The 55,833-nt window shown below is 60.1% G+C and carries 61 protein-coding genes, 1 tRNA gene and 1 pseudogene (1 of these 63 only partly in view); 55 read left to right on the top strand and 8 right to left on the bottom strand.

Annotated features, from left to right (window positions below; genetic code table 11):
• A protein-coding gene (locus tag O3306_RS17870; RefSeq protein WP_272009824.1) for a cytochrome P450 crosses the window boundary here: on the bottom strand, positions 1-929 show its 5' portion. The gene continues 421 nt to the left of window position 1, outside the view; 929 of the gene's 1,350 nt are visible here — the first part of the coding sequence; its start codon is at positions 927-929; its stop codon lies beyond the left edge, outside the window.
• A gap of 119 nt (positions 930-1,048) precedes the next feature.
• Between O3306_RS17870 and O3306_RS17865 the strand changes: the two genes are divergently transcribed.
• The 15 genes from O3306_RS17865 (at position 1,049) to O3306_RS17795 (ending at position 19,766) form a co-directional block, all read left to right on the top strand.
• Entirely contained in the window at positions 1,049-1,762 is a 714-nt protein-coding gene (locus O3306_RS17865; RefSeq protein ID WP_272009822.1) for a hypothetical protein, read from the top strand.
• Positions 1,763-1,858: 96 nt separating this feature from the next.
• Positions 1,859-2,548: a hypothetical protein gene (locus O3306_RS17860; protein ID WP_272009820.1), complete on the top strand. Its 690-nt coding sequence runs from the start codon at positions 1,859-1,861 to the stop codon at positions 2,546-2,548.
• Between the two features lie 46 nt (positions 2,549-2,594).
• Entirely contained in the window at positions 2,595-3,770 is a 1,176-nt protein-coding gene (tuf, locus tag O3306_RS17855) for an elongation factor Tu (protein ID WP_272009785.1), read from the top strand.
• A 231-nt stretch (positions 3,771-4,001) separates the two neighbouring features.
• Positions 4,002-4,670, top strand: a complete 669-nt coding sequence (locus O3306_RS17850; RefSeq protein ID WP_272009818.1) for a CatB-related O-acetyltransferase — start codon at positions 4,002-4,004, stop codon at positions 4,668-4,670.
• Positions 4,671-4,776: 106 nt separating this feature from the next.
• Positions 4,777-4,852 (top strand) — tRNA-Trp (locus O3306_RS17845).
• 347 nt (positions 4,853-5,199) lie between these two features.
• Positions 5,200-5,859, top strand: coding sequence for a hypothetical protein (locus tag O3306_RS17840; protein WP_272009816.1), 660 nt, complete (start codon positions 5,200-5,202; stop codon positions 5,857-5,859).
• Between the two features lie 267 nt (positions 5,860-6,126).
• Positions 6,127-6,324 (top strand): preprotein translocase subunit SecE, encoded by a 198-nt coding sequence (gene secE, locus O3306_RS17835; RefSeq protein ID WP_272009814.1) that lies wholly within the window; start codon positions 6,127-6,129, stop codon positions 6,322-6,324.
• A 305-nt stretch (positions 6,325-6,629) separates the two neighbouring features.
• Positions 6,630-7,163: a transcription termination/antitermination protein NusG gene (nusG, locus tag O3306_RS17830; protein ID WP_272009811.1), complete on the top strand. Its 534-nt coding sequence runs from the start codon at positions 6,630-6,632 to the stop codon at positions 7,161-7,163.
• A gap of 170 nt (positions 7,164-7,333) precedes the next feature.
• Positions 7,334-7,759: a 50S ribosomal protein L11 gene (gene rplK / locus O3306_RS17825; RefSeq protein ID WP_272009809.1), complete on the top strand. Its 426-nt coding sequence runs from the start codon at positions 7,334-7,336 to the stop codon at positions 7,757-7,759.
• 1 nt (position 7,760) lies between these two features.
• A complete protein-coding gene (rplA, locus tag O3306_RS17820; protein ID WP_272009807.1) occupies positions 7,761-8,459 on the top strand; it encodes a 50S ribosomal protein L1 in 699 nt (232 codons plus the stop codon).
• Between the two features lie 489 nt (positions 8,460-8,948).
• Positions 8,949-9,467: a 50S ribosomal protein L10 gene (gene rplJ / locus O3306_RS17815; protein WP_272009805.1), complete on the top strand. Its 519-nt coding sequence runs from the start codon at positions 8,949-8,951 to the stop codon at positions 9,465-9,467.
• Between the two features lie 73 nt (positions 9,468-9,540).
• Complete coding sequence (gene rplL, locus O3306_RS17810; protein ID WP_272009803.1) at positions 9,541-9,918, top strand: 50S ribosomal protein L7/L12; 378 nt, start codon at positions 9,541-9,543, stop codon at positions 9,916-9,918.
• A 289-nt stretch (positions 9,919-10,207) separates the two neighbouring features.
• Positions 10,208-14,344 carry a DNA-directed RNA polymerase subunit beta gene (gene rpoB / locus O3306_RS17805; RefSeq protein ID WP_272009801.1) on the top strand — a complete coding sequence of 1,379 codons (4,137 nt, stop codon included), beginning with the start codon at positions 10,208-10,210 and terminating at the stop codon, positions 14,342-14,344.
• 89 nt (positions 14,345-14,433) lie between these two features.
• Positions 14,434-18,678: a DNA-directed RNA polymerase subunit beta' gene (rpoC, locus tag O3306_RS17800; RefSeq protein ID WP_272009799.1), complete on the top strand. Its 4,245-nt coding sequence runs from the start codon at positions 14,434-14,436 to the stop codon at positions 18,676-18,678.
• Between the two features lie 185 nt (positions 18,679-18,863).
• Positions 18,864-19,766, top strand: coding sequence for a DMT family transporter (locus tag O3306_RS17795; protein ID WP_272009797.1), 903 nt, complete (start codon positions 18,864-18,866; stop codon positions 19,764-19,766).
• Here O3306_RS17795 and O3306_RS17790 read toward each other — a convergent pair.
• Together O3306_RS17790 and O3306_RS17785 are read right to left on the bottom strand one after the other, a co-directional pair.
• Positions 19,699-20,523, bottom strand: a complete 825-nt coding sequence (locus tag O3306_RS17790; RefSeq protein WP_272009795.1) for a putative rhamnosyl transferase — start codon at positions 20,521-20,523, stop codon at positions 19,699-19,701. The two genes, O3306_RS17795 and O3306_RS17790, sit on opposite strands and share 68 nt — an antisense overlap.
• A gap of 12 nt (positions 20,524-20,535) precedes the next feature.
• Positions 20,536-21,372, bottom strand: coding sequence for a putative rhamnosyl transferase (locus O3306_RS17785; RefSeq protein WP_272009793.1), 837 nt, complete (start codon positions 21,370-21,372; stop codon positions 20,536-20,538).
• A 351-nt stretch (positions 21,373-21,723) separates the two neighbouring features.
• Between O3306_RS17785 and rpsL the strand changes: the two genes are divergently transcribed.
• The 8 genes from rpsL (at position 21,724) to O3306_RS17745 (ending at position 28,377) form a co-directional block, all read left to right on the top strand.
• Positions 21,724-22,095 carry a 30S ribosomal protein S12 gene (rpsL, locus tag O3306_RS17780; protein WP_272009791.1) on the top strand — a complete coding sequence of 124 codons (372 nt, stop codon included), beginning with the start codon at positions 21,724-21,726 and terminating at the stop codon, positions 22,093-22,095.
• Between the two features lie 104 nt (positions 22,096-22,199).
• Positions 22,200-22,670 (top strand): 30S ribosomal protein S7, encoded by a 471-nt coding sequence (rpsG, locus tag O3306_RS17775; RefSeq protein WP_272009789.1) that lies wholly within the window; start codon positions 22,200-22,202, stop codon positions 22,668-22,670.
• Positions 22,671-22,697: 27 nt separating this feature from the next.
• Positions 22,698-24,821, top strand: a complete 2,124-nt coding sequence (gene fusA / locus O3306_RS17770) for an elongation factor G (protein ID WP_272009787.1) — start codon at positions 22,698-22,700, stop codon at positions 24,819-24,821.
• A 91-nt stretch (positions 24,822-24,912) separates the two neighbouring features.
• Positions 24,913-26,088 carry an elongation factor Tu gene (gene tuf / locus O3306_RS17765; RefSeq protein ID WP_272009785.1) on the top strand — a complete coding sequence of 392 codons (1,176 nt, stop codon included), beginning with the start codon at positions 24,913-24,915 and terminating at the stop codon, positions 26,086-26,088.
• A 182-nt stretch (positions 26,089-26,270) separates the two neighbouring features.
• Positions 26,271-26,579: a 30S ribosomal protein S10 gene (gene rpsJ, locus O3306_RS17760; protein ID WP_076532278.1), complete on the top strand. Its 309-nt coding sequence runs from the start codon at positions 26,271-26,273 to the stop codon at positions 26,577-26,579.
• A gap of 15 nt (positions 26,580-26,594) precedes the next feature.
• Positions 26,595-27,455: a 50S ribosomal protein L3 gene (gene rplC, locus O3306_RS17755; protein WP_272009781.1), complete on the top strand. Its 861-nt coding sequence runs from the start codon at positions 26,595-26,597 to the stop codon at positions 27,453-27,455.
• A complete protein-coding gene (rplD, locus tag O3306_RS17750; protein WP_272009779.1) occupies positions 27,452-28,084 on the top strand; it encodes a 50S ribosomal protein L4 in 633 nt (210 codons plus the stop codon). The genes rplC and rplD overlap by 4 nt, the downstream gene beginning before the upstream one ends.
• Positions 28,081-28,377 carry a 50S ribosomal protein L23 gene (locus O3306_RS17745; protein WP_272009777.1) on the top strand — a complete coding sequence of 99 codons (297 nt, stop codon included), beginning with the start codon at positions 28,081-28,083 and terminating at the stop codon, positions 28,375-28,377. Before rplD ends, O3306_RS17745 begins: the two co-directional genes overlap by 4 nt.
• 167 nt (positions 28,378-28,544) lie before the next feature.
• Here O3306_RS17745 and O3306_RS17740 read toward each other — a convergent pair whose 3' ends face one another.
• The gene (locus tag O3306_RS17740) at positions 28,545-29,447 is read right to left on the bottom strand and encodes a hypothetical protein (protein WP_272009776.1); all 903 of its coding nucleotides are present in this window, start codon (positions 29,445-29,447) and stop codon (positions 28,545-28,547) included.
• A gap of 429 nt (positions 29,448-29,876) precedes the next feature.
• Here O3306_RS17740 and rplB point away from each other — a divergent pair, with 429 nt between their 5' ends.
• Genes rplB through rplP form a run of 5 tightly spaced genes read left to right on the top strand, consistent with a single transcriptional unit; the run spans position 29,877 to position 32,517 of the window.
• Positions 29,877-30,719: a 50S ribosomal protein L2 gene (rplB, locus tag O3306_RS17735; RefSeq protein WP_272009775.1), complete on the top strand. Its 843-nt coding sequence runs from the start codon at positions 29,877-29,879 to the stop codon at positions 30,717-30,719.
• Positions 30,720-30,721: 2 nt separating this feature from the next.
• Positions 30,722-31,000: a 30S ribosomal protein S19 gene (gene rpsS / locus O3306_RS17730; protein WP_165196887.1), complete on the top strand. Its 279-nt coding sequence runs from the start codon at positions 30,722-30,724 to the stop codon at positions 30,998-31,000.
• A gap of 3 nt (positions 31,001-31,003) precedes the next feature.
• Complete coding sequence (gene rplV / locus O3306_RS17725; RefSeq protein WP_165196890.1) at positions 31,004-31,384, top strand: 50S ribosomal protein L22; 381 nt, start codon at positions 31,004-31,006, stop codon at positions 31,382-31,384.
• Positions 31,384-32,091 carry a 30S ribosomal protein S3 gene (rpsC, locus tag O3306_RS17720; protein WP_272009770.1) on the top strand — a complete coding sequence of 236 codons (708 nt, stop codon included), beginning with the start codon at positions 31,384-31,386 and terminating at the stop codon, positions 32,089-32,091. Before rplV ends, rpsC begins: the two co-directional genes overlap by 1 nt.
• Before the next feature lie 12 nt (positions 32,092-32,103).
• Complete coding sequence (gene rplP, locus O3306_RS17715) at positions 32,104-32,517, top strand: 50S ribosomal protein L16 (protein ID WP_272009768.1); 414 nt, start codon at positions 32,104-32,106, stop codon at positions 32,515-32,517.
• Between the two features lie 82 nt (positions 32,518-32,599).
• On the opposite strand, the gene O3306_RS17710 is transcribed toward rplP, so the two are convergent.
• Entirely contained in the window at positions 32,600-32,953 is a 354-nt protein-coding gene (locus tag O3306_RS17710; RefSeq protein WP_272009766.1) for a hypothetical protein, read from the bottom strand.
• Positions 32,954-33,069: 116 nt separating this feature from the next.
• Complete coding sequence (locus O3306_RS17705) at positions 33,070-33,690, bottom strand: TIGR02466 family protein (RefSeq protein WP_272009888.1); 621 nt, start codon at positions 33,688-33,690, stop codon at positions 33,070-33,072.
• A gap of 195 nt (positions 33,691-33,885) precedes the next feature.
• On the opposite strand from O3306_RS17705, the gene rpmC reads away from it, so the two are divergent.
• The 20 genes from rpmC to rplQ all read left to right on the top strand — a co-directional run bounded on the left by rpmC (position 33,886) and on the right by rplQ (position 45,543).
• On the top strand, positions 33,886-34,092 hold the full coding sequence (gene rpmC / locus O3306_RS17700) for a 50S ribosomal protein L29 (protein WP_272009764.1): 207 nt from the start codon (positions 33,886-33,888) through the stop codon (positions 34,090-34,092).
• A gap of 12 nt (positions 34,093-34,104) precedes the next feature.
• Complete coding sequence (gene rpsQ, locus O3306_RS17695; RefSeq protein WP_272009762.1) at positions 34,105-34,335, top strand: 30S ribosomal protein S17; 231 nt, start codon at positions 34,105-34,107, stop codon at positions 34,333-34,335.
• Between the two features lie 76 nt (positions 34,336-34,411).
• Positions 34,412-34,780 carry a 50S ribosomal protein L14 gene (rplN, locus tag O3306_RS17690; protein ID WP_272009760.1) on the top strand — a complete coding sequence of 123 codons (369 nt, stop codon included), beginning with the start codon at positions 34,412-34,414 and terminating at the stop codon, positions 34,778-34,780.
• Between the two features lies 1 nt (position 34,781).
• The gene (gene rplX, locus O3306_RS17685; RefSeq protein ID WP_272009758.1) at positions 34,782-35,093 is read left to right on the top strand and encodes a 50S ribosomal protein L24; all 312 of its coding nucleotides are present in this window, start codon (positions 34,782-34,784) and stop codon (positions 35,091-35,093) included.
• Positions 35,086-35,649, top strand: a complete 564-nt coding sequence (gene rplE / locus O3306_RS17680; RefSeq protein ID WP_272009757.1) for a 50S ribosomal protein L5 — start codon at positions 35,086-35,088, stop codon at positions 35,647-35,649. The genes rplX and rplE overlap by 8 nt, the downstream gene beginning before the upstream one ends.
• 15 nt (positions 35,650-35,664) lie before the next feature.
• Positions 35,665-35,970: a 30S ribosomal protein S14 gene (gene rpsN, locus O3306_RS17675; RefSeq protein WP_272009755.1), complete on the top strand. Its 306-nt coding sequence runs from the start codon at positions 35,665-35,667 to the stop codon at positions 35,968-35,970.
• Positions 35,971-35,982: 12 nt separating this feature from the next.
• Complete coding sequence (gene rpsH, locus O3306_RS17670; protein ID WP_272009753.1) at positions 35,983-36,375, top strand: 30S ribosomal protein S8; 393 nt, start codon at positions 35,983-35,985, stop codon at positions 36,373-36,375.
• Positions 36,376-36,386: 11 nt separating this feature from the next.
• The gene (gene rplF, locus O3306_RS17665; protein WP_272009751.1) at positions 36,387-36,920 is read left to right on the top strand and encodes a 50S ribosomal protein L6; all 534 of its coding nucleotides are present in this window, start codon (positions 36,387-36,389) and stop codon (positions 36,918-36,920) included.
• A gap of 12 nt (positions 36,921-36,932) precedes the next feature.
• Positions 36,933-37,292, top strand: coding sequence for a 50S ribosomal protein L18 (rplR, locus tag O3306_RS17660; protein ID WP_272009749.1), 360 nt, complete (start codon positions 36,933-36,935; stop codon positions 37,290-37,292).
• 156 nt (positions 37,293-37,448) lie between these two features.
• Positions 37,449-38,036, top strand: a complete 588-nt coding sequence (rpsE, locus tag O3306_RS17655) for a 30S ribosomal protein S5 (RefSeq protein WP_272009747.1) — start codon at positions 37,449-37,451, stop codon at positions 38,034-38,036.
• 3 nt (positions 38,037-38,039) lie between these two features.
• Positions 38,040-38,228, top strand: a complete 189-nt coding sequence (gene rpmD, locus O3306_RS17650; RefSeq protein WP_272009745.1) for a 50S ribosomal protein L30 — start codon at positions 38,040-38,042, stop codon at positions 38,226-38,228.
• Positions 38,229-38,766: 538 nt separating this feature from the next.
• Complete coding sequence (locus O3306_RS17645; protein WP_272009743.1) at positions 38,767-39,150, top strand: ectoine synthase; 384 nt, start codon at positions 38,767-38,769, stop codon at positions 39,148-39,150.
• A gap of 144 nt (positions 39,151-39,294) precedes the next feature.
• Positions 39,295-39,768 (top strand): 50S ribosomal protein L15, encoded by a 474-nt coding sequence (rplO, locus tag O3306_RS17640; protein ID WP_272009741.1) that lies wholly within the window; start codon positions 39,295-39,297, stop codon positions 39,766-39,768.
• A gap of 111 nt (positions 39,769-39,879) precedes the next feature.
• Positions 39,880-41,250, top strand: a complete 1,371-nt coding sequence (secY, locus tag O3306_RS17635; protein ID WP_272009739.1) for a preprotein translocase subunit SecY — start codon at positions 39,880-39,882, stop codon at positions 41,248-41,250.
• Complete coding sequence (locus O3306_RS17630) at positions 41,247-41,891, top strand: adenylate kinase (RefSeq protein ID WP_272009737.1); 645 nt, start codon at positions 41,247-41,249, stop codon at positions 41,889-41,891. Before secY ends, O3306_RS17630 begins: the two co-directional genes overlap by 4 nt.
• A 259-nt stretch (positions 41,892-42,150) precedes the next feature.
• Positions 42,151-42,558: a hypothetical protein gene (locus tag O3306_RS17625; RefSeq protein ID WP_272009735.1), complete on the top strand. Its 408-nt coding sequence runs from the start codon at positions 42,151-42,153 to the stop codon at positions 42,556-42,558.
• Positions 42,559-42,970: 412 nt separating this feature from the next.
• Complete coding sequence (rpsM, locus tag O3306_RS17620; protein ID WP_272009733.1) at positions 42,971-43,339, top strand: 30S ribosomal protein S13; 369 nt, start codon at positions 42,971-42,973, stop codon at positions 43,337-43,339.
• Between the two features lie 15 nt (positions 43,340-43,354).
• The gene (gene rpsK, locus O3306_RS17615; RefSeq protein WP_272009732.1) at positions 43,355-43,744 is read left to right on the top strand and encodes a 30S ribosomal protein S11; all 390 of its coding nucleotides are present in this window, start codon (positions 43,355-43,357) and stop codon (positions 43,742-43,744) included.
• A gap of 224 nt (positions 43,745-43,968) precedes the next feature.
• Positions 43,969-44,985 carry a DNA-directed RNA polymerase subunit alpha gene (locus O3306_RS17610; RefSeq protein ID WP_272009730.1) on the top strand — a complete coding sequence of 339 codons (1,017 nt, stop codon included), beginning with the start codon at positions 43,969-43,971 and terminating at the stop codon, positions 44,983-44,985.
• 132 nt (positions 44,986-45,117) lie between these two features.
• Positions 45,118-45,543: a 50S ribosomal protein L17 gene (rplQ, locus tag O3306_RS17605; protein WP_272009727.1), complete on the top strand. Its 426-nt coding sequence runs from the start codon at positions 45,118-45,120 to the stop codon at positions 45,541-45,543.
• Between the two features lie 79 nt (positions 45,544-45,622).
• Here rplQ and O3306_RS17600 read toward each other — a convergent pair whose 3' ends face one another.
• Positions 45,623-46,078, bottom strand: a complete 456-nt coding sequence (locus tag O3306_RS17600) for a host attachment family protein (RefSeq protein WP_272009725.1) — start codon at positions 46,076-46,078, stop codon at positions 45,623-45,625.
• A gap of 1 nt (position 46,079) precedes the next feature.
• Positions 46,080-46,316: a hypothetical protein gene (locus O3306_RS17595; protein WP_272009723.1), complete on the bottom strand. Its 237-nt coding sequence runs from the start codon at positions 46,314-46,316 to the stop codon at positions 46,080-46,082.
• A 148-nt stretch (positions 46,317-46,464) separates the two neighbouring features.
• Between O3306_RS17595 and O3306_RS17590 the strand changes: the two genes are divergently transcribed.
• From O3306_RS17590 to O3306_RS17560, 7 genes and pseudogenes are all read left to right on the top strand, one after another.
• Positions 46,465-47,520 (top strand): TauD/TfdA family dioxygenase, encoded by a 1,056-nt coding sequence (locus O3306_RS17590; protein ID WP_272009721.1) that lies wholly within the window; start codon positions 46,465-46,467, stop codon positions 47,518-47,520.
• Positions 47,521-47,596: 76 nt separating this feature from the next.
• The gene (locus O3306_RS17585; RefSeq protein WP_272009719.1) at positions 47,597-48,976 is read left to right on the top strand and encodes a trypsin-like peptidase domain-containing protein; all 1,380 of its coding nucleotides are present in this window, start codon (positions 47,597-47,599) and stop codon (positions 48,974-48,976) included.
• Positions 48,976-50,295: a replication-associated recombination protein A gene (locus tag O3306_RS17580; protein WP_272009717.1), complete on the top strand. Its 1,320-nt coding sequence runs from the start codon at positions 48,976-48,978 to the stop codon at positions 50,293-50,295. Before O3306_RS17585 ends, O3306_RS17580 begins: the two co-directional genes overlap by 1 nt.
• A gap of 302 nt (positions 50,296-50,597) precedes the next feature.
• Positions 50,598-52,208, top strand: a complete 1,611-nt coding sequence (locus O3306_RS17575; protein WP_272009715.1) for an ABC transporter substrate-binding protein — start codon at positions 50,598-50,600, stop codon at positions 52,206-52,208.
• 248 nt (positions 52,209-52,456) lie between these two features.
• A complete protein-coding gene (locus tag O3306_RS17570) occupies positions 52,457-54,067 on the top strand; it encodes an ABC transporter substrate-binding protein (protein ID WP_272009713.1) in 1,611 nt (536 codons plus the stop codon).
• A gap of 204 nt (positions 54,068-54,271) precedes the next feature.
• Positions 54,272-55,228: an ABC transporter permease gene (locus tag O3306_RS17565; RefSeq protein ID WP_272009711.1), complete on the top strand. Its 957-nt coding sequence runs from the start codon at positions 54,272-54,274 to the stop codon at positions 55,226-55,228.
• 12 nt (positions 55,229-55,240) lie between these two features.
• A pseudogene (locus O3306_RS17560) lies at positions 55,241-55,833 on the top strand (ABC transporter permease); the annotation flags it as partial.

The raw sequence follows: 55,833 nt of genomic DNA, 5'->3' as shown, positions 1-55,833 counted from the left end.
AGCTGCGCCACATCCTCGCCGGTGCAGGCGCGCCCCTGAAGCACCGATTGCGCCTCGGCGCGGGCGCGATCCTGCACGCTCTGATCGAACGCGCAGAGATAGAGCGACCAGGCGAGGGTCAGCGCCGTCGTCTCGTGCCCGGCGACGATGAAGGTCAGCAGGTTGTCGCGCAACTCGGCGGTGTTCATCTGGCGCTTCGTCTCGGGGTCGATCCCGTCCAGCAGCAGATCGAGCAGGTCCGGCACCCCCTCTGGCCCGCGGATGCGGCGGGCCTCGACCGCTTCATCGGCCACGGCCTTCATCTGGCGCACTGCCTTGCCCGACATCATCCGGCCCGGGCGCGGCACCCAGTCGGGAAAGCCGAGGATGTCAAAGAGCGAGATCTTGCCCGCCTCGGCGATATACCCGTTGATGGCGTGATGCACTGCGTCCGCATCGAAGCTGCCATCGCCGGAAAATGTCACATCGCTGATCACGTCGAAAGTGGTGCGCACCATGTCCTCTGCCACGTCCACCGCGCGCGGTCCGGCGGCGGCAATCCGCGCGGCGCTGCGCTCGGCGGCGGCGGTCATGATCGGGGCGAGGTTCATCACGTTGCGATGCGAAAAGACCGGTGCGGCGGCGCGCCGTTGCCAGCGCCAATGCGCGCCCTCGGCGATAAAGAGTGATTCGCCGATCGCCGGGCGAAGCAGGTTCTTGGTGACGACCGATTTCGGATAATTGTCGAGTTTCTCCAGCAGCATCGTCTTTATGGCGTCCGGGTCCATCACCATGTGCCAGCGCTTGCCGGTGCGGCCTGACACCATCGGTTGACGTGTGGCAATCTGCGGAATGATGCTGAGCACGTTGCGCCGCGCCGCAGCCAGGCTGGCCAGCACGCCCATCGGCTGGGTGACCAGCGGGACGTGAACGGGTATGTCGCTGCGCATCTTTGTCCCTTTCGGCTCTTGGCTATTGATATAGGTACGGCGGCGGGGCTGGGCAAATGATTGCGCAAAGCGCGGCGCTCTTGTATCGGCAAGGGGACCCTAAGCTGTGAGGATGCCCGATGAGCTTTCACCTTCTGTCACGTTTAGCCGCCCTGTTTCTGGCGCTGGGCGCGCTTGGCGCGTGCACCAACCCCGACGATCTGGACAAGGCGCCTGTCGATCTGGGCAATTTCGCGCTGGGCCACAACGTCGTGGTTGCGCCCAACCTGACCAAGGGGCCCGCCTCGCGCGATGCCAGCAAGGAAGAGTGGATTGCCGCGATGACCAAGGCCATCGATGAGCGGTTCGGCCGCTACGAAGGCGACAAGCTCTATCATATCGCGATCTCGGTCGAGGGCTATGTTCTGGCCGTGCCGGGGGTGCCTGTCGTGGCATCGCCGAAATCGGCGCTGATCATCAAGGTGACAGTCTGGGATGATGCTGCGGGCAAAAAGCTGAACGAGAAGCCTGAACAGGTGACGATCATCGAGAGCATCTCGGGAAGTACCATGTTGGGATCGGGGCTGACCCAGTCCAAGGAAGTCCAGATGGAGAATCTGAGCCGCAACGCCGCCAAGCTGATCCAGAACTGGCTGGTGCGCGAAAATCAGGCGAAGAAATGGTTCGGCGGGAAAGGCGTGAAGCGGGCCAAGCCGGCACAGGCCGAGCCTGCTGCCGCACCGGTTGCCGACGCCGCGGCCCAGGAGGATGACAGCGCAGCGGCCGCAGCAGCGGCTGCCGCCTCGGCAGAGATGATCGAAGAGCCGGAGGTGGCACCGATCCCTGAAAGTTGACGACACCGCCACGGCGGGGGTCGCGGCGCGCGGAAGTGCTTGATTTTCGGTGCCCGGCGCAATAAACGGCCCGCGATGAAATGGCGGAAAATGAATATGAAGAACGTGAATTTCCCGGGCCGTAGGAGTTTCTTGGGATTCGCTGCCGCGTTTTTGGTGGCTGGATGCTATGCGGAGCCTTTGTTGCAGAACAGCCCGCGCGAGCAGTATTCCGTCCGTCAGGTGACTGTCGACACGGCTGCCTTTACCGGTGTGACCGGACGCGTGAATGAGTTTTCCAAGGAAGACGTCGCGCGCGATATCCGGGCGACATTAGCGCATGCGTTGCGTAAATCGGCCACAGGGACCACGCCAGTCGATGTAACTGTGCGTCTAACCGGTGTGCATCTGGTTTCTCCGGGTCAGTCGTTGCTGATTGGCGGGACCAGCGCCATCAGCGGTGTTCTTGAAGTCAAGGATGTCCGAAGCGGTGCGATGGTGCTTGAGCCGACCAAAGTGTACGGGACGGCGAAAGGGGCCTATGCGCCCGGTGGCATTATCGGGGCGATTTCGACGCGCAGCGTTGACGACGACTATCGCAGAACCATCGCCGGATTTTCCGGGGATGTAGAACGTCGGTTGTTCGGGGCCGTAGACACGACGAATAAGCCGTCAGCCAAAACCTTATCGCCCAAGACCGATCCTGCAACGTTGACTGAGGCCGAAAGGCAAGCTCGGGCGGAGGCGCAGGAAGAAGCAAGAAAATGCCGTCAGGCAATCACGATCACATGTGCAAAAGTAAACTAAGAGCACAAGAAGATTAATCAGAGTTCTGAAAGAAAGGGCCAGCATCATGGCAAAGGAAAAGTTCGACCGCAGCAAGCCGCATGTTAACATCGGCACGATCGGTCACGTTGACCACGGCAAGACGACGCTGACGGCGGCGATCACGAAGTATTTCGGTGACTTCAAGGCGTATGACCAGATCGACGGCGCGCCGGAAGAGAAAGCACGCGGGATCACGATCTCGACCGCGCACGTGGAATACGAGACCGACGCGCGCCACTATGCGCATGTCGACTGCCCCGGCCACGCTGACTATGTGAAGAACATGATCACCGGTGCGGCGCAGATGGACGGCGCGATTCTGGTGGTGAACGCGGCCGACGGCCCGATGCCCCAGACGCGCGAGCACATCCTGCTGGGTCGCCAGGTGGGCATCCCCTACATGGTCGTCTACATGAACAAGGTCGACCAGGTTGACGACGAAGAGCTGCTGGAACTGGTCGAGATGGAAATTCGCGAGCTGCTGAGCTCGTACGAATATCCCGGCGACGACATTCCGATCATCCCCGGCTCGGCGCTGGCTGCGCTGGAAGGCCGTGATCCGGAAATCGGCGAGAATTCGATCCGCAAGCTGATGGCGGCCGTGGACGAGTACATCCCGACGCCGGCACGCGCCGTGGACCAGCCCTTCCTGATGCCGGTCGAGGACGTGTTCTCGATCTCGGGTCGTGGTACGGTTGTGACCGGTCGTGTTGAGCGTGGCGTGATCAACGTTGGCGACGAGATCGAGATCGTCGGCATCCGCGACACCAAGAAGACGACCTGCACGGGCGTTGAAATGTTCCGCAAGCTGCTGGATCGCGGTGAAGCTGGCGACAACATCGGCGCGCTGCTGCGCGGTATCGATCGTGAAGGTGTCGAGCGCGGGCAGGTCCTGTGCAAGCCGGGTTCGGTGACGCCGCACACCAAGTTCGAAGCCGAGGCGTATATCCTGACCAAGGATGAGGGTGGCCGTCACACGCCGTTCTTCGCCAACTACCGTCCGCAGTTCTACTTCCGTACGACGGATGTGACCGGCACCGTGAACCTGCCCGAGGGCACGGAGATGGTGATGCCCGGCGACAACCTGAAGTTCGAGGTCGACCTGATCGCCCCGATCGCGATGGAAGAGGGCCTGCGTTTCGCCATCCGCGAAGGCGGCCGCACCGTCGGCGCCGGCGTGGTGTCGAAAATCCTCGAGTGAGCGAATTGTCTGTGCGGTAGGTGATTGCAAGATCACCATGCCTGCATGACCCGGAAGGTGGGGTAAAATCCACCCTACGCAGCAATCAGAGGGCGCCCCGGAAACGGGCGCCCTTTTTCGTGGCGCGCTGGCCTGTTATTCTGTTGCCCGAGCCTATGGAGGGCGCCGCGGCCAGATTTACCTGATCGCCCGGATCCAACGTAAACAACACGCGACCAGCGCGAGGTCCCGATGCCCGGTACTCTCCCCACCCCTGATATCCGCAATCCGCTGACCCTGCCGGACGGCACGGCGCATGAGGGCACGGTGTTCCTGCGCGCGGCGCTTGATCATCCGCGCATCGAGGCGGGCGAGTATTCTTATGCCAGTGCGCATGTGTTACCCGCCGACTGGGCGGCGCGTCTGGCGCCCTACCTTTACCCGCATTCGCCCGAGCGGCTGGTCATCGGGCGGTTCTGCCAGATCGCCGACGGGGTACAATTCATCACCGCTTCGGCCAACCACCGTCGCGACGGGTTTTCCACATTTCCCTTTGCAGTGTTCGACGGCGGGTTCGCCGAGGCGCGTGCATCTTTGCCGGGACCGGGGCGCGATACGGTGCTGGGCCATGATATCTGGATCGGGCAGGGCGCGCGCATCCTGCCCGGTGCAGAGATCGGCAGCAGCACCATCATCGGTGCCGGGGCTGTTGTTGGCGGACAGATCGCGCCCTACAGCGTGGTCGCGGGCAATCCGGCGCGCGTGCTGCGCCGTCGGTTCGCCCCCGAGACGATTACGCGACTGCTGGAGATTGCGTGGTGGGACTGGCCGATTGCACGGATACTGGCCCATGAAGCAGCGATCTGCGGCGCCGATCTGGCCGCACTGGAGCGCGCGGCGGAGACAATCGGGCGAGAATGACAAGACCGGCTGGGGCCTGAGCGCTGCCCGGAAGGAATTGTCGCCCGGATCGGTCCGATCCCCCTTGCGCTGGTGCGAGAGTTGGCTTAATCCCCGGACCGCATATAGGGGTATAGCTCAGTTGGTAGAGCGACGGTCTCCAAAACCGTAGGTCCCGGGTTCGAGCCCTGGTGCCCCTGCCACCGCCCAGTTCGGTGTCACCACCCCATCTTTTGATCTTGCCGCGCTGCAATTACCACCCTTGGGGCGGTCGCGCGTATCAGGTCACTGCGGCAGCGAAGGCTGGCAGGGCCGCCGGGCGCCACATTTGCCTTGATCTGGCCCGATTTTCATCAGGTTTGCCCTCAAATGATCACGCTTGCCACATTTTTGCCCCAATCGTGCCGTAGAAACACTGCATTCGGCGGTGGACCCAGGGTTCCTGCCGGGTTTGCGTGGGGGCGCAAATAAGGATTCTGGTGCTGTCATGTCACCAACAGATGAATATGAGACTTTGCGCATAGATACGCGCAAGTTGCGGCCGGGCCTCATGTTGGACCCGCTGACGGAGGCTCCGCGGCCGGAATTGACCGATGCGGAGATCCACGAGGCGATTGCAGAAGCACTGCAGGAGCAAGACCCGCAGGCGGTTGCCGCGGCGCGCGATGCGGTGACGCAAGCGGTTGCACGCGGTGGGCCGCCACCTTCCATGCCACAATCTGACCGATCCGATGCCGCCGCAGCGCGGAGCCACGCGGCGTTCGAGCCGATCAGCGCGGCGGACGATACCGAAACGGGCGGGCGGCAAGAGCGGCGCGCATTGCGCGAGGGCTGGCTGGGGCGGGTCATGATCGCGTTGTCGGCAGTGGTTGTCTTCTACACCTGGCCTTGGATCGTTCCGACATTGATCATTGGCGCGATCTGGCTGTCGCTGATTGCCTTCATCTTTGTCGGGGCGGAACGTATCGCGGCATGCGCGCTGTGGTTCTACCGCTGGCTCGATGCGCGGGCGCCCAGCCGGGCAGAACGTCTGCGCGCCACGGCAGACAGCCTTGCGGTGCGGCTTGATGCGCTATTCGACCGGTTGCCGGGGCGCTGGTCAGAGGGGCTCTACATGCCGGATTTCAGCCGCGAGGCGCTGATCGACGAAGTGGACGAAGATGCGCCGGACCCGTTCGACCGGTTGGCGGCGCAGGCCCATCACGGTTGAGCATCGGGGGCGATGCCAAACCGCAGGAATTTTCCAGTGCCGGTCCGTCAGGATCGGCTCTTGAATTTGCGCGGTCAGGCGCGTATGTCGCCCGGACGGGTCGGGCCATTCGGGCGGCCCGCACCGTCCCGAGGCTCAAGCCTTTTGCGTTTTTCCTGAATCAGGGTAAAATGCGGAGGGCCCACGCCAATTCAATGTTACGGGCGTTTCGCATCTGATCTGACCTTCGGGTCATATGCAAAACGCCTTAGTGAGAGACATCAGCGCATGGCACGTACCAATCCGCTTCAGTTCATCCAGCAGGTCCGCGCCGAAGTGGCGAAGGTCGTCTGGCCGACCCGCCGCGAGGTATTTCTGACCACGGTTATGGTGTTCATCATGGCCGCGCTGACGTCGGTTTTTTTCGCATTGGTGGACCTGGGCATCCGTAGTGGGCTTCAGGTTGTTCTGGGGATGTTCGGCTGATACCTGTCTGGTCGGCCATGATATCCCGGCGTATGCGTCAGGCCGGAGTGGTATCGACCTTGGCAGTGCCTGCAATCCGATCCGTCGACCGGATTTCATGGCAAACGCTTTAAGTCCCGCCAAAACTGCCTGCAGACCTTGAAATCAATGGGAATGCGCGGTAGTGGGGCGCTCATCTACGGAACATGGCGCGCGGCGATTCGGGTTGCGCGCCGATTTTTTGTTTCGGAGCCGTGCGTGTTGCGCGCGGAGAAAAACAGCAATACCGGGCTCTTGACCCGGGTGGCACGAGGAATTGGGTCGTCATGGCAAAACGGTGGTACTCGGTTAGCGTTCTCTCGAACTTCGAGAAGAAGATCGCCGAGCAGATCAGAACATCCGTGATCGAATCCGGCCTCGAGGACGAGATCGAAGAGGTGCTGGTCCCTACCGAGGAAGTGATCGAGGTGCGTCGCGGCAAGAAAGTGACCGCCGAGCGGCGCTTCATGCCGGGTTACGTTCTGGTGCGGATGGAAATGTCGGACCAGGGCTATCACCTGATCAACTCGATCAACCGGGTCACCGGCTTTCTTGGCCCGCAGGGTCGCCCGATGCCGATGCGCGACGCCGAGGTGAACGCGATCCTGAACCGGGTTCAGGAAGGCGAGGAAAGCCCACGCACCCTGATCCATTTCGAGATCGGCGAGAAGGTCAAGGTCAACGATGGCCCGTTCGAGGATTTCGATGGCTCGGTCGAGGAAGTGGACGAAGACAACCAGCGCCTGAAGGTGTCGGTGTCGATCTTTGGCCGGGAAACCCCGGTCGAACTGGAATTTACCCAAGTCACCAAACAGGGCTGACGCGGGCGGTGGGGTGAAACCCACCCGACGGAATTTGCGCGGACGCCCCATCAGGGGCAGAGACGCATCTCATGTGGGAGGCAAGGGCGCCGCGGCATCCGAACCAGACCACCGCAACCGAAAGGCCGAGGGGCGCGCCCCGACGCTGTTGAACGAAAAGGAGAGGCCTCATGGCCAAGAAACTCGCTGGCAAGATGAAGCTGCAGGTGAAAGCCGGGCAAGCCAACCCAAGCCCGCCGGTCGGACCCGCCCTGGGTCAGCGCGGCATCAACATCATGGAATTCTGCAAGGCGTTCAACGCCAAGACGCAGGACATGGAGCCCGGCGCCCCGTGCCCGACCGTGATCACCTACTACCAGGACAAGTCCTTCGAGATGGACATCAAGACGCCGCCGGCGTCCTACTATCTCAAGAAGGCGGCCAAGCTGAAATCGGGCGGCAAGACCCCCGGTCGCGATACCGCAGGGTCGGTGTCCGTCAAGCAGGTCCGCGAGATCGCGGAAGCCAAATGGAAAGACCTGAACGCGAATGATATCGAAGCTGCGATGAAGATCATCGTCGGCTCCGCGCGTTCCATGGGCATCGAGGTGAAGTAAGATGGCAAAACTCGGAAAACGCACCCGTGCCGCTCGCGAAGCCTTTGCCGGCAAGAGCGACGTAACCGTCGAAGAGGCCGTGGCTCTGATCAAGGGCAACGCCAAGGCGAAATTCGATGAGACCATCGAGATCGCAATGAACCTCGGCGTCGATCCGCGCCACGCGGACCAGATGGTACGCGGCGTTGTCGGCCTGCCCAACGGCACCGGCAAGACCGTGCGCGTGGCTGTCTTTGCCCGTGGCGCCAAGGCTGAAGAAGCTGAAGCCGCTGGGGCAGATATTGTCGGCGCAGAGGATCTGATGGAAGTCGTGCAGAGCGGCAAGATCGAATTTGACCGCTGCATCGCCACCCCTGACATGATGCCGATCGTCGGCCGTCTGGGCAAGGTGCTGGGCCCGCGCAACCTGATGCCCAACCCCAAGGTCGGTACCGTGACCATGGACATCAAGCAGGCTGTTGAGGACGCCAAGGGCGGCCAGGTACAGTTCAAGGCCGAGAAGGCCGGTGTGGTCCATGCTGGCGTCGGCAAGGCATCGTTTGACGAAGCCAAGCTGGTCGAGAACATCCGCGCTTTTGTCAGCGCCGTGTCCAAGGCCAAGCCGGCGGGTGCCAAGGGTACCTACATGAAGAAGATCTCGCTCAGCTCCACAATGGGGCCGGCCGTGTCGGTTGCTGTGGACTCGGCCAACGCCGAGTAAGACACCACCGTTATGGATCGGGAAAAGGCGTCCTTCGGGGCGCCTTTTTCTTTTTCCGGAGGCATGAAGCCATGGGCGCGGCGCAGAACGACAGGTGCCGGCTTTGGTTGACTTGATTGAAACTTCTGTCAGGATTGACGGCAATTGAGCCGGAAAGGGCCGGGTCAGGTCTTTCATATCGATTTCGAGCTGCTGTCCGCCGCTGGCAGGGGTGGTAATCGTTCTGCCACTTGACGCCGTCTGTGCTTCAACATAAGCCACCAACACGTGCCACGTCTCCGATTCGGGGAGCGTGGTGCATTTCGTCCAAGACGGCGGGTGAGGCCATAGCTTCTTAATTTCCTGCCTGAGACGGGAGAAGACCAGATTGGCCGGGCGCTTATGCACCTCGGGCGCTCTTGGCGGACCCCCGTAAAAAGGACCTGAACGTCGGGCGTCTTGCCCGACACAAACGAGCCGGGGGGAGACCCCCAAATTTGGAGTGAAACTGTGGATAGAGCCCAGAAAGAGAAAGTGGTTGAGGAACTCGGCCAGATCTTTGAAAGCTCTGGCGTTGTAGTGGTTGCCCACTACACGGGTCTGACAGTTGTTGAGATGCAGGATCTTCGGGCGCGTGCGCGTGAAGCTGATGCATCTGTTCGCGTCGCCAAAAACAGGCTCGCCAAGATCGCCCTTGAGGGTAAGCCCTGCGCAAGCATTGCAAACTATCTCACGGGTATGACCGTTCTGACCTATTCCGAAGACCCCGTGGCTGCGGCCAAGGTGTCCGAGGGTTTTGCCAAGGATAACAAGAAATACGAGATCCTTGGCGGGGCAATGGGTGAGAACGCTCTGGACCGGGCCGGTGTCGAAGCCGTGTCGAAAATGCCCTCGCGTGACGAGCTTATCGCTCAGATCGTCAGCTGCATCGGCGCACCTGCTTCGAACATTGCCGGGGCCATTGGCGCACCTGCAAGCAACATCGCGAGCATCCTTTCGACCATCGAAGAGAAGGCCGAAGCGGCATAAGCAACTGGAACGTACCCGTACCGGGCTTGAAACCCGGGCGTTGGAACACATCTAATACGGAAAGCATGAGAAAATGGCTGATCTGAAGAAACTGGCAGAAGAGATCGTTGGTCTGACGCTTCTCGAAGCACAAGAACTGAAAACCATCCTGAAAGACGAGTACGGCATCGAGCCCGCCGCTGGTGGCGCTGTGATGATGGCTGGTCCTGCGGATGCCGGCGGCGACGCAGGCGAAGAGCAAACCGAATTTGACGTTATCCTGAAATCGGCCGGCGCGTCGAAAATCAACGTCATCAAAGAGGTTCGCGCAATCACTGGTCTGGGCCTCAAAGAAGCCAAGGACCTGGTTGAAGCCGGTGGCAAAGCTGTCAAAGAGCAAGTCTCGAAAGACGAAGCTGAAGAGCTTAAAGGCAAGCTGGAAGCAGCTGGCGCCGAAGTCGAGATCAAGTAATCGAAGCGCGCTGATATTGTTTTCCATTAGCAGGAAACAAATCGGGATTTGCATGAATTCCGCGGCGCGACCGAAAAAATGGCTGGAGACGGGTGAAACCGTCTCCAGCCGAACCTGTCTCAGAGAGGCTCCGCGAAAATCGGGGCTTTTCTCAGGCGAGGTTCTGGGTCGGGAGGCTGTCCTTGGGAAGACAGCCATGAATGGACCCATGACTTGCCGTCTCAAATGGTCACGCGGCTGGGGCCCGACAGCCCGCGCGACCGGTGAGAAATGAAAGGTGACCAGACACATGGCTCAGACCTACCTTGGCCAGAAACGTTTGCGCAAATACTTCGGTAAAATCCGCGAAGTTCTTGAAATGCCGAACCTCATCGAGGTTCAGAAATCCTCTTACGATCTGTTCCTGAATTCGGGCGATCAGGACACTCCGATGGACGGCGAGGGCATCAAGGGTGTCTTTCAATCGGTGTTTCCGATCTCGGATTTCAACGAAACCAGCGTAATCGAATTCGTCGATTACGAGCTGGAGAAGCCGAAATACGACGTCGAGGAGTGCATGCAGCGCGACATGACCTACAGCGCGCCGCTGAAGGTCACGCTGCGCCTGATCGTGTTTGATATCGACGAAGATACCGGCGCCAAATCCGTCAAGGACATCAAGGAGCAGGACGTGTTCATGGGCGACATGCCCTTGATGACGCCCAACGGCACCTTTGTTGTCAACGGCACCGAGCGGGTCATCGTCAGCCAGATGCACCGGTCGCCCGGTGTGTTCTTTGACCATGACAAGGGCAAGACCCACAGCTCGGGCAAGTTGCTTTTTGCCTGCCGGATCATTCCCTATCGCGGCTCCTGGCTCGATTTCGAATTCGATGCCAAGGATATCGTGTTTGCGCGGATCGACCGCCGCCGCAAGCTGCCTGTGACCACCCTGCTGTATTCGCTGGGCATGGATCAGGAAGCGATCATGGATGCCTATTACGATACCGTCAATTACAAGCTGGAAAAAGGCAAGGGCTGGGTCACCAAGTTCTTCCCCGAGCGGGTGCGCGGCACACGTCCGACCTATGACCTGATCGACGCCGCTTCCGGTGAAGTGATTGCCGAGGCTGGCAAGAAGGTCACGCCACGCGCGGTCAAGAAGCTGATTGATGAAGGCAACGTTACCGAGCTTCTGGTTCCGTTCGAGCATATCCTGGGCAAGTTCGTCGCCAAGGACATCATCAACGAAGAAACCGGCGCGATCTATGTCGAAGCGGGCGATGAGCTGACGCTGGAATACGACAAGGCGGGTGATGTGACCGGCGGCTCCCTTCAGGAGCTTCTGGATGCGGGTATCACCGAGGTGCCAGTGCTGGATATCGACAACATCAATGTCGGTCCCTACATGCGCAACACCATGGCGATGGACAAGAACATGAGCCGGGCAACCGCTCTCATGGATATCTACCGCGTCATGCGTCCGGGCGAACCGCCCACCGAAGAGGCCGCTTCGGCGCTCTTCGAGACGTTGTTCTTTGATGGCGAACGCTATGACCTGAGCGCCGTTGGCCGGGTCAAGATGAACATGCGTCTGGCACTGGACAAGCCGGACACCCAGCGCACGCTGGACCGCGAGGATATCGTGGCCTGCATCAAGGCTCTGGTTGAGCTGCGCGACGGCAAGGGCGACATCGACGATATCGACCACCTCGGCAACCGCCGTGTCCGTTCGGTCGGCGAGTTGATGGAAAACCAGTACCGCGTTGGTCTGCTGCGCATGGAGCGCGCGATCAAGGAACGCATGTCGTCGGTCGAGATCGATACCGTCATGCCGCAGGATCTGATCAACGCCAAACCTGCCGCCGCCGCCGTGCGTGAATTCTTCGGCTCTTCGCAGCTGTCGCAGTTCATGGACCAAACCAACCCGCTGTCGGAAGTTACCCACAAGCGCCGCCTTTCAGCGCTTGGGCCGGGTGGTCTGACACGCGAACGCGCGGGCTTTGAAGTCCGCGACGTGCACCCGACCCACTATGGCCGGATGTGCCCGATCGAGACGCCGGAAGGGCCGAACATCGGTCTGATCAACTCGCTGGCAACGTTTGCCCGCGTGAACAAGTATGGCTTCATCGAAACGCCCTATCGCAAGGTCGTGGACGGCCAGGTGACGGACGAAGTACAGTACATGTCTGCCACCGAAGAGATGCGGCACGTCGTGGCGCAGGCTAACGCCAATCTCGACGAAAACGGCAAGTTCGAAAACGAGATGGTCAACACCCGCCAGTCGGGTGAATACACGCTCGCGCCCAGCGAGAGCGTGGACCTGATCGACGTCAGCCCGAAACAGTTGGTCTCGGTTGCCGCATCGCTGATCCCGTTCCTCGAAAACGACGACGCCAACCGCGCGTTGATGGGGTCGAACATGATGCGGCAGGCTCTGCCGCTGATCAAGGCCGAGGCACCGCTGGTCGGGACCGGGATCGAGGGCGTCGTGGCCCGCGACTCTGGTGCCGCGATCATGGCGAAACGCGCAGGCATCATCGACCAGGTCGATGCTCAGCGGATCGTTGTGCGGGCCACTTCAGACCTGGAGCCGGGCGATCCGGGCGTCGACATCTACCGTCTGCGCAAGTTCCAACGCTCCAACCAGAACAGTTGTATCAACCAGCGTCCGCAGGTCAAAGTGGGCGACACGGTGGGCAAGGGCGAGGTCATCGCAGATGGCCCCGCGACCGACATGGGCGAACTGGCCGTTGGCCGGAACGTCATCGTCGCCTTCATGCCGTGGAATGGCTACAACTACGAAGACTCCATCCTGATCTCGGAACGTGTCTCGCGTGACGACGTGTTTACCTCGATCCACATTGAGGAATTCGAAGTCGCCGCCCGTGACACGAAACTTGGGCCGGAAGAGATCACTCGCGACATTCCCAACGTTGGTGAAGAAGCGCTGCGCAACCTCGACGAGGCGGGCATCGTTTACATCGGCGCGGATGTGGAACCGGGCGATATTCTGGTCGGCAAGATCACCCCCAAGGGTGAATCGCCGATGACCCCGGAAGAGAAACTGCTGCGCGCCATCTTTGGTGAAAAAGCCTCTGACGTGCGTGACACTTCGCTGCGCGTGAAACCAGGCGATTTCGGTACGGTTGTCGAGGTGCGGGTCTTTAACCGCCATGGTGTGGAAAAAGACGAACGTGCCCTGCAGATCGAGCGGGAAGAGGTCGAACGTCTGGCCCGTGACCGCGACGACGAGCTGGCCATTCTGGACCGCAACATCTACGCGCGTCTGAAGTCGATGGTTCTCGGCAAGGTCGCCGTCAAAGGCCCCAAAGGCGTCAAGCCCAACTCGGAGATCACCGAGGAACTGCTGGGCACGCTGAGCAAGGGCCAATGGTGGCAACTGGCGCTGAAGGATGAGGCCGATGCGCAGATCGTCGAGGCTCTGAATTCGCAATACGAGGCGCAAAAGCGCGCACTCGATGCGCGGTTCGAAGACAAGGTCGAGAAAGTCCGTCGCGGCGACGACCTGCCACCCGGTGTCATGAAAATGGTCAAGGTGTTCATCGCGGTGAAGCGCAAGCTGCAGCCGGGTGACAAGATGGCCGGGCGTCACGGCAACAAGGGTGTGATTTCGAAAGTTGTGCCGATGGAGGACATGCCGTTCCTCGCGGATGGTACGCCGGTCGATTTCTGTCTGAACCCGCTGGGTGTTCCGTCGCGCATGAACGTCGGTCAGATCCTTGAGACGCATATGGGCTGGGCCGCACGCGGCTTTGGCATCAAGATCGACGATGCGCTGGGTGAATACCGGCGCTCGGGCGACCTGACACCGGTGCGCGAGGCGATGAAACTGGCCTATGGCGATGATGTCTACGAAGAGGGCATCGCCGACATGAGCGAGGATCAGCTGGTCGAAGCGGCGGGCAACGTCACCAACGGTGTGCCGATCGCAACGCCGGTTTTTGACGGGGCGAAAGAGGCGGATGTGAACGACGCGCTGCGGCGTGCCGGTTTCGACACCTCCGGTCAGTCGGTGCTGTTTGACGGTCGTACAGGCGAGCAGTTTGCCCGTCCGGTGACGGTCGGCATGAAGTACCTGCTGAAGCTGCACCACCTTGTGGACGACAAGATCCACGCGCGCTCTACCGGGCCTTACAGCCTGGTCACGCAGCAGCCTCTGGGCGGCAAGGCACAGTTCGGTGGCCAGCGTTTCGGCGAGATGGAGGTCTGGGCTCTGGAAGCTTACGGTGCCGCCTACACGCTGCAGGAAATGCTGACCGTGAAATCGGACGACGTTGCGGGCCGGACCAAGGTCTACGAGAGCATCGTCAAGGGCGAGGACGGATACGAGGCCGGTGTACCGGAATCGTTCAACGTTCTCGTGAAGGAGGTCCGCGGTCTGGGCCTCAACATGGAACTCCTGGATGCCGAGGGGGAGGAATAAGAAAATTCGCCGAATTTTCTAGGGCTCAGATTTTTCGCGAAAAATCTGGGCCTGCCCCCAACGCATTGCCTTAACTGAAAGGTCACAAGATGAACCAGGAACTGACAAACAACCCGTTCAACCCTGTCGCACCGGCGCAGACGTTCGACGAAATCAAGGTCAGCCTTGCCAGCCCGGAGCGTATCCTGAGCTGGTCCTACGGCGAGATCAAGAAGCCCGAGACGATCAACTACCGTACGTTCAAGCCCGAGCGTGACGGGTTGTTCTGCGCGCGCATCTTTGGCCCGATCAAGGATTATGAATGCCTGTGCGGCAAATACAAGCGGATGAAATATCGCGGCGTTGTTTGCGAGAAATGCGGCGTTGAAGTCACGTTGCAGAAGGTCCGCCGTGAGCGGATGGGCCATATCGAGCTGGCCGCTCCCTGCGCGCATATCTGGTTCCTGAAATCGCTGCCGTCGCGCATCGGCCTCATGCTGGACATGACGCTGCGTGATCTCGAACGCGTGCTGTATTTCGAAAACTACGTGGTGATCGAGCCGGGCCTGACCGACCTCACTTACGGCCAGATGCTGTCCGAAGAAGAATTCATCGATGCGCAGGATGCCTACGGTCTGGACGCCTTCACCGCCAATATCGGCGCCGAAGCGATCCGCGACATGCTGGCACAGATCGATCTGGAATCCGAAGCCGAGAACCTGCGTGCCGATCTGGCCGTGGCCACCGGTGAGCTGAAGCCCAAGAAGATCATCAAGCGTCTGAAAGTGGTCGAATCCTTCCTGGAATCCGGCAACCGGCCGGAATGGATGGTCATGACCGTCATTCCGGTGATCCCGCCAGAACTGCGCCCGCTGGTGCCGCTGGATGGGGGGCGGTTTGCCACGTCTGACCTCAACGACCTGTATCGTCGCGTCATCAACCGGAACAACCGTCTGAAGCGTCTGATCGAACTGCGCGCGCCGGATATCATCGTCCGCAACGAAAAGCGGATGTTGCAGGAATCGGTCGATGCGCTGTTTGACAACGGCCGCCGCGGTCGTGTGATCACCGGTGCCAACAAGCGGCCGCTGAAATCGCTCAGCGACATGCTGAAAGGCAAGCAGGGTCGCTTCCGTCAGAACCTTTTGGGTAAGCGCGTCGACTTCTCCGGTCGTTCGGTCATCGTGACCGGTCCGGAACTGAAGCTGCACCAATGTGGTCTGCCGAAAAAGATGGCCTTGGAACTGTTCAAGCCGTTCATCTATTCGCGCCTTGAGGCCAAAGGTCTGTCTTCCACCGTCAAGCAAGCCAAGAAGCTGGTGGAAAAGGAACGTCCCGAGGTGTGGGATATCCTCGATGAGGTGATCCGCGAACACCCTGTCATGCTGAACCGTGCGCCGACCTTGCACCGTCTGGGCATCCAGGCGTTCGAACCGGTCCTGATCGAAGGCAAGGCGATCCAGCTTCACCCTCTGGTCTGCTCGGCCTTCAACGCTGACTTTGATGGTGACCAGATGGCTGTCCACGTGCCGCTGAGCCTTGAGGCACAGTTGGAAGCGCGCGTTCTGATGATGTCCACGAACAACGTTCTGTCGCCTGCCAACGGCGCGCCGATCATTGTTCCTTCGCAGGATATGATTCTCGGCCTTTACTACACCACGCTGGAACGCAGTGGCATGAAGGGCGAGGGCATGAAGTTTTCCTCGATCGACGAGGTGCAGCACGCGCTCGACGCCGGCGAAGTGCATCTGCACGCCAAGATCACGGCGCGGATCCCGCAGCTCGACGAGGAAGGCAACGAAGTCATCCTGCGCTGCGAGACAACGCCGGGCCGGGTGCGTCTGGGCGCGCTGTTGCCGAAGAACGCCAAGGCTCCCTTCAGCTTGGTGAACCGCCTCTTGCGCAAGAAAGAAGTGCAGCAGGTCATCGATACCGTCTACCGCTATTGCGGGCAGAAGGAATCGGTCATCTTCTGTGACCAGATCATGACCATGGGCTTCCGCGAAGCGTTCAAGGCCGGCATTTCCTTCGGCAAGGACGACATGGTGATCCCCGACAACAAATGGGAGATCGTCGGCGAGACACGCGATCAGGTCAAAGGCTTTGAACAGCAGTACATGGACGGCCTGATCACACAGGGCGAAAAGTACAACAAGGTCGTCGACGCCTGGTCGAAATGTAACGATATCGTCACCGAGGCGATGATGGGCACCATCTCGGCGGCCAAGTATGACGAGAACGGCAGCGAAATGGAGCCCAACTCGGTCTACATGATGGCCCACTCCGGTGCGCGTGGCTCGGTCACCCAGATGAAGCAGCTGGGCGGGATGCGCGGCCTGATGGCCAAGCCGAACGGCGACATCATCGAGACGCCGATCATCTCGAACTTCAAGGAAGGTCTGACCGTTCTTGAATACTTCAACTCGACTCACGGTGCGCGGAAGGGTCTCTCGGACACCGCTCTGAAAACGGCGAACTCGGGTTATCTGACCCGGCGTCTGGTGGACGTGGCGCAGGACTGCATCGTGCGCGAGCATGATTGCGGCACTGATCGTGCGATCACCGCAGAAAACGCCGTGAACGATGGCGAAGTCGTCTCGTCGCTGGGCGAGCGTGTGCTGGGTCGCGTCGCGGCCGAGGACATCCTGCGTCCGGGTACGGAAGAGGTGATCATCGCGGAAGGCACGCTGATCGACGAGCGGATGGCCGATGCGGTCGAAGAGGCGGGAGTGGCCACAGCGCGGATCCGTTCGCCTCTGACCTGCGAGGCCGAAGACGGCGTTTGCGCCATGTGCTACGGACGTGACCTTGCCCGCGGTACCATGGTCAACACCGGCGAGGCGGTGGGCATCATCGCGGCGCAATCCATCGGTGAACCGGGCACGCAGCTGACGATGCGGACCTTCCACATCGGCGGCGTTGCGCAGGGTGGACAGCAGTCCTTCCTCGAGGCCAGCCAAGACGGTACCATCGCGTTCGATAACGCCCAGCTGCTGGAAAACTCGCGTGGCGAGACCCTGGTGATGGGCCGGAACATGAAGCTCAAGATCATGTCCGACAGCGGTCAGGAACTGGCCAGCCACAAGCTGGGCTATGGCACCAAGCTGCATGTCAAGGAGGGCTCGAAAGTGGCCCGCGGCGACAAGCTGTTTGAATGGGATCCCTACACCCTGCCGATCATTGCCGAGAAATCCGGGACCGCGAAATTCGTGGATCTGGTGACCGGTGTGGCCCTGCGCGACGAGACGGATGATGCCACAGGCATGACCCAGAAGATCGTGATGGACTGGCGCGCGGCCCCCAAGGGCAACGAGCTGAAGCCGGAGATCATTGTCGTCGGTGCCGATGGCGAGCCTGTGCGCAACGATGCGGGCAACCCTGTGACCTATCCGATGTCTGTGGATGCGATTCTGAGCATCGAAGAAGGCGACGAGATCCATGCCGGCGACGTCGTCGCGCGGATCCCGCGCGAAGGGGCCAAGACCAAGGACATCACCGGTGGTCTGCCGCGTGTGGCCGAACTCTTTGAGGCACGTCGCCCCAAGGATCACGCCATCATCGCGGAAATCGACGGTTATGTTCGCTATGGGCGCGACTACAAGAACAAGCGCCGCATTTCGATCGAGCCAGCAGACGAGTCGCTGGAAACGGTCGAATACATGGTGCCCAAGGGCAAGCACATCCCGGTGCAGGAAGGCGACTTCGTGCAGAAGGGTGACTACATCATGGACGGCAACCCCGCGCCGCATGACATCCTTGCCATCATGGGTGTCGAGGCGCTGGCCGATTACATGATCGACGAGGTGCAGGACGTCTACCGCCTGCAAGGTGTGCGGATCAACGACAAGCACATCGAAGTCATCGTGCGTCAGATGCTCCAGAAATGGGAAATCCAGGACAGTGGCGAAACGACGCTGCTGAAGGGCGAGCATGTGGACAAGGCCGAATTCGATGCGGCCAACCAGAAGGCGATGGACAAGGGCGTGCGGCCTGCACAGGGCGAGCCGATCCTGCTGGGGATCACCAAGGCGAGCCTGCAGACACGCAGCTTCATCTCGGCGGCGTCCTTCCAGGAAACCACGCGCGTGCTGACCGAAGCCTCTGTTCAGGGCAAGCGGGACAAGTTGGTGGGTCTCAAGGAGAACGTCATCGTGGGTCGCCTCATTCCGGCGGGTACCGGTGGTGCCACGCAGGACATGCGCAAGATCGCTCAGAGCCGCGACAACGTGGTGATCGAAGCGCGCCGCGAAGAGGCCGAAGCGGCCGCGGCCCTGGCTGCACCGACCGAAGACGACATGCCGGGCAACGATCCGTTCGGCGCGATGGCGGAAACACCCGAGAGCCGCGACATGTAAGCGTCGGACAAGTGACAAGACCTGAAAGGCCCCGCTTTGGCGGGGCCTTTTTCATATGCCAAGCGGTTGGAAAAGCCCGATTTCCCACCCGCAGAGTGCGTCGGCAAGCATATGCTTCCCGCGGCGCGACATGGCTCGCGGGCCTTCGCCCTTGCTCCTCTGGCGCCCGCATGTCTAATGCCGGTATGACGAGATCTGACAACATGACCGGCGCGCTGCTGATGATGGGCTCGATGGCCGCGTTCACCTTCAGCGATGCGCTGATGAAATTGCTGGCGAGCGATGTGCCGCTTTTTCAACTGCTGTTTCTGCGCGGCATCCTGACGACATTTGCGGTGACCCTGATCGCCTGGCGGATGGGGGCTTTTGGCCAGAGGGTGCCGCGCCGTGACTGGGGGGTGATGGCGATCCGGACAACGGCCGAAGTGATGGCAACCTATTGCTTTCTCACGGCCCTGTTTCACATGCCGCTGGCCAACGTGACGGCGATCCTGCAGGCCATGCCGCTCAGCATTGCGCTGGTGGCGGCGCTGGTGTTCAAAGAGCCGCTGGGGTGGCGGCGGCTGACGGCGATTGTCGTGGGTTTCTGTGGCGTGATGCTGATCGTGCGGCCCGGCCCGGAAGGGTTCAACTTCTACGCGCTCTATGGGTTGGGGGCAGTGGCCTGTGTGACGGTGCGCGACCTGAGCACGCGGCGGTTGAGCCGCGAGGTGCCGTCGATGCTGGTGACGTTCGTGACCTCGCTTTCGGTGATGTGCGTGTTTGGAATAGCGAGCGTTGGGCAGGAATGGATGCCACTGGCCGGGCGCGAGGCGGGGTTGATCATGGCCGCGGCGGTGTTCGTGATCGCGGGCTACGTCTTTTCGATCATGACGATGCGGGTGGGCGAGATCAGCTTCATCGCGCCGTTCCGCTATACGTCGCTGCTCTGGGCGCTGGTGCTGGGCTGGCTGGTCTTCGGTGAGTGGCCGGTGCCGATGACCTTGCTTGGTGGGGCGATCGTGGTGGGCAGCGGGCTGTTCACGCTTTACCGCGAAGCGCGGCTTGGTTTGCGAAAATCCGGCAGATCTCTGCTTCATCGACGTTGAAGCGGTCGCGAAAGAGCTGACGCCCGGCGTCGTCGAGCGGCTTTAGCGGCCCGGTCTTGAATTTCGCGGCGCTGTCGTTGTCATCGTGCTTGGCGCGGATATACATCGGCGGACGCGGCTGGATCACGGCAGGCATGGAGTGGTGCAGCTTGTGATGGCCGTAGTTCATCACGGTGCGGGTGTCGCCCGCCGGGAAGGTCACGCCGAGGCCGCAGGCCCAGAAGGCGGTGATCACCGGCTCGGCGCTGATGCCTTCAGCCGAGAGACGGGCCGAGAATCCGCTGTTGAATTCGATTACCATGCGCGGCTCGCGACGGCGCAAGCGGCTGGTTCGCCGCGCAATGCTGCGGCACTGGGCGACAAAATCGACCCCCATCGCATCGTCGTCGTCGAGCCGGAACTGGAGCGTGTCCACTTCGTTATCGCCCAACTCTTCCTGAATGGCGCGTTGCAGGGCGAGTCGGTGCTTCTGCGGCGGGCGCGGCATGATCTTGATCTGCGGAACCGGCGCACAGAGGTCATGCAGCCGCGACAGGTACGGCTCTGGCATGCGTTCGCCGATCACGATGAGGAACGTGAATTCGGGATCGGTCTGGGCGCGAATCGATGGCAGGGCGAGCGCCTCGAAATGGGCAAAGCGCAGCTCCATCCGCGTGGCCTCGTAGAGATAGGCCTCGCGGGCTTCGACGGTTTCGTGCATCCTTTTGAACCCGCCAAGCGCGGGATAGGAAAAGCGGCAGACGCCGATCACTCGCATTCGTGGTCTTCCTTATCCTTGCGTCGCGCTTTGGGCCATGACCCGGCGCACATGGTCTGCGTCGATGTTGAAGAGGGTGCGAAACTGTGCCTCGCCGTCGGCGTCCAGAGGGGGCAGGCGGACCGGCTTTATCCCGTCCTTCTGGCGCGAATCGTTGAAGTCGTTATGGCCGCGAATGAACATATCCTCGCCGGGCAGGGCGACGACTGGCATGATGCGGCTCAGCTTGGCATGGCTGAAATTCATGATCCCGCGCGAAGCCCCCGGTCCCACCGCCACGCCGAGCGCGGGGGTCCAGAGTGTTTCGGTCGTGGGTTTGGCGCAGATGCCGCGGGGGGTGATGCGGGCGATGAACCCCTGGTTGAAGTCGATGCCCACATAGCGGTTTTTCGCGATCAGTGGTGCGAGGTCCGCCGCTGCTTCGCGCAGCCGTTCAACAAAGTGGCAGGCGACGGCGTCATCGTCATCCATGCGGAATTGCAAGCTTGGCTGGCCGGTGTCGGCGCGCGCGGCATTGATCACCTCACGCATGACCTGCCGGTGACGGCCCGGCGCACGCGGCACCACCACCGCTTGCGGCATGTCCTCGACCAGATCGAGCAGGCGGGTCAACCACAGGTCGGGCATGGCATCACCCACGACGATGAGCAGGGTGAAATCAGGATCGGTCTGGGCACGCAGGGGCGGCAGGGTGAGGGTTTCGAACGTGGCAAAGCGTTCCTGCATCCGGACCGAATCGTAGAGAAAGGCGGCACGCGCCTCGGGGGTTTCATGTTCAATCTGAAAGCCGCCAAGCGCGGGGTAGGAGAACCGGCAAAGCCCGATCACCTGCATCTTGCGGCTGTCCATTTTGCGCGATTTCCCGTATGCTCTGCCCCTTGGTCACCATGCCAGCCGGATGCCGCAGAGACAAGGTGCGGCGGGGCGGGGCGGACTGTTGACAACGCATCGGCAACCGCCTATACGCGCCCCATCCGGCTTCAGGGTTCTGCCTTGAAAGTCGAAATCAAAACTGAAGTGGTCAAGATCCGGGCACCTTGTTACGCCCCGATCCTCTGGGAACCAGCCGCGTCGTTCACCTCGGAATGGGAACGATTGCGGTCATTGCGCTTTTGCGGACGCGCGACATGTTTGAGATGAGATTAACCCGCATGGGACACCCCATGCAGACATGAGTTGAGAGACGGGGATAGAACCGGAATGCCAACGATCCAACAGCTGATCCGCAAACCGCGGCAGCCGAAAGCAAAAACGCAGAAGTCGCAGCACCTTCAGGGCTGCCCGCAGAAGCGCGGCGTCTGCACGCGCGTCTACACGACGACACCGAAGAAGCCGAACTCAGCCATGCGGAAGGTCGCCAAAGTGCGTCTGACCAATGGTTTCGAGGTGATCAGCTACATCCCCGGTGAGAGCCACAACCTGCAGGAGCACAGCGTTGTGCTGATCCGCGGCGGCCGCGTCAAAGACCTTCCGGGTGTGCGTTACCACATCCTGCGCGGTGTTCTGGATACCCAGGGCGTCAAGGATCGTAAGCAGCGTCGTTCGAAATACGGCGCCAAGCGTCCCAAGTGACCCCTTTGGCGTCATCCCGGGCCTGTCCCGGGATTTCGCGCCGCCAAGAAGCTCCGGGGTGATCCTCGGGGCGCGACCGATAGAGACACAAAGGAAGACAGCCGATGTCCCGCCGCCACGCCGCTGAAAAACGCGAAGTTCTGCCCGACGCCAAATACGGCGATCGGGTTCTGACAAAATTCATGAACAACCTGATGATCGACGGCAAGAAATCCGCCGCCGAGAAAATCGTCTACAACGCGCTGGGTCGCGTCGAGGACAAGATCAAGCGCGCACCCGTAGAGGTGTTCCACGAAGCGCTGGAAAACATCAAACCCGCGCTCGAGGTTCGCTCGCGCCGCGTGGGTGGTGCCACGTACCAGGTTCCCGTCGAGGTCCGCCCGGAGCGCCGCGAGGCGCTGGCAATCCGCTGGCTGATCAACGCCAGTCGGTCGCGCAACGAGCACACGATGGAAGAGCGTCTTGCTGGCGAGCTTCTGGATGCGGTCAACAGCCGCGGCAGCGCTGTGAAAAAGCGCGAAGATACACACAAGATGGCCGAAGCAAACAAAGCTTTCAGCCACTACCGTTGGTAATACAGATACTCTGAGGAAGCAGCTTTCATGGCACGCGACTATTCGCTCGAACGCTACCGTAACTTTGGCATCATGGCCCATATCGATGCAGGTAAAACCACCTGCAGCGAACGGATCCTGTTCTACACCGGCAAGAACCACAACATGGGAGAGACCCACGAGGGTGCCTCGACCATGGACTGGATGGAGCAGGAGCAGGAGCGGGGAATCACGATCACCTCGGCTGCGACCACCACATTCTGGCAGCGTCAGGAAGACCCGACCGCCGAAGGTACGGCAGACACCAAGTACCGGATGAACATCATCGACACCCCCGGCCACGTGGACTTCACCATCGAAGTCGAGCGTAGCCTTGCCGTGCTCGACGGCGCCGTTGCGGTGCTGGATGCCAACGCCGGTGTTGAGCCCCAGACCGAAACAGTCTGGCGTCAGGCCGACCGTTACAAGGTGCCGCGGATCGTCTTCGTCAACAAGATGGACAAGATCGGCGCGGACTTCTTCAACTGCGTCAAGATGATCAAGGACCGTACCGGCGCGACGCCGGCACCGATCCAGATCCCGATCGGTTCCGAAACCGAGCTGGAAGGCATCGTTGATCTGGTCACCATGGAAGAATGGGTCTGGAAGGGCGAAGATCTGGGCGCGAACTGGACACGCGGTCCGATCCGCGACAGCCTGAAGGACCTGGCCGACGAATGGCGCGCCAACCTGATCGAGATCGCCGTCGAAATGGACGACGACGCGATGGAAGCTTACCTGGAAGGCGTAGAGCCCGACGTGGATACGCTGCACACGCTGATCCGTAAAGGTACGCTGTCGCTGAGCTTTGTTCCCGTGCTGTGTGGCTCGGCGTTCAAGAACAAGGGTGTGCAGCCGCTGCTGAACGCCGTTGTCGATTACCTGCCCAGCCCCAAGGACGTTGTCGACTACATGGGCTTTGCCCCCGATGACGAGACGGAAACCCGTAACATCCCGCGCCGCGCGGATGACAACATGCCGTTCTCGGGTCTGGCCTTCAAGATCATGAACGACCCGTTCGTCGGCTCGCTGACTTTCACCCGGATCTATTCGGGCACGATCAAGAAGGGCGATACCGTCCAGAACACCACCAAGGGCAAGAAAGAGCGCATCGGTCGTATGATGATGATGCACTCGATCCAGCGCGAAGAGATCGAAGAGGCATTTGCCGGCGACATCATCGCATTGGCGGGCCTCAAGGACACGACCACCGGCGACACGCTCAGCGACGTCAAGGAACAGGTCGTTCTGGAAACGATGACCTTCCCCGATCCGGTGATCGAGATCGCGGTCGAGCCCAAGACCAAGGGCGACCAGGAAAAGATGTCGGCCGGTCTGGCACGTCTGGCGGCCGAAGATCCATCCTTCCGCGTGGAAACCGATCAGGAATCCGGTCAGACGATCATGAAGGGCATGGGCGAACTTCACCTCGACATCCTGGTCGACCGTCTGCGCCGCGAATTCAAGGTCGATGCCAATATCGGTGCGCCTCAGGTGGCCTATCGCGAGACCATCGGTCACGAGGTCGAACATACCTACACCCACAAGAAACAGTCGGGTGGGTCCGGTCAGTTCGCCGAGGTCAAGATGATCATCTCGCCGACAGAGCCCGGTGAAGGTTTCTCCTTCGAGAGCCGTATCGTCGGTGGCGCGGTGCCCAAGGAATATATCCCGGGCGTCGAAAAAGGCATCCGCTCGGTCATGGACAGCGGCCCTCTGGCTGGCTTCCCCGTGATCGACTTCAAGGTCGCCCTGATCGATGGTAAGTTCCACGATGTGGACTCCAGCGTCATGGCGTTCGAGATTGCGGCACGCATGGGTATGCGCGAAGGTCTGCGCAAGGCCGGCGCCAAGCTTCTGGAACCGATCATGAAGGTCGAAGTGGTTACGCCCGAGGATTACACGGGTGGTATCATCGGCGATCTCACCTCGCGTCGCGGGCAGATTTCGGGGCAGGAGACGCGCGGCAACGCCATCGCGATCAACTGTAACGTGCCGCTTGCGAACATGTTCGGCTATATCAACACGCTGCGCTCGATGTCTTCGGGGCGTGCCCAGTTCACGATGCAATTCTCGCATTATGAGCCGGTGCCGCAGAATATCTCCGAAGAAATCCAAGCAAAATATGCCTAACCCGGGTGGCGGGGGATAACCCCGCCCTACCCAGCACCGTAGGGTGGGGCTTCGCCCCGCCACCTGACAGACAAGAAGAGGAGCCAGCATCATGGCAAAGGAAAAGTTCGACCGCAGCAAGCCGCATGTTAACATCGGCACGATCGGTCACGTTGACCACGGCAAGACGACGCTGACGGCGGCGATCACGAAGTATTTCGGTGACTTCAAGGCGTATGACCAGATCGACGGCGCGCCGGAAGAGAAAGCACGCGGGATCACGATCTCGACCGCGCACGTGGAATACGAGACCGACGCGCGCCACTATGCGCATGTCGACTGCCCCGGCCACGCTGACTATGTGAAGAACATGATCACCGGTGCGGCGCAGATGGACGGCGCGATTCTGGTGGTGAACGCGGCCGACGGCCCGATGCCCCAGACGCGCGAGCACATCCTGCTGGGTCGCCAGGTGGGCATCCCCTACATGGTCGTCTACATGAACAAGGTCGACCAGGTTGACGACGAAGAGCTGCTGGAACTGGTCGAGATGGAAATTCGCGAGCTGCTGAGCTCGTACGAATATCCCGGCGACGACATTCCGATCATCCCCGGCTCGGCGCTGGCTGCGCTGGAAGGCCGTGATCCGGAAATCGGCGAGAATTCGATCCGCAAGCTGATGGCGGCCGTGGACGAGTACATCCCGACGCCGGCACGCGCCGTGGACCAGCCCTTCCTGATGCCGGTCGAGGACGTGTTCTCGATCTCGGGTCGTGGTACGGTTGTGACCGGTCGTGTTGAGCGTGGCGTGATCAACGTTGGCGACGAGATCGAGATCGTCGGCATCCGCGACACCAAGAAGACGACCTGCACGGGCGTTGAAATGTTCCGCAAGCTGCTGGATCGCGGTGAAGCTGGCGACAACATCGGCGCGCTGCTGCGCGGTATCGATCGTGAAGGTGTCGAGCGCGGGCAGGTCCTGTGCAAGCCGGGTTCGGTGACGCCGCACACCAAGTTCGAAGCCGAGGCGTATATCCTGACCAAGGATGAGGGTGGCCGTCACACGCCGTTCTTCGCCAACTACCGTCCGCAGTTCTACTTCCGTACGACGGATGTGACCGGCACCGTGAACCTGCCCGAGGGCACGGAGATGGTGATGCCCGGCGACAACCTGAAGTTCGAGGTCGACCTGATCGCCCCGATCGCGATGGAAGAGGGCCTGCGTTTCGCCATCCGCGAAGGCGGTCGCACCGTCGGCGCCGGCGTGGTGTCGAAAATCCTCGAGTAAGCGAATTGTCTATGCGGTAGGTGATTGCAACTTTCGCCAAACCCGCATAGGCGGTCCAGACAAGCGGGGTTCCGGGTTATGCCCGGGACCTCCCTCCGTTAAAGCCGGGGGAAGTTCGACGAGGGGGCCGGGTGGTCCGGCGCTCCTCCTATCAACTCCAAAAGCCGCGAAAGGCTAAGACAATGCAAAGTCAGAACATTCGCATCCGGCTGAAGGCCTTCGATTACCGCGTACTGGATGCCAGCACGCAGGAAATCGTGAACACCGCGAAGCGCACCGGCGCAGACGTGCGTGGCCCGATCCCGCTGCCGAACAAAATCGAAAAATTCACCGTTCTGCGTGGCCCCCACGTGAACAAGAAATCCCGCGATCAATGGGAAATCCGCACGCATAAACGCCTGCTGGACATCGTTGATCCTACACCGCAGACCGTGGACGCGCTGATGAAGCTCGACCTGGCCGCCGGTGTTGACGTGCAGATTTCGGTCTAAGGAGGGCAATCAGATATGTTGCGCTCTGGTATTATCGCAAAGAAAGTCGGCATGACCCGGCTTTTCATGGAAGACGGCAAGCAGATCCCTGTGACCGTTCTTCAATTGGACAAACTGCAGGTCGTGGCGACACGTACCCCAGAAACCCACGGCTATACCGCGGTTCAACTGGGTGCCGGTTCGGCCAAGGCCAAGCGGACCTCGAAAGCCATGCGCGGTCACTTTGCCGCAGCCAAGGTTGAGCCCAAGCGCAAGATCGCGGAATTCCGCGTGGCGCCCGAGGCGATGATCGCGGTTGGTGAAGAGATCACCGCGAACCATTACTTCGAAGGCCAGTACGTTGATGTTTGTGGCACTTCGATCGGTAAAGGTTTTGCCGGTGCGATGAAGCGTCACAACTTCAAGGGTCTGGAAATGACCCACGGTGTTTCGATTTCGCACCGTTCGCACGGCTCCACGGGTCAGTGTCAGGATCCCGGCAAGGTGTTCAAGGGCAAGAAGATGGCCGGTCACATGGGCGCAGCCCGGATCACCACGCAGAATCTGCAAGTGGTCAAGACCGACGCCGAACGCGGCCTGATCATGGTCAAAGGCGCTGTTCCAGGCTCCAAGGGTGGCTGGGTCACGGTCAAGGATGCGGTCAAGAAGCCGTTCCCCGAGAGCGCGATTCTGCCAGCAGCGTTGAAGTCCGACGCCGAAGCCGCTGCCAAGGCCGCTGAAGAAGCTGCCGCCGCAGCCGCCGCAGAAGCAGAAGCAGCCGCAAAAGAAGCCGCTGAAGCCGAGCAGGCAGCTCTGGAAGCACAAGCCGCAGATGAGGCCGGGACCGATGCGGTTGCCGAAGCCCAAGCTGCTGAGAAGAAGGAAGGCGAGGAATGAAACTCGACGTGATCAAACTGGACGGCAGCAAGGCCGGCTCGGTCGATCTGGGCGAAGACATCTTCGACCTGGAGCCGCGCGCAGACATACTGCACCGCGTCGTCCGCTGGCAGCGTAACAAGGCACAGGCCGGTACGCACAAGGTCAAGACCCGCTCCGAGGTCAGCTATTCGACCAAGAAGATCTATCGCCAGAAGGGCACCGGCGGCGCACGCCACGGCGCGCGCTCGGCACCGATCTTTCGCGGTGGTGGCGTCTACAAGGGTCCGGTTGTGCGTAGCCACGGCCACGACCTGCCCAAGAAGGTCCGCCAACTGGGTCTGAAGCTGGCGCTGTCGGCGAAAGCCAAGGCAGGCGAGCTGATCGTGATCGAAAGCGCGGCATCTGACGGCAAAACCGGCGCCCTGGCCAAGCAGGTCAAGGAACTGGGCTGGAAACGCGCGCTGATCATCGACGGCGCCGAGGTGAATGAAGACTTCGCCAAGGCGGCACGCAACATCGAAGGCCTGGATATCCTGCCGACGATGGGCGCAAACGTCTATGACATCCTCAAGCGCGACACGCTCGTGCTGACGAAGGCGGGTGTCGAGGCACTGGAAGCCCGTTTGGGGAAAGGTGACGCGAAATGAGCGCGAAAGCAGAACATTACGACGTGATCCGCAAGCCGATCATCACCGAGAAAGCCACCATGTCGTCGGAAAACGGCGCGGTTGTGTTCGAAGTGGCGATGGCCTGCAACAAGCCGCAGATCAAGGAGGCCGTCGAGTCTCTGTTTGGTGTCAAGGTGAAGGCCGTGAACACGACCATCACCAAAGGCAAGGTCAAGCGGTTCCGCGGCCGTCCCGGCAAGCGGGCAAACGTCAAGAAGGCCTATGTGACGCTCGAAGAGGGCAACACGATCGACGTGAGCACTGGTCTCTGATCTGATCGGTCTGGCGGGCTGAAGCCTGCACTGCAAGAATAGAAAACCCCGGCTGCGAGAGTGGCCGGGGTTTTTTGTTTGTGCGAGATAGCGTTGAGCGCGCTATGACAAATGCTGCAAATATTGTGGGCGCCAGCTTTCTAAAATCTGAAAAATTCCGTCCCAGCCTAAGGCGAATTATTGGCGTTCTCCACTGAACCAAGCGCTCTAACGAGTAGGAGGCTAGATTTGTGCGCAGAGTAGGACTGATCACGTGTGGACGGCTCCTCACCGTATCGCACCGCAGCCGAGCACTGGATATCAACTAGAAGGTTTTCTAAGCTCAAGCCCACGATGGAGCGTGCGAGTGCGTCATGGAGCTTTTTCAGGTTATGTGTCTGAGGAATGGGCGATACAACACCGATCACCTCAGTTAAGCCCTTCATAAATTTCTCAGCAAACTGGAGCGACGCCCATCTGGCTTGGCCATAGTTTGGATTCTGGCTGGTCATGTGCATGACAGCGGTCTTCCAATCACTCTGTGCTTCGCGAAAGAAGCGACTTGAATTAATGAACCGCGCGAATGCATTCCGTACATCCATTCCGATGAGGAACATGCCGTAAACTTCATCTAGATCGGTGTCCCTGAAATACTCCAAGCGGGTCTGGGTAATACCAAACAAAGCATCACAGGCGTTTAGCCTAGAAGAGCCATGGGCTTTGTCATCCATTTCTGAAAGCTTTCGATCAACGACAATCGCGCAAGGCCCATAGATGATTGGCAGTCTAAGTTCCCAAAGATCACCATCGGCCAGCACCGCTACTTTACCATCGGCAGATGGATCGAGTTTTATTTGGTCTCCGTAGACCTCTCTGTACCACTCGTAAATCCTCTCGGCATACTTCCAGCTATCCATCAATTCGTCATCAATGGCAGAATGGGGCTTCACAAAAAGAATCGACATTTTAAAACGCTGCCCAAATTTGATGATCGCGTTCATCGGGCGGCCCACCGGAGAGATGCCTTCTGCTTTGAGCTCGTGGTCGATCTCTCGGACAATAGGTGTGATGTCGTCTGGAATGTGTGACATGAAGGGCCCTAGTATTCCCACAATACTTCTGGAACTCAGCTTTGGGTTGGTTTCAGATCGTTTCTGAAATGCGCTCAGATTTAGGGGACCACAAAAGCGGTCATTTAGACAATACGTAACGAATGAAAACAATGTTCGCACATCGAACTTGCGGAGCTAACGTTACCTCGCCCCGTCAGGCGCGCGCTCGGCTTGGGGCGGGGCAGGGGGTATATCCCTTGTTTTCTGCGGCAAGTGCTTGACCCTGACGCGCATCCCCCCTAAACGAGCCTATCTGTGTGGCCCCGGATTCGTCCGGGGCTTCGCATTCGTTCGTAAGAACACCCTAAGCCGGGCACCTACGGGGGCCTATAAACACGGTGGGATCAAATCCCACCCTACATAGGTGGGGCGAAATCCCTGCCGTTTGCTAAACGGAAGACAGAAAGCATGGCACTCAAGTCGTATAAGCCAACGACGCCGGGCCAGCGCGGGCTGGTGCTGATCGACCGTTCGGAGCTGTACAAAGGACGCCCCGTCAAAGCCCTCACCGAGGGTTTGTCGAAATCGGGCGGCCGGAACAACACCGGACGTATCACGTCGCGTCGTCGCGGAGGAGGGGCCAAGCGCCTCTACCGGATCGTTGATTTCAAACGCAACAAATTCGATATCTCGGCCACGGTCGAGCGGATCGAATATGACCCCAACCGGACAGCCTTCATCGCGCTCGTCAAGTATGACGACGGTGAGCAGACCTATATCCTGGCGCCTCAGCGTCTGGCCATCGGCGACAAGATCATCGCCGGCGCCAAGGTCGACATCAAGCCCGGTAATTGCATGCCGTTCTCGGGTATGCCGATCGGTACGATCGTCCACAACATCGAGCTGAAGCCCGGCAAGGGTGGGCAGATTGCCCGCGCTGCAGGTACCTACGCTCAATTCGTGGGTCGTGACGGTGGCTACGCGCAGGTGCGTCTGAGCAGTGGTGAACTGCGCCTGGTCCGCCAGGAATGCAAGGCGACGGTCGGTGCGGTCAGCAACCCTGACAACTCCAACCAGAACTTCGGCAAGGCCGGCCGCATGCGTCACAAGGGCGTCCGCCCGAGTGTTCGTGGTGTGGTCATGAACCCGATCGATCACCCCCATGGTGGTGGTGAAGGTCGGACATCGGGTGGTCGTCACCCGGTCACGCCCTGGGGCAAGCCCACCAAGGGTGCTCGCACCCGCAACAAGAACAAGGCGTCGCAGAAGCTGATCATCCGCTCGCGTCACGCCAAGAAAAAGGGCCGGTAATCATGTCGCGTTCTGTATGGAAAGGCCCCTTTGTCGATGCTTACGTGCTGAAGAAAGCCGAAGCATCGCGCGAAAGTGGTCGCAACGAAGTCATCAAAATCTGGTCGCGCCGCTCGACGATCCTGCCCCAGTTCGTGGGTCTGACGTTTGGCGTCTACAACGGTCGGAAACATATCCCTGTCAACGTCAGCGAAGACATGATTGGTCAGAAGTTCGGTGAGTATTCGCCGACCCGGACCTACCATGGTCATGCAGCCGACAAAAAAGCGAAGCGGAAGTAAGTCATGGGCAAGGAAAAGAACCCCCGCCGCGTGGCCGATAACGAAGCAATGGCAAAACTGCGCATGCTCCGTACGTCCCCGCAAAAGCTGAACCTGCTGGCCGCGCTGATCCGTGGCAAGAAGGTGGACAAGGCGCTCAACGATCTGGCCTTCTCGAAGAAGCGGATCGCCGAAGATGTGCGCAAATGCCTGCAATCGGCCATCGCCAATGCCGAAAACAACCATAACCTGGATGTTGACGAACTGGTGGTTGCCGAGGCCTATGTTGGCAAGAACCTCGTCATGAAGCGCGGTCGCCCGCGTGCCCGGGGTCGGTTCGGCGCGCTGCGCAAGCCGTTCTCGGAATTGACGATCAAAGTCCGCCAAGTTGAGGAGCAAGCCTGATGGGAAATAAAGTCAATCCGATTGGCATGCGCCTTCAGGTGAATCGCACCTGGGACAGTCGCTGGTACGCGGACACCAAGGATTACGGCAACTTGCTGCTTGAGGACATCGCGATGCGCGATTTCATCAAGACCGAGTGCAAGCAGGCCGGCATCAGCCGCGTGATCATCGAGCGTCCGCACAAGAAGTGCCGCGTGACGATCCACACTGCACGTCCCGGCGTGATCATTGGCAAGAAAGGCGCAGACATCGAGACGCTGCGCAAGAAACTGGCCAGCATGACCGCGTCCGAACTGCACCTGAACGTCGTCGAAGTGCGCAAGCCCGAGCTTGACTCTGCACTGGTGGGTGAGAGCATCGCCCAGCAGCTGGAGCGTCGTGTCAGCTTCCGCCGGGCGATGAAACGTGCCGTGCAGAACGCCATGCGCATGGGTGCCCTTGGTATCCGGGTCAACGTTGCGGGTCGCCTCGGCGGTGCCGAGATTGCCCGGACCGAATGGTACCGCGAGGGTCGTGTGCCACTGCACACGCTGCGTGCGGATATCGATTACGCTCACACCGAAGCCGTGACGGCCTATGGCATCATCGGCATCAAGGTCTGGATCTTCAAAGGCGAGATCATGGAGCACGATCCCGCTGCCCGTGACCGCAAGGCCCAGGAACTTCAGGATGGTCCAGCGCCGCGCGGCGCCGGCGGCCGTCGCTAAGGAGGACAGGATATGCTGCAACCAAAGCGCACGAAATTCCGCAAGCAGTTCAAGGGCCGGATCAAGGGCGAGGCCAAAGGCGGCTCCGACCTGAACTTTGGCTCCTTCGGGCTGAAAGCGACGGAACCAGAACGTGTGACAGCGCGTCAGATCGAGGCGGCTCGCCGCGCGATGACCCGCCACATGAAACGTCAGGGCCGTGTCTGGATCCGGATCTTCCCGGATGTGCCAGTCACGTCCAAGCCTACCGAAGTTCGGATGGGTAAAGGTAAAGGCTCGGTCGATTTCTGGGCCTGCAAGGTCAAGCCGGGCCGCGTGATGTTCGAGCTCGACGGCGTTTCCGACGACGTGGCCATCGAGGCCCTGCGTCTGGCGGCGATGAAACTGCCGATCAAGACCCGCGTCGTTCAGCGCGAGGACTGGTGATTTTCGCCAAGGCGAAATTCACTTAGGCTAAGACAAAGTAACCCCCGTCGAGAAATCGGCGGGGGTTACTGTTTTTAAAGCCTTACCTGTTTTGAAAGTGGTAGAGGCTGGACAGCTTTGACATGACTTCACTGGGTATGCCCGGCACAATTTCTTGAAACCTGGCTTTTGCAAGGGACGCTTCTTCTCCGAGCGACATGCCATTCCGCTCTTCGGGAGCGCAATTGAGCAAAAGCATCTGCAAACCATCCAAAGTCTCAAACAGCGAAATGGCGTTTTCCTCGCCAAACTCTTTGATGAATGCATCCGCTCGCGCCGGATATGAGGAGCGGGCAGCATTCAGATCGAAACCGTGCCGCCACACCTCGGCGGCGTCAATCAGCTCGTCAGCACTGTGGCCTAGAGCATCTATTAAAGGGTCATCGTCTCTATGCATTCTGCCGCTCGCTAAAAGGTCGATCCCAAGGTATGGCGCTTGGGAGGTTCTGCTGAGTGATGCTGCATTAAGGTGATAGACTGCTTACGCAGCCTCTGCCCGGAAATTCTGCGGGCTCACCCCCAGCCGTAGTTGAAGCTGACCGAAATCCGGTCGTCCTCGGACATATTCATCGGGACTTCGTGGCGAAGCCAGCTTTCCCACAGCAGAACGTCGCCTACGTCAGGCTCCACGTAGACGAACTGACGCAACTCTTCGGGCGCGTCCTTGCGGCGGGTAGGGGAGGCCATCATCCGCGATGAGCGGGGATCTTCCAGCTTCAGCGCGGAGGTGCCTTCTGGCATCGCCACATACATCGTTCCGGAAATCACCGAATGCGGGTGGATATGCGAGGCATGGGTGCCGCCCTCGGGCAGGATGTTGATCCAGATGTCTTGCAGCGTCAGCGGCTTGTCTTCGAGATCGAACGCGAGATGCTCGGCGAAGGCCGCGATATGCGCATCAAGCGCCTTGACCACCTCGGCAAAGATCGGGAACCGCCAGGGCAGATCGGTGAGCGACGCATAGGAGGTGTAACCGGGATACCCGTTTTCCTCGCACCAGCCTTGGCCTGCTTCGTCATCCTCTGCGATGGACCAGCACGAGGCGGCAAGTTCGGATATATCCACGCCCTCGTCCAAACCGGAGAGGCGGGCGCGGTAGAGCGGGGTTACGAAAAGCGATTTGATCTGTGACATATCCGCGTGATAGCCCAAGCGCGGGCCGAGTGCGAGAGGGCTGGGCGCAGAATTGCGCACCATCCATGCTGCAAGGGGTTGCGTTATCCCGACTGGAGCGGTATTGGGCACGCTCATCATGGACTCCACTGGAATCACGGTGACCCGACGCGCCAATGCATAGGGGCCTGCCAGTGATGTTGAAAGGACAAGGCGATGGACGCCAACGAACTGCGTGAAAAGACACCCGACCAGCTGCGCGAAGCGCTGGCCAGTCTGAAAAAAGAACAATTCAACCTGCGCTTCCAGGCCGCCACCGGCCAGCTGGAAAACCCGGCGCAGATGCGCATTGCTCGCCGCAACGCGGCCCGTGTGCTGACGATTCTCAACGAAAAAGCTGCCGCCGCAGCGACCGCTGAATAAGGAGCCGATAGTATGCCCAAACGTATCCTCACCGGCACCGTGACCAGCGACGCCAACGCCCAGACCATTTCCGTATCGGTCGAGCGCCGTTTCAAGCACCCGGTTCTGCAAAAGACGATCCGGAAGTCGAAGAAATACCGTGCCCACGACGAAAACAACACCTACAAGGTCGGCGACAAGGTCCGCATCATCGAATGCGCGCCTCGATCCAAGACGAAACGCTGGGAGGTTCTGGAGGCCTAGGCCACCGGTACATTCAGTTTAATCGAAACCTCGGGACAAGGGCCGCATCGCCCCCCGCCAGGTCGGGAGAAACAATATGATCCAGATGCAGACTAACCTGGATGTTGCTGACAACAGCGGCGCTCGCCGTGTTCAGTGCATCAAGGTTCTGGGGGGCTCCAAGCGGAGATATGCGTCCGTCGGCGACGTCATCGTCGTCTCGGTGAAGGAAGCCATCCCACGTGGTCGTGTGAAGAAAGGTGACGTCCGCAAGGCCGTCGTCGTTCGCACCGCCAAGGAAATCCGCCGCGAAGACGGTACCGCCATCCGCTTTGACCGCAATGCTGCCGTGATCCTGAACAACGCAGGTGAGCCGGTCGGTACGCGGATCTTTGGCCCGGTGGTGCGCGAATTGCGCGCCAAGAACTTCATGAAAATCATTTCGCTCGCCCCGGAGGTGCTGTGATATGGCTGCCAAGCTGAAAAAGGGCGACAAGGTCGTCGTTCTGGCCGGTAAGGACAAGGGCAAGGAAGGCACGATTTCTTCCGTCGACCCCAAGGCCGGCAAAGCCGTTGTTGACGGTGTGAACGTGGCGATCCGCGCCACCCGTCAAAGTCAGACTTCCCAGGGCGGTCGCATCCCCAAGCCGATGCCGATCCAACTGAGCAATCTGGCCTATCTCGACAAGAACGGCAAACCCACCCGCGTCGGCTTCAAGATCGAAGACGGCAAGAAAGTGCGCATTGCCAAGACCACGGGGGACGTGATCGATGCTTGATACAGCAAACTATACCCCGCGCATGAAGGTCGCGTATGCCGAGACCATCAAGCCCGCGATGAAAGAAGAGTTCGGCTACAAGAACGACATGCAGATCCCGCGTCTGGACAAGATTGTCCTGAACATTGGCTGCGGTGCCGAGGCCGTTCGCGACTCCAAGAAGGCGAAGTCGGCACAGGAAGACCTGTCCACCATCGCCGGCCAGCACGCCGTCGTGACCACGGCCAAGAACTCCATCGCCGGTTTCCGCGTTCGCGAAGACATGCCGATGGGGGCCAAGGTCACCCTGCGTGGCGACCGTATGTATGACTTCATCGACCGTCTGATCACCGTGGCAATGCCACGTATCCGCGACTTCCGCGGCGTATCGGGCAAATCCTTTGATGGCCGTGGCAACTATGCCTTCGGCATCAAGGAACATATCATCTTCCCCGAAATCAATTTCGACAAGGTAGATGAGATGTGGGGGATGGACATCATCATCGCAACCACGGCGAAAACCGACGCTGAAGCCAAGGCGCTGTTGAAGCATTTCAACATGCCCTTCAACAGCTGAGCGGGAGAGAGACTTATGGCTAAAAAAGCAATGATCGAACGCGAAAAGAAGCGTCAGAAGCTGGTGGATAAATTCGCCGCGAAACGCGCTGCGCTCAAGGCAATCATCAACGACCAAAGCAAGCCGATGGAAGAGCGTTTTCGCGCGACCCTGAAGCTGGCTGAATTGCCGCGCAACAGCTCTGCCAGCCGGTTGCACAACCGTTGCCAGCTGACGGGCCGTCCGCACGCTTACTATCGCAAACTCAAAGTGTCGCGGATTGCGCTGCGGGAACTTGGCCAGAACGGCCAGGCACCCGGCCTCGTGAAATCCAGCTGGTAAGGGAGATTTGAAATGAATGATCCTATCGGCGATATGCTCACCCGCATCCGCAACAGCCAGATGCGCGGTAAGTCCACGGTGATGACGCCGGCCTCGAAGATGCGTGCGCGCGTTCTCGATGTTCTGGTGGATGAAGGTTACATCCGTGGCTACGAGACAACCACAGGTGAAGATGGTCATCCGGCCATCGAAATCAGCCTGAAATATTTCGACGGCGCCCCCGTCATTCGCGAAATGAAGCGGGTTTCCAAGCCCGGTCGTCGCGTCTATCTGGGCGTTGATGACATCCCGTCGGTCCGTCAGGGCCTCGGTGTGTCGATTGTCTCCACCTCCAAGGGTGTGATGTCGGATGCAAGTGCACGCAGCCAGAATGTTGGCGGCGAAGTACTCTGCACCGTATTCTAAGGAGGGTTCAGATGTCTCGTATCGGTAAACAGCCCGTGACCTTGCCGAATGGCGTCACCGCAACGATCAGCGGCCAGACGCTTGAGGTCAAAGGCCCCAAGGCAACCAAAACCTTCACCGCCACGGATGACGTGACGCTGACCATCGCCGATGGCCAGATCACCGTTACCCCGCGTGGTAAATCCAAGCGCGCGCGCCAGCAGTGGGGCATGACCCGCACCGTTGTCGCGAACCTCGTGCATGGCACCAACGAAATGTTCCGCAAAGAGCTGGAAATTCGCGGCGTCGGCTACCGGGCACAGATGCAGGGTAACACCCTGAAGCTGAACCTGGGTCTTAGCCACGATGTGGATTTCGTAGTTCCGGAAGGTGTGACTGTTACCGCGCCCAAGCAGACCGAACTGGTTGTTGAAGGCACGGACAAGCAGCTCGTCGGTCAAGTCGCGGCTAATATCCGCGATTGGCGGCGGCCCGAGCCCTACAAGGGCAAAGGCATCCGCTACAAAGGCGAGTATATCTTCCAGAAGGAAGGCAAGAAGAAGTAAGGACGCGAGAAGATGGCAAACAGCAAGAGAAAACTGTTCCTCAAACGCCGCCTGCGCGTTCGGAACAAACTTCGCAAGGTCAATGCAGGGCGCGTGCGCCTCAGCGTTCACCGCAGCAACAAGAATATCAGCGTTCAGCTGATCGACGATGTTCAGGGCGTGACCCTGGCGTCGGCCTCGACGCTCGAAAAAGATTTCGGCGTGGTCGGCAAGAACAACATCGAAGCGGCCACCAAGATCGGTGCCGCCATCGCAGAGCGTGCCAAGAAGGCAGGCGTCAGCGAGGCGTATTTCGATCGCGGCGGCTTCCTCTTTCACGGGCGCGTCAAGGCTTTGGCCGATGCCGCACGTGAGGGTGGTCTGAAAATCTAGATGGGATGGGGCCCCACCTTGCGCTTTGCGTGCAGGGTGGGGCCTCGACCCACCTATGCGTGAAGGCGAGGCGACTCGTCTCGATGATCCGGGGGCGTATCTGCGTTCACTTGGATTGAATGATTGGCCTCAGGGCCGCACGACAAAGGAAGCCAGATGGCAAGAGATGACAACCGTGGGGGAGGCCGCCGCAATCAGCGCGACGAGACCCCAGAATTCGCCGATCGCCTGGTTGCGATCAACCGCGTCAGCAAGACCGTCAAGGGCGGTAAGCGCTTCGGCTTTGCAGCCCTCGTCGTCGTTGGCGACCAGAAGGGCCGTGTAGGCTTTGGCAAGGGTAAGGCCAAGGAGGTCCCCGAGGCCATCCGCAAGGCCACCGAACAGGCCAAGCGCCAGATGATCCGTGTGCCGCTGCGCGAAGGCCGCACGCTGCATCACGACATGGAAGGCCGTCACGGTGCCGGCAAGGTGATCATGCGGTCCGCCCCGCAGGGTACCGGCATCATCGCCGGTGGTCCGATGCGCGCCGTGTTCGAGATGCTGGGTATTCAGGACGTCGTCGCCAAGTCGAACGGCAGCCAGAACCCCTATAACATGATCCGCGCCACCATCGATGGTCTGCGCAAGGAATCGAGCCCCCGTATGGTCGCGCAACGTCGCGGCAAGAAAGTGGCCGACATCCTCGCGACCGGCGAAGCGCCCAAAGTCAGTGGCGAGCAAGCCCCTGCGGTTCAGGAGGGTTAAGACATGGCCAAGACAATCGTTGTCAAACAGGTGGGTTCGCCCATCCGTCGCCCCGCCAGCCAGCGTGCCACGCTGGTCGGTCTGGGCCTCAACAAGATGCACCGCACGCGCGAGCTTGAGGACACTCCCTCGATCCGCGGCATGGTCGCCAAGATCCCGCACCTGGTCGAGATCGTCGAAGAAAAAGGCTGAGTTTGCTCCGGGCTGAAGCCCGGCCTGCCCAGAAACCAAACGCCCCGGTCAGAAATGGCCGGGGCGTTTTTTGTTCAGTGGCAATGCAACGGTTTCGAACCGGCGTGGCAGCATTTCCCCGGTGGCGAGCTCTTGCGGCAGCCACCGCTATGGGAAATGACTTTCATTTGTTTAGCTGTTTGAGCGCCCGACGACACCATGCTCGCCGAAAGTGGCGTTGTGAATGAAGCCACGAAAAACAGGGCCCCTAGGAAGTATTTGACCATCACCACACTCCTTCTGTGAACGGGTTGTTCACCCAAGACATTAACGAAGGTTAACAGAAATTTACTTGTGCTGCACGAAATCGCGCAGACTTGCTTCAGGCCAGTTTAGTGCTGCTAGCGGGAAGGTTACGACTCCCGATCAACGCACAACCCTGTGTCTCGCGCAGGGCTGCCGCCAACTCGTCCACTGTCGCGGCCGTCAACAAATTTGCGCTTCGGGTCGCACGCGAAGCGCCCTAGACTGGCTGGAAAATCAACGAAAGGCTGCACCTATGCTGGTAAAAACTCTTGATGACATCCTGAACACCTCCGATCACGTGACCGGCGATGCGTTCGAGAGCCGCCGTATCTTGCTGGCGCGTGATGGCTTGGGCTATTCGTTTCACGATACGCTCGTCAAGGCAGGCAGCACCCAGCGGCTCGAGTACAAGAATCACATCGAGGCGAATTACTGCATCGAAGGCGTGGGTGAGGTCGAGGAGGTGGCGACAGGCCGCATATGGCCGCTGCGGCCCGGTACAATGTATGTGCTCGATCGCCACGATGCCCATATCATCCGAGCCGAGACCGATCTGCGGCTGCTATGCGTGTTCACGCCTGCGCTGACCGGGACCGAGACTCATGACAGCGATGGCAGCTACAATCTGCCGGGGTAGGGCAGGCGTAAAAACGGCCTTGATACTGCATCGGGCCGGGGCTATACGCCCGGGGTGGTGCCATGAGCGCCGCGAACCAATCAAATCAAGCCGCGTTCGGCCGCTCCCGTCGCTGGGGGCCGCATCCGGCAAAGGAGAAGCGACATGAAACTGCACGAACTGCACGACAACGAAGGCGCCACTAAGAAACGCAAGCGCGTTGGGCGTGGTGCTGGCTCTGGCATGGGTAAGACCGGTGGCCGGGGTATCAAAGGTCAGAAATCCCGCTCGGGTGTGGCCATCGCAGGCTACGAGGGTGGCCAGATGCCGCTCTACCAACGTCTGCCCAAGCGTGGCTTTACCAAGCCGAACCGCAAGAAATTTGCCGTGGTAAACCTGGGCCTGATCCAGAAGTTCATCGACGAGAAGAAGCTTGATGCAAGCGCTGCGATCACCGAAGAAGCGCTTTTGGCCTCCGGCCTTGTGCGCCGCACGCTGGACGGTGTGCGCGTTCTCGCCAAGGGCGATATCAGCGCCAAGGTGACGCTGGAAGTGACCGGCGCATCGAAGTCTGCAGTCGAAGCGGTCGAGAAGGCCGGCGGCAGTCTGACGATCAAAGCTGCGCAAGCGGCTGAATAAGAGGTTGTGAGCGGCGCATGTGCCGCTTACATAACTTCTAGTTTTTCAAACACGCCGCCGGCTCGCTGAAAAACAGCGGCCCGGCGGCGTTGTCATAAAAAAGAGAGCCGCATGGTATCCGCAGCAGAACAAATGGCCGCCAACACCAGTTGGGCCGCACTTGGCAAGGCGACCGACCTTCGCAAGCGTATCTTATTCACGCTGGGCCTGTTGGTCGTCTACCGGTTGGGCACGTTCATCCCGGTCCCCGGTATCGACGGGGCAGAACTGCGCGCATTCATGGAAAGCGCCGGATCCAGCATCGGCGGCATGTTGTCGATGTTCACCGGTGGCGCGCTGGGGCGTATGGGGGTGTTTGCCCTCGGGATCATGCCCTATATTTCGGCCTCGATCATCGTGCAGTTGATGACGTCGATGGTGCCCGCGCTGGAACAGCTCAAGAAAGAAGGCGAGCAGGGCCGCAAGAAGATCAACCAATACACGCGCTATGGCACGGTGTTTCTGGCAACTCTGCAATCCTACGGGCTGGCGGTCAGCCTGCAATCGGGCGATCTGGTAACCAATCCCGGCGGATTCTTCCTGGCGTCCTGCATGATCACCCTTGTAGGCGGCACCATGTTCCTGATGTGGCTGGGCGAGCAGATCACTCAACGCGGCATCGGCAACGGTATCAGCCTGATCATCTTTGTCGGCATCATCGCCGAAGTTCCTGCCGCTCTGGCGCAGTTCTTTGCGTCGGGTCGTTCCGGAGCTATCAGCCCTGCGGTGATCATCGGTGTGCTGGTCATGGTCGTGGCTGTGATTGCCTTCGTGGTCTTCATGGAGCGGTCTCTGCGCAAGATCCACATCCAGTACCCGCGCCGTCAGGTCGGCATGAAGGTCTATGATGGCGGATCAAGCCACCTGCCGGTCAAGGTGAACCCCGCTGGCGTTATCCCGGCGATCTTTGCCAGTTCGCTGCTGTTGTTGCCGGTGACGGTCAGCACATTCTCTCAGCAGGGCACATCCACCAGCCCGATCATGTCGACGATTCTGGCCTATTTCGGGCCGGGTCAGCCGCTCTATCTGCTGTTCTTCGCGATCATGGTCGTGTTCTTCACCTATTTCTACACCTACAACGTTGCGTTCAAGACGGACGAGGTCGCTGACAATCTCAAGAACCAGAACGGTTTTGTTCCGGGGATCCGCCCCGGCAAGAAAACCGCTGAGTATCTCGACTACGTGGTCACTCGTATCCTTGTTCTGGGGTCGGCCTACCTTGCGGCAGTTTGTCTCCTTCCTGAGATTCTGCGTTCCCAATTCACAATTCCGTTCTACTTTGGCGGCACATCGGTTTTGATCGTCGTGTCTGTCACGATGGATACGATCCAACAGGTGCAGAGCCATCTTCTGGCGCACCAGTATGAAGGTCTGATCGAAAAGTCACAGTTGAGCGGCAAGGGTAAACGCCGCGCGCGTAGAAAAGGGGCAGCACGCCGATGAACATTATTCTTCTCGGGCCGCCGGGCGCCGGCAAAGGCACTCAAGCACATCTTCTGGTATCAGAGCGGGGCATGATCCAGCTCAGCACCGGTGACATGCTGCGTGAGGCCAAGGACAGCGGCACCGAGATGGGTAAGGTTGTGGCGGATGTCATGGCGCGTGGTGCTCTGGTGACAGACGAAATCGTGATCGGCCTGATCCGCGAGAAATTGCAGGGCGACAAGGCTGGCGGTTTCATCTTTGACGGCTTCCCGCGCACCTTGGCGCAAGCTGATGCGCTTGAGGAGCTTCTGGAAGAGTGCGGCGAAACGCTGGACAAGGTTGTGGCGATGGAAGTGAATGACGAGGCCCTGGTGGCCCGTATCACAGCCCGCTCGACCTGTGGCGATTGCGGTGAAGTCTATAACGACATCACCAAGCCTATTCCGGCGGATGGCAAGTGCTCCAAATGCGGCGGTACGGAATTCAAGCGCCGCGCTGACGACAACGAGGAAAGCCTCAAGACCCGTCTGATGGAATACTACAAGAAAACCTCGATGCTTATTGGCTACTACCATGCCAAGAAAAAGCTGGCTTGGGTCAATGGCCTTGGCGAAATCGCCGAAGTTCACGACGAGATCGCGGCCGTTCTGGACGCCTGATCGGCGGCAGGACAGCACTTGCGCCAGAGGGTTCACATCCTCTGGTGAGGAGGGCGGGTCTGCGAAGCGGAAAGCCCGCGATTGCTGACAGGCCTCAGGCACGCGGTGCTTGTTCGTCGATCGCCTGGCTTCGATCCGGATCCCCGACCGGACCCCACCATATCACATGGCAGTTCCAGGGTATGGCGGGTTGATCCCGCCAAATTGCGTCGATTACATTAAGGTCTGTTTTTTGGTCTGTTGATAGCGGAGGGTAAAGATGTTCACCGCAAAACCTATAGCATTCACCGCACTTGCAGGGTTGATGGCCGCACAGGCCGCCATGGCGGAGGAGGGCTCATTCACATCGCGTCCTGATCTGTGCAAGGCGGACTACGCGATCCAGGAACTGGAGGACGTCACCTTCCTCGACGCGCTTTCGGTTGGGGATCACTATATCCACTGCAACTGGGAACCCGCGATTGACCTGTCCAAGCGCCGGCCGGCAAAACAATTGCGCAAGGCCGAATGTATGGACGGCGCCAGCAATTGGAGCGTTGACGTCATATTCAAACGCGCCCCCGGTGACGCCGTAACGCTGACCTCGGCGGACACTCGACTGCCGCGCAAGACCTATGGCCCGTGCTCAAAGGGATACGACAGGCCGACCGGGGCGAGCGAGCGGTGAAACCAGAGGTCGACGCGACAGGGGATTGATCGCCGCGTCGCACGGGTGGCACTTGGAGTGCGAGGCATATCCGGTCAGTAAATGGCGCGGAATCGAGCCTTCTCTTGCCCAAGGGCTTCTTGATTCGCTCCTTTCCCGGGGTGCCCAATAATTCAGGGGTTTTTCGGGGCCAGGGCGGCAAGAGGACAGAGTATCACGTCTGTCGGCGGGGCTGCCGCGACGAAGGGGTTGACGCTCCGCTGAATTCCTCCTAACCAGCACCATCTTGAGAGAGAATGATTCCCTCTCGGGTTCGCCCGATAGCAGAATCGACCACCTGAATTCAGCTGCGGCCCGGAGCGTGAGCGCCTCGGGCTTATGTTGTGAAAAAAGGGTCTGGCATTACGGACCCGCAACGAAAAGGAAATGACACTTGGCACGTATCGCCGGCGTTAACATCCCGACGCACAAACGCGTCCCGATCGCCCTGACCTATATCACCGGAATTGGCCACTCAACCGCCAAGTCCATCTGCGACGCCGTCAATATTGACCAGACGCGCCGTGTCAACGAACTCAGCGATGCTGAATTGCTGGCCGTTCGCGAGCATATCGATGCGAACCTGACCGTTGAAGGCGACCTGCGTCGCGAGACGCAGATGAACATCAAGCGTCTGATGGACCTCGGCTGCTATCGCGGTCTGCGCCATCGCCGCAATCTTCCGGTACGTGGTCAGCGGACCCATACCAATGCCCGTACCCGCAAAGGCCCCGCACGGGCCATTGCCGGCAAGAAGAAATAAGGGAGGGCAGCAGATATGGCACGCGATACCCGCCGCACGAAGAAGAAGGTTTCCAAGAACATCGCCACCGGCGTTGCGCATGTGAACTCTTCGTTCAACAACACCAAGATCCTGATCTCCGACGTTCAGGGCAACGCAATTGCATGGTCTTCGGCCGGCACCTGCGGCTTCAAGGGCTCGCGCAAGTCGACCCCTTACGCCGCTCAGATGGCCGCAGAAGACGCGGGCAAGAAGGCGCAGGAACACGGCATGCGCACGCTCGAAGTCGAAGTGCAGGGCCCTGGCTCTGGCCGCGAAAGTGCATTGCGCGCTCTGGCAGCAGTTGGCTTCAACATCACTTCGATCCGCGATGTGACGCCGATTGCCCACAACGGCTGCCGCCCGCCGAAACGCCGCCGGGTCTGATCCGCAAACTTATCGGTTGGGGGCGCGCATTTTGCACGTCCCCATTCCGTCATTCATGTGTTTCGGCACATGGCTGAGACGAAGATGGTAGGAAACGCTGCAAGAAATATCAGCGTTGCATGCGGTTCACGAAGAGCTGTTTTTCAGGTTCTACGTGAGACGCTTTTGAAACCTCGGGCGCCTTGGCCTTCGGACATGAGGACAGGGCAGGAATGGAGGGACACATGATCCACAAGAATTGGGCTGAATTGATCAAGCCGACACAGCTGGACGTCAAGCCGGGCAATGACCCGCAGCGTCAGGCCACCGTCGTTGCCGAACCGCTGGAACGCGGGTTTGGTCTTACACTGGGCAACGCACTGCGCCGCGTGCTGCTTTCTTCACTGCAGGGTGCGGCGATCACATCTATCCAGATCGACAACGTGCTGCACGAATTCTCGTCCGTGGCAGGAGTCCGCGAGGACGTCACCGACATCGTGCTGAACCTCAAGGGCGTTGCCCTGCGGATGGAAGTCGAAGGGCCCAAGCGCCTGTCGGTTTCCGCCAAGGGCCCCGGTGTCGTCACAGCGGGCGACATTTCCGACAGCGCCGGGATCGAGATTCTCAACCGTGATCACGTGATCTGCCACCTCGACGATGGCGCCGATCTGTTCATGGAACTGACCGTCAACACCGGCAAGGGCTACGTAGCCGCGGACAAGAACAAGCCAGAGGATGCGCCGATCGGCATGATCCCCATGGATGCGATCTATAGCCCCATTCGTCGGGTCAGCTATGATGTGCAGCCGACCCGCGAGGGCCAGGTGCTGGATTATGACAAGCTGACGATGAAGATCGAAACCGACGGCTCGATCACGCCGGATGATGCGGTTGCCTATGCTGCGCGCATCCTGCAGGACCAACTGAGCATCTTCGTCAACTTCGAAGAGCCCGAAAGCGCAAGCCGTCAGGACGAGGACGACGGGCTGGAGTTCAACCCGCTCCTGCTCAAAAAGGTCGACGAACTGGAACTCAGTGTCCGGTCCGCCAACTGCCTGAAGAACGACAACATCGTTTATATCGGCGATCTCATCCAGAAGACCGAAGCAGAAATGCTGCGCACGCCGAACTTTGGCCGCAAGTCTCTGAACGAGATCAAGGAAGTGCTTTCCGGCATGGGTCTGCACCTCGGCATGGACGTCGAGGACTGGCCGCCCGACAATATCGAAGATCTGGCCAAGAAGTTCGAAGATCAGTTCTAAAGGTTTCGGGGGCGGTTCGCCGCCCCCATATGCCCGCGTTATGCGGGGAATAAGTGGGCATTTGCCCCAAGGAGAGCGGCCTGACACGCATCATGCCGCCAGACAAAGTATAAACGCTAAGGAGACCAGAAAATGCGTCACGCACGAGGATACCGCCGCCTGAACCGTACCCATGAGCACCGCAAGGCGCTGTGGGCGAACATGGCAGGCTCGCTCATCGAACATGAGCAAATCAAGACCACGCTGCCCAAGGCCAAGGAATTGCGCCGGATCATCGAAAAGCTGATCACGCTGGGCAAGCGCGGCGACCTGCACGCACGTCGTCAGGCCGCAAGCCAGCTGAAGCAAGATCAGTATGTGGCAAAACTCTTTGAAATTCTCGGCCCGCGCTACAAGGACCGCAACGGCGGTTACGTCCGCGTGCTCAAGGCAGGTTTCCGCTATGGTGACATGGCGCCGATGGCGATCATCGAATTCGTTGACCGCGACGTGGATGCCAAGGGCGCTGCGGACCGCGCGCGCGTTGCTGCCGAAGCGGCTACTGCTGACGAAGCGTAAACCTCAGATCTAATAATTGAATCAAAGCCGCCGCCGGATCGCTCCGGCGGCGGCTTTTCTTTGCGGGGCATACCGGAACCTAGCCTGCGTCCATTTCCTTTTTCACGATTTCCTCGATTTCGTGAACCGGATGATTGGTCAAGGTCTTGGGGATGTCCATGACCAGCCGGTTCAGCACCTCGATGTGCAAAGCCTCGCGCAACACCCCAAGGACCTGTGGCGATGCAACGAGAACCAGTTCGTCGAAAGCTCCCTTGTGCGCCTCGGTATAGAGTTTGTCTGCCAGATCCCGGGCGAAACGATCCTTGGCCAGTTCGTGCCAGTCCGTATCGTCCAGCGCCGAGCGCTGGCCCGAGCCCGTGTCGGGCATTCTGCCGGGGCGGTTTGCGGACTGTTCCATGTCCGACGGATTGTACTGAACCTCCTGGTCACGAACCTCGAGATAGGGATTGGCGTGGTCGGTCAAATTGCGTAGAAACAGCGCTTTTTCGCTGTCGGTGACGACTATCAGCGTATCTTTCTTCAGCTTCACCATGTCAGCCTTCCCCGCCGGTACCGTGATGGCCGCCCAAATTGCCTTGGCCCCTTTCGTCCGATTTGCGCACGCGCGTCGCCCCCGCGCGGTCGTCACGGGCGCGTTTCAACGCGTCGCGCGTGCCGACATCACGCTCCAGGTTGCCATCGCCGCGCCCTTGCTGCGACGGGGTGTCGGGGCCTTTCATAAACGCCTCGGTTTCGCGCGTGCCATCCTTTGATCTGTGGCGGTGTACCATATCGCACCTTCCTTTCGTTTGAACTTTCCTTGATTGTTCAACGATAATCAGAGCGCTTGGGTTCCGCACGGCGGCTGCGTTTGTGTTTCGCAAGCGTGGATGTATCGAACCGCACATGGAAAAGCCGAGGCGCCGCAAAGGAGACCGCATGCCCCTGCCAGTCGGATTTCCGAACCGGTTTGATGGTCCCGCCGCATGGGAGGCCGCTGATCTAAATGGCGCGCTGGATGATTGGCGCACCGAGTCGGACGCGGGCACCATCGCCGAACTGGAAGCGGCGGCAGCGCATTACCTGTCGCTTGGCCGCGATATAGGGGGGGTCACGGCAGCAGATTTCCCGCTGCCGCGCTTTTCCACCCATCTGGTCGCGCTGCGCAAGAAGCTGGTGCAGGGCATTGGGGTCGAGGTGCTGACCGGCCTACCGGTGCGGCGCTATTCGCAGGAAGTCGCGGCGACGATCTTTTGCGGCATCGGCGCGCATCTGGGCAGTGCAAGATCTCAGAACGCGGCAGGGCATATTCTGGGGCATGTGCGCGATCTGGGGGCGGACCCGCAGGATACGGCAACACGGATCTACCAGACCAATGCGCGTCAGAGCTTTCACACCGACAGCGCCGATGTGGTGGGCCTGCTGTGCCTGCAGGACGCGCAGTCGGGCGGAGAGTCGTTGCTCGTCAGCGCCGAGGCGATTTACAACCGGATGCGCGCCCTGCGCCCCGATCTGCTGGCGTGCCTGTTTGACCCGATCGCGACGGACCGGCGCGGCGAGGTGCCCGAAGGGATGAAGCCCTATATGGAAATACCGCCCTTCAACTGGCACGCCGGGCGGCTGACGGTATTCTACCAGCGCCAGTATATCGACAGCGCCCAACGGTTCGACGGCGCGTTGCGGCTGACATCGGATCACGTCGCGGCGCTGGACATGTTCGATGCGCTCACCAATGATCCCGCGTTGCATATCGTCATGCGATTGGCCCCCGGTGACATGCAGTTCGTCTACAACCACGCGCTGCTGCATGACCGCACCGGGTTTGTCGACTGGCCCGACAAGGCGCAGCGGCGACATCTGCTGCGGCTGTGGCTGGCGATCCCCGGTGACCGGCCGCTGCCCGAGTGTTTTCGCCAGCGCTATGGCTCTATCGAGATTGGCAATCGCGGCGGCATCGTTACTCGCGAAACCCGGTTGCACGCACCGCTGGACTGAGCCGTGCGGCGGTTGCAATCATCAGCGCCCGGGCGCATATCCGAGGGGCAGATCGCCGGAAACCCAGAGGAATACGATGTTTCGGATATTCGCCATCTTGATGTTCGCACTTGCCTTGCCCGCCGGGGCAGAGACCCGCGTACCGGCCAGCCAGGCAGAGGTTCAGCTCAGCTTTGTGCCCGTCGTCAAGGCGGCAACCCCTGCGGTGGTGAACATCTACGCCAGCCGGGTGGTCGAGCGCGCGCAGAGCCCGTTTGCGAATGATCCGTTCTTTGGCCAGCTTTTCGGGGATTTCGGCAGGCGCAGCCCACGGGTGGAAAATTCGCTTGGCTCCGGGGTCATCCTCGGGTCCGACGGCATCGTAGTGTCGAACCATCATGTGGTGGGCCAGGCGACCGATATCCGCGTGGTGTTGAACGACCGGCGCGAATTTTCGGCCCGCGTGCTGATGGGGGACGAGGAAAGCGATCTGGCGATCCTGCAGCTCGAGGGGGCATCGGACCTGCCCGCACTGCCGCTGCGAGACAGCGAGACGGTTGAGGTCGGAGAACTGGTGCTGGCCATCGGCAACCCGTTCGGCGTGGGCCAGACCGTCAGCAGCGGGATCGTGTCGGGGCTGGCGCGGTCTGGGTTGGCCACGGGCAATGTGCGCGGCTATTTCATCCAGACAGACGCGCCGATCAACCCGGGCAATTCGGGTGGTGCGCTGGTCGATGCGCAGGGGCGGCTGATCGGGATCAACACTGCGATCCTCAGCCGCTCGGGTGGGTCGAACGGGATCGGGTTCGCGATCCCCTCGGCGCTGGTCAAACAGTTCGTGGCACAGGCCGAGGCGGGCAAGACCCGGTTCGAGCGGCCATGGGCCGGGCTGACCGGACAGCCGGTGACTGCCGACATGGCCGAGGGGCTGGGATTACCGCGACCGGGTGGCATCATCATCTCGGAAATCCATCCTGCCAGCCCGTTTCGCGCTTACGGCTTTACCGCCGGTGATGTGATCCTGGCAGTTGGGGGCGAAGAGGTGAACACGCCCGCCGAGATGATCTATCGCATGTCCGTTGCCGGGCTGGACAGCAGCGTGCAGGTGGCGGCGCGCATCGGCGGCAAGCCGCAGACGTTCGAGATGACGCTGACCGCTGCGCCCGAAAGCCCGGCGCGCGCGCCGTTGGAAACCAGCTCCAGAGCGGCGGTGCCGGGCATGCGGTTGAGCAACATCAATCCAGGCGTTCTGGCCGAATACGATCTGCCTCTTTCGGCGGCGGGCGTGCTGATCGAACGACCCGGCCCCGTGGGGCTGCGCGCGGGTCTGCGACAGGGTGATCTGCTGCTGAAGGTCAACGGCACACCCATCCCCGATACTGCGAGCGCGAATGCAGCCCTTGAGGGCGCGCGCCGCCAGCTTGCGCTGGAGGTGCAGCGCGGCACGCGGCGGATGCTGCTGCGGTTCCGGCTCTGATGGCGGCGGATCTGTTCGATACCGGCGCCGAGCCGTCTGCAACCGGGGGCCGGGACGCGCCGCGACCGCTGGCCGACCGGTTGCGCCCGAAATCCATCAGAGAGGTGATCGGGCAGGCCCAGGTCCTGGGCCCTGATGCGCCATTGGGCGTGATGCTGGCCTCCGGCAGCCTCAGTTCGCTCATTTTCTGGGGGCCTCCGGGCGTGGGCAAGACCACGATCGCGCGGCTTCTGGCGGATGAGACCGATCTGCATTTCATCCAGATAAGCGCGATCTTTTCCGGGGTGCCAGAGTTGAAAAAGGTGTTCGAGGCGGCCCGCCATCGGCGCGCGAACGGGCAGAGCACGCTGCTGTTCGTCGACGAGATTCACCGTTTCAACAAGGCGCAGCAGGATGGGTTCCTGCCGCATATGGAGGACGGGACGATTCTGCTGGTGGGCGCCACCACGGAAAACCCCAGCTTCGAGTTGAATGCTGCGCTCCTGTCGCGCTCGCAGGTTCTGGTGCTGACGCGGCTGGGTCTGGGGGATCTGGAACGGCTGGCGCAGCGCGCGGAAAAGGAACTGGGGCGTGCCCTACCGCTGGACGGCGCGGCGCGCGAGACGTTGCTGGAGATGGCCGACGGCGACGGGCGCGCGCTGCTGAACCTGATCGAGCAGGTGGCCGCGTGGAAGGTGGAGGGCAAGCTGGACCCGCAGGCCCTGGGCACGCGGCTGATGCGACGGGCGGCTAAGTATGACAAATCCGGCGACGAGCATTACAACCTGATTTCAGCCCTGCACAAATCGGTGCGCGGCTCGGATCCCGACGCGGCGCTTTACTGGCTGGCGCGCATGCTGACCGGGGGCGAAGATCCCCGCTATCTGGCGCGGCGGATCACCCGCATGGCGGTCGAGGATATCGGTCTGGCCGACACTCAGGCGCATCGCGTCTGCCTTGATGCATGGGAAACCTATGAGCGGCTGGGCAGCCCCGAGGGAGAACTGGCGCTGGGGCAGGCGGTGATCTACCTCGCGCTTGCACCGAAATCGAACGCTGGCTATGCGGGGTTCAAGGCGGCCATGCGCGAAGCCAAGAAAACCGGCTCCGAGCCGCCACCGAAGCATATCCTGAATGCCCCGACAAAGCTGATGAAGGACGAAGGCTATGGTGCGGGCTATGCCTATGACCACGATGCCGAAGACGGGTTTTCGGGGCAGAATTACTTTCCCGACGGGATGAAACGCCCGGTTCTCTATCAGCCGGTCGAGCGGGGGTTCGAGCGTGAATTAAAAAAGCGGAGCGATTATTTTGCGAAGCTTCGCCTGCGCCGCAACTGAGTCCCCTCCGCGCACAGCAATCCGCAATTTCGTCCGAAATGCAGTCCGGGCAGCCCGGGCAATTCCTTGAATTATGCAACGGTGTGGGTTGATTAGCCATGTCAACCATTTGAAAGAAAACAAATAAGTGGAAAAATAAGCGCGAAGGGCTGGAAGGTCGGGGGCATTCATGTTTTCATACCTGTGTCTGACCGCAATCGCGGCGAAGCCCATGAGAGTATCGCGGATGCGCTCCTGAGGGGCGTTTCGGAAGTAAGGTTCCCTTGCGACAGATGGAAACTCTGGATTTCGAAGGAAACAAGATGACCAAAATCAGCAATCAGAAAATGATGGACCGATTGGCCGAAGCCGCCCGGACGGGTGGCATTTCCCGGCGATCGTTCATGCACTACTCGGCTGCGGCAGGCGTGACCGCATCCGCAGCCACCGGGCTGTGGACCACAGCGGCCAATGCAGCACCGAAGAAGGGCGGCACGTTCCGCTTCGGCATTCATGACGGCAACAGCTCGGACACCCATGATCCGGGCACCTATGTCAGCCGCCAGCAGATCTATCTGGCGCACCAGTACCGAAGCTATCTGACGATGATCAATCCCGACGGCTCGCTCGGCTCTGACCTTGCGACCAGCTGGGAGGCGAATGCCGACGCGTCGGTCTGGACGTTCGAGATCAACCCGAATGCGTCGTTCCACAGCGGCAAGCCGGTGACGGCCCAAGATGTGAAGGATTCGCTCAACCACCACCGTGGCGATAGCTCTACCTCGGCGGCGAAGGCTCTTCTGACGTCAGTCACGGATATCCAGACCGATGGCGATCATACTGTGGTGATCTCGCTGGCACAGGGTATCGCCGATATCCCGTGGCTGATGACCGACTATCACTTTGCGATCTGCCCGTCGGATGGAAATGGCGGGATTGAATGGAAATCAGGCGACGGTTCTGGTCCCTACAGGATCGACGGAGGTGATTGGGGGACGCAATGGGATCTCAGCCGCCATGACGGCTGGCATCTGGAAGGCGCCTATTTCGACAAGATATTCATGATCGTGCTGAACGATCCGAACGCACGGCAAACCGCACTGGTCACGGGCGATGTCGATGCCATCTCGCTGGTCGATCTCAAGACCAAGGCGCTGCTGGAGCGCAACAAGAACATCGTGCTTGAAAGTGTGCCTTCGGCGGCTGCCATCACCATGCCGATGTTCTGCGACACCGCGCCCTTCAACGACGTGAATGTGCGCAACGCGCTCAAACTGTCGATGGATCGCGACGAGGTCATCAGCAAGATCGCGTTTGGTGAGGCCACGAAGGGTAACGATTTTCACCATTCGCCCGCCATGCCCTACTGGCCTGCTGACATCGAGCAGCGCGAATATGACCCGGACAAGGCCAAGTCACTGCTGAAGAAAGCAGGGGCCGAGAACCTGTCAGTCAGCATTCACACCGCGGATTCCGTGTTCTCCGGTGCGGTCGATATGTGCGTGCTCTACTCTGAACATGCCAAGAAGGCCGGTATCGACGTCAAGGTCGTGCGTGAGCCGAACGATGGCTACTATTCGGATGTCTGGCTGAAGAAGTCCTTTACGGCCGTCAGCTGGGGCGCACGTCCGACGCCGGACGTTATGTACAGCCTTGCCTACAAATCCGACGCGGCCTGGAACGAGAGCCGCTGGCAGAACGAAGAGTTCAACAATCTTCTGCTTCAGGCCAAGGCCGAACTGGATGACGGGTTGCGCGCCGAGATGTATCGCGACATGGCGATTCTGGCACGAGATGATGGCGGCACGCTGATCCCGTTCTTCAACAACTTCGTCTACGCGCGCAGCAGCAAGGTCATGCGCGGCGATAACCTGGCGGCCAGCTGGGAGCTGGACGGGGCGCGCGCGCCCAGCCGTTGGTGGTTCGCCAGCTAACGCGGCAGGGCCAACACGGCGTTCGCGGAGCACGTCGAAGCGGGCGCATCCACACCCTAGCTGGATGCGCCCGAGTTCCGGGATGGAAACTTTCGCTTCGGCTTACAAAAGGCTGGATGCATTTCCTAATTCGTGTTTTGCTTCCAGATAGTCGGTTTTGATCCACTCCAGGATGCCGATGAAGCAGACACTAAACCGTGCGCTACACGCGAAAGATGGCGCAGAATATAAATAATCAGGGAGAAAACATGAAAAACTCAAAAGATCAGTTGATGATTGACCGGCTCGCAGACGCCGCCCGGACGGGTCGCATTTCGCGTCGCTCGTTCATGCATTACGCCATGGCGGCAGGCATGTCCTCGACAGCGGCCACCGGCCTGTGGACCACCAAGGCCCATGCCGAACCAAAGCGTGGCGGCACTTTCCGCATCGCGCAGCACGACGGTAACACCGGTGACAGTCACGATCCGGGCCTCTATGAATCGAACGCGGAAATCCTTTTGGCGCACACGTTCCGTGCGTTCCTTACCCAGATCAACACCGACGGCACGCTGGGCGCTGATGTGGCGACAGAATGGTCCGCGACCCCCGATGCCTCTGAGTGGACATTCAAGCTGAACCCCAAGGCGACCTTCCATTCTGGTGGCAAGGTGACAGCCGAAGACGTTGTGGCGTCGATGAATTTCCACCGCGGCGATGCAACGACATCTGCAGCCAAGGCACTGCTGGGCAGCGTTGTTGATATCGTGGCCGATGACGAAAACACCGTCACCTTCAAGCTGGACGCAGGCAACGCTGATCTGCCGTGGCTGATGACCGATTACCACTTGGTCATTCTGCCTCGTAATGCCGACGGCACTGCCAACTGGCAAAGTGGCGATGGTTGTGGCCCATATGTTCTGGACAATTGGGAGCCGGGCGTCGGCGCTCAATTGAGCCGGTTTGACGGCTGGCACGGTGAGGGGGCTTATTTTGACGCGATCGAAGTGACCTTCATCAACGACCCCAACGCGCGCCAGACGGCACTTGTGACCGGCGACGTGGATGCCACCAGCCTGCTGGAAAACAAGACGATGTCGCTGCTGATGCGTCATCCCGAGGTCAACGTGATCAACATCCCCTCGGCACAGGCGATTACGATGCCGATGTTCTGTGATCAGGCACCGTTCGACAATGTCGACGTGCGCAAGGCGCTGAAACTGTCGATGGACCGCAACGAACTGGTCGAAAAGATCTCCTTCGGGGCAGCGACAGTTGGCAATGATTTCCACCATTCGCCCGCGATGCCATATTGGCCGGATGATATCCCGCAGACGGAATATGATCCCGATCAGGCCAAGGCGTTGCTGAAAAAGGCTGGTGCGGAAAACCTGTCCGTCAGCTTCAGCACGGCGGACTCGATTACAGCTGGTGCTGTCGATCTTGGTATTCTTTACTCCGAGCAGGCCAAAGCGGCAGGTATCGACATCAAGGTCGTTCGAGAGCCCAATGACGGGTATTACTCGGATGTCTGGCTGAAGAAGCCTTGGTGTATGGTTGTTTGGGGCGCTCGCCCGACGCCTGACGTCATGTATTCCTTGGCCTACAAGGATGATGCAGCCTGGAACGAATCCCATTGGCAGAACGAAGAGTTCAACAAGCTGCTGCTGCAAGCCAAGGCTGAGCTGGACGATACTCTGCGGGCCGAAATGTACCGCGACATGGCGATACTGGCCAAAGACGACGGCGGAACGATTATCCCGTTCTTCCCGAACTTTGTTTACGGGACACGTAAGAACGTGGGCACCACGGGTGAATATGCCGCGTCGTGGCATATGGATGGTTACCGCGCCGCAAGTCGTTGGTGGTTCGAAAGCTGAATCAAGAAATAACCCGGCATGCGAAAGCGAGCCGGGTTTCCACTGTTCTGGGGGCGGTCCTCGCCTTTTCAGGACCACGAGCAAGGCCCTGCAAGCGCCGGGGATCTTCCCGGTATCAAAGCACGGCATAAAAAAATCTGTTAGGCTGAGCGCCTGAATTCGGGGTCGCCCCGGATGCGCTGGCACCAACAGCAGGAGGGACAAATGGGAGACATACTGAGGCTCGTTTCAAAACGGCTCGGTCTGGGACTGGTGATTCTACTGATCATCTCAGTCATCATTTTCTTCATGGTCGAACTACTGCCCGGCGATATCGCCGAGGCGGTTCTGGGCCAAGGGGCGACCGAAGAAAACCTGGCCGCGATGCGCGAACAGATGGGGCTGAACAAACCCGCTATCGTGCGCTATCTGGAGTGGCTGTCTGGCGCCGTGATGTTTGATTTCGGCAGTTCGATCGTAACACAGGAACCGGTGATAAGCGTGATCGGCGAGCGGTTCATGAACACGCTCTTCCTTGCGGCCTATGCCGCGGTGATCGCGGTACCTTTCGCGATTGTTCTGGGTGTGATCGTAGCGCTTCTGCGCAATTCGATCTTTGACCGGGTTGCCAACGTGCTGACGCTGACCTCGATCTCCAGCCCCGAGTTTTTCCTGGGCTACATCCTGATCCTTTACTTCTCGGTCAAATGGGGCATGTTCCCGGCGATCGCGAGCCTCAGCGAGGGCATGAGTTTCGGGCAACTGCTCGAAAGGACGTTCCTGCCTGCGCTCACGTTGGTTCTGGTGGTTGTGGCGCATATGATGAGGATGACACGAGCCGCGATCATCAACCTGCTGGCCTCTCCCTATATCGAGATGGCGCGCCTGAAAGGCACTCCGCCGTGGAAGGTGATCGTCAAACACGCGCTGCCCAACGCCTGGGCGCCGATCATCAACGTGGTTGCACTGAACCTCGCCTACCTGATCACCGGCGTGGTCCTCGTTGAGGTGGTGTTCGTCTATCCCGGTGTTGGCCAGGCTCTGGTTGACGCGGTGTCAAAACGCGACTTCCCCGTTGTTCAGGCCTGCTGTCTGATCTTCGCCGCGACCTTCATCCTGCTCAATCTGGCAGCCGATGTTGGCGCAATCCTGACAAACCCGCGTTTGCGGCATCCGAAGTAAGGGGGCAGATACATGAGCATTTTTGTAATCGGCTACTATTCCATGCTGCTGGCGGCGTCTTGCCTGGCAGCGTATTTCAATAAACGGTCTGTCTTCCTGCTGGTGTTCTCGCTGACCCTGGTGTCCTTCATCGTGGGCATCATCGGCGGGGTAGGCGCGCTGAAGGCAATCGCGATCTGCGCGGGCCTGCTGGCGCTGGCGGCAATGGTCAGCTACGCTTTCCGAGAGTTCCTGATCCTGATGGCAGGCACCGAAACCGCCAAGGAGCTGCGCACTGCGCCGCTCACCGCGGCCTTCGGGATGTTCGTCATCTTCACCTACGCGATCGCAGGGATATTTGCCCCCATTATCGCGCCTTTTGGCGAGGCGGAAGTGATCAGCTCGGCCTTTGCGCCAGCGGATGAGAACATGCTGCTGGGAGCCGATCAGCTCGGCCGCGACATGTTCAGCCGGCTCGTTTACGGCACGCGCAACTCGGTCGGTCTGGCGCTGACGGCCACCATCATGGCCTTCGTGATGGGCGCGGGTGCCGGCCTTCTGGCGGCAACCAAGGGCGGCTGGTTCGATCAGTTCATGGGGCGCTTTGCCGATGTGATCATGTCGAT

The organism is Roseovarius sp. ZX-A-9 (assembly GCF_028369135.1).
In the GTDB taxonomy this organism is placed as follows: domain Bacteria; phylum Pseudomonadota; class Alphaproteobacteria; order Rhodobacterales; family Rhodobacteraceae; genus Roseovarius.
Note: the sequence above shows the minus strand (reverse complement) of the source record. Positions and strands in the feature narration are given on the sequence as shown.

Bases quoted from the DNA above. Each gene is read 5' to 3' on its own strand.
- O3306_RS17865 (WP_272009822.1), top strand. From the start codon at position 1,049: ATGAGCTTTCACCTTCTGTCACGTTTAGCCGCCCTGTTTCTGGCGCTG.
- O3306_RS17860 (WP_272009820.1), top strand. From the start codon at position 1,859: ATGAAGAACGTGAATTTCCCGGGCCGTAGGAGTTTCTTGGGATTCGCT.
- tuf (WP_272009785.1), top strand. From the start codon at position 2,595: ATGGCAAAGGAAAAGTTCGACCGCAGCAAGCCGCATGTTAACATCGGC.
- O3306_RS17850 (WP_272009818.1), top strand. From the start codon at position 4,002: ATGCCCGGTACTCTCCCCACCCCTGATATCCGCAATCCGCTGACCCTG.
- O3306_RS17840 (WP_272009816.1), top strand. From the start codon at position 5,200: ATGTTGGACCCGCTGACGGAGGCTCCGCGGCCGGAATTGACCGATGCG.
- secE (WP_272009814.1), top strand. From the start codon at position 6,127: ATGGCACGTACCAATCCGCTTCAGTTCATCCAGCAGGTCCGCGCCGAA.
- nusG (WP_272009811.1), top strand. From the start codon at position 6,630: ATGGCAAAACGGTGGTACTCGGTTAGCGTTCTCTCGAACTTCGAGAAG.
- rplK (WP_272009809.1), top strand. From the start codon at position 7,334: ATGGCCAAGAAACTCGCTGGCAAGATGAAGCTGCAGGTGAAAGCCGGG.
- rplA (WP_272009807.1), top strand. From the start codon at position 7,761: ATGGCAAAACTCGGAAAACGCACCCGTGCCGCTCGCGAAGCCTTTGCC.
- rplL (WP_272009803.1), top strand. From the start codon at position 9,541: ATGGCTGATCTGAAGAAACTGGCAGAAGAGATCGTTGGTCTGACGCTT.
- rpoB (WP_272009801.1), top strand. From the start codon at position 10,208: ATGGCTCAGACCTACCTTGGCCAGAAACGTTTGCGCAAATACTTCGGT.
- rpoC (WP_272009799.1), top strand. From the start codon at position 14,434: ATGAACCAGGAACTGACAAACAACCCGTTCAACCCTGTCGCACCGGCG.
- O3306_RS17795 (WP_272009797.1), top strand. From the start codon at position 18,864: ATGACGAGATCTGACAACATGACCGGCGCGCTGCTGATGATGGGCTCG.
- O3306_RS17790 (WP_272009795.1), bottom strand. From the start codon at position 20,523: ATGCGAGTGATCGGCGTCTGCCGCTTTTCCTATCCCGCGCTTGGCGGG.
- O3306_RS17785 (WP_272009793.1), bottom strand. From the start codon at position 21,372: ATGGACAGCCGCAAGATGCAGGTGATCGGGCTTTGCCGGTTCTCCTAC.
- rpsL (WP_272009791.1), top strand. From the start codon at position 21,724: ATGCCAACGATCCAACAGCTGATCCGCAAACCGCGGCAGCCGAAAGCA.
- rpsG (WP_272009789.1), top strand. From the start codon at position 22,200: ATGTCCCGCCGCCACGCCGCTGAAAAACGCGAAGTTCTGCCCGACGCC.
- fusA (WP_272009787.1), top strand. From the start codon at position 22,698: ATGGCACGCGACTATTCGCTCGAACGCTACCGTAACTTTGGCATCATG.
- tuf (WP_272009785.1), top strand. From the start codon at position 24,913: ATGGCAAAGGAAAAGTTCGACCGCAGCAAGCCGCATGTTAACATCGGC.
- rpsJ (WP_076532278.1), top strand. From the start codon at position 26,271: ATGCAAAGTCAGAACATTCGCATCCGGCTGAAGGCCTTCGATTACCGC.
- rplC (WP_272009781.1), top strand. From the start codon at position 26,595: ATGTTGCGCTCTGGTATTATCGCAAAGAAAGTCGGCATGACCCGGCTT.
- rplD (WP_272009779.1), top strand. From the start codon at position 27,452: ATGAAACTCGACGTGATCAAACTGGACGGCAGCAAGGCCGGCTCGGTC.
- O3306_RS17745 (WP_272009777.1), top strand. From the start codon at position 28,081: ATGAGCGCGAAAGCAGAACATTACGACGTGATCCGCAAGCCGATCATC.
- O3306_RS17740 (WP_272009776.1), bottom strand. From the start codon at position 29,447: ATGTCACACATTCCAGACGACATCACACCTATTGTCCGAGAGATCGAC.
- rplB (WP_272009775.1), top strand. From the start codon at position 29,877: ATGGCACTCAAGTCGTATAAGCCAACGACGCCGGGCCAGCGCGGGCTG.
- rpsS (WP_165196887.1), top strand. From the start codon at position 30,722: ATGTCGCGTTCTGTATGGAAAGGCCCCTTTGTCGATGCTTACGTGCTG.
- rplV (WP_165196890.1), top strand. From the start codon at position 31,004: ATGGGCAAGGAAAAGAACCCCCGCCGCGTGGCCGATAACGAAGCAATG.
- rpsC (WP_272009770.1), top strand. From the start codon at position 31,384: ATGGGAAATAAAGTCAATCCGATTGGCATGCGCCTTCAGGTGAATCGC.
- rplP (WP_272009768.1), top strand. From the start codon at position 32,104: ATGCTGCAACCAAAGCGCACGAAATTCCGCAAGCAGTTCAAGGGCCGG.
- O3306_RS17710 (WP_272009766.1), bottom strand. From the start codon at position 32,953: ATGCATAGAGACGATGACCCTTTAATAGATGCTCTAGGCCACAGTGCT.
- O3306_RS17705 (WP_272009888.1), bottom strand. From the start codon at position 33,690: ATGTCACAGATCAAATCGCTTTTCGTAACCCCGCTCTACCGCGCCCGC.
- rpmC (WP_272009764.1), top strand. From the start codon at position 33,886: ATGGACGCCAACGAACTGCGTGAAAAGACACCCGACCAGCTGCGCGAA.
- rpsQ (WP_272009762.1), top strand. From the start codon at position 34,105: ATGCCCAAACGTATCCTCACCGGCACCGTGACCAGCGACGCCAACGCC.
- rplN (WP_272009760.1), top strand. From the start codon at position 34,412: ATGATCCAGATGCAGACTAACCTGGATGTTGCTGACAACAGCGGCGCT.
- rplX (WP_272009758.1), top strand. From the start codon at position 34,782: ATGGCTGCCAAGCTGAAAAAGGGCGACAAGGTCGTCGTTCTGGCCGGT.
- rplE (WP_272009757.1), top strand. From the start codon at position 35,086: ATGCTTGATACAGCAAACTATACCCCGCGCATGAAGGTCGCGTATGCC.
- rpsN (WP_272009755.1), top strand. From the start codon at position 35,665: ATGGCTAAAAAAGCAATGATCGAACGCGAAAAGAAGCGTCAGAAGCTG.
- rpsH (WP_272009753.1), top strand. From the start codon at position 35,983: ATGAATGATCCTATCGGCGATATGCTCACCCGCATCCGCAACAGCCAG.
- rplF (WP_272009751.1), top strand. From the start codon at position 36,387: ATGTCTCGTATCGGTAAACAGCCCGTGACCTTGCCGAATGGCGTCACC.
- rplR (WP_272009749.1), top strand. From the start codon at position 36,933: ATGGCAAACAGCAAGAGAAAACTGTTCCTCAAACGCCGCCTGCGCGTT.
- rpsE (WP_272009747.1), top strand. From the start codon at position 37,449: ATGGCAAGAGATGACAACCGTGGGGGAGGCCGCCGCAATCAGCGCGAC.
- rpmD (WP_272009745.1), top strand. From the start codon at position 38,040: ATGGCCAAGACAATCGTTGTCAAACAGGTGGGTTCGCCCATCCGTCGC.
- O3306_RS17645 (WP_272009743.1), top strand. From the start codon at position 38,767: ATGCTGGTAAAAACTCTTGATGACATCCTGAACACCTCCGATCACGTG.
- rplO (WP_272009741.1), top strand. From the start codon at position 39,295: ATGAAACTGCACGAACTGCACGACAACGAAGGCGCCACTAAGAAACGC.
- secY (WP_272009739.1), top strand. From the start codon at position 39,880: ATGGTATCCGCAGCAGAACAAATGGCCGCCAACACCAGTTGGGCCGCA.
- O3306_RS17630 (WP_272009737.1), top strand. From the start codon at position 41,247: ATGAACATTATTCTTCTCGGGCCGCCGGGCGCCGGCAAAGGCACTCAA.
- O3306_RS17625 (WP_272009735.1), top strand. From the start codon at position 42,151: ATGTTCACCGCAAAACCTATAGCATTCACCGCACTTGCAGGGTTGATG.
- rpsK (WP_272009732.1), top strand. From the start codon at position 43,355: ATGGCACGCGATACCCGCCGCACGAAGAAGAAGGTTTCCAAGAACATC.
- O3306_RS17610 (WP_272009730.1), top strand. From the start codon at position 43,969: ATGATCCACAAGAATTGGGCTGAATTGATCAAGCCGACACAGCTGGAC.
- rplQ (WP_272009727.1), top strand. From the start codon at position 45,118: ATGCGTCACGCACGAGGATACCGCCGCCTGAACCGTACCCATGAGCAC.
- O3306_RS17600 (WP_272009725.1), bottom strand. From the start codon at position 46,078: ATGGTGAAGCTGAAGAAAGATACGCTGATAGTCGTCACCGACAGCGAA.
- O3306_RS17595 (WP_272009723.1), bottom strand. From the start codon at position 46,316: ATGGTACACCGCCACAGATCAAAGGATGGCACGCGCGAAACCGAGGCG.
- O3306_RS17590 (WP_272009721.1), top strand. From the start codon at position 46,465: ATGCCCCTGCCAGTCGGATTTCCGAACCGGTTTGATGGTCCCGCCGCA.
- O3306_RS17585 (WP_272009719.1), top strand. From the start codon at position 47,597: ATGTTTCGGATATTCGCCATCTTGATGTTCGCACTTGCCTTGCCCGCC.
- O3306_RS17580 (WP_272009717.1), top strand. From the start codon at position 48,976: ATGGCGGCGGATCTGTTCGATACCGGCGCCGAGCCGTCTGCAACCGGG.
- O3306_RS17575 (WP_272009715.1), top strand. From the start codon at position 50,598: ATGACCAAAATCAGCAATCAGAAAATGATGGACCGATTGGCCGAAGCC.
- O3306_RS17570 (WP_272009713.1), top strand. From the start codon at position 52,457: ATGAAAAACTCAAAAGATCAGTTGATGATTGACCGGCTCGCAGACGCC.
- O3306_RS17565 (WP_272009711.1), top strand. From the start codon at position 54,272: ATGGGAGACATACTGAGGCTCGTTTCAAAACGGCTCGGTCTGGGACTG.